We start from the raw sequence: 56,038 nt of genomic DNA, 5'->3' as shown, positions 1-56,038 counted from the left end.
GTTATCGATAGCGGTCTTTTCCTATAGTTCAGCTCTTACATTTGTAAATAACAGACTATCCCGTGCTGGCTTGGGTGATACTATGCGACAGGCTGCTGTAATCCCATGGATGATCCGAAGTGATCAGGGAATGGGAGAGAAGGTGTAAACGTGGATAAGTCTCCATTTTATAGAAGAAACTCATTGGTTTTGTCCACTATGAAGAGACAAGGTAACACGCTGGATGGATACTTGTGACCTCCATAAAAAGGGCCAATTCAATCCTTGACAGCCTATGGACCCTTTGCTAAGATGGCAATAATATATTTCTGAAAATACATTGAAAATGCCGTCCGGTCCCGCTCTGACAGTAGTTGTAGTCCGCAGGAAGACGACAAAAAGGAGGAATAACCCAGGTGTGGGAAGATAAGTTTAGCAAGGAAGGCTTCACTTTTGACGATGTATTGTTGGTTCCTAGAAAATCCGAGGTGCTTCCAAAAGAAGTGGATGTTAGCACAAAATTGAGCGAGCATGTGAGATTGAACATTCCCCTCATCAGTGCTGGAATGGATACCGTAACGGAAGCTCCTTTGGCAATTGCCATTGCTAGAGAAGGCGGAATCGGCATTATTCATAAAAATATGACCGTTGAACAACAAGCAGAAGAGGTAGATCGGGTTAAACGTTCGGAAAGCGGTGTTATCACGAATCCGTTCTCGCTTCATGCTGATCATCTTGTATCCGATGCAGAGAAACTCATGGGCAAATTCCGGATTTCCGGAGTGCCGATCGTGGATGAGAGCAATAAACTGATCGGGATTTTGACCAACCGTGATTTGCGGTTTGTGCATGACTACAGTACGGTAATCAGTGAAGTGATGACCAGTGAGAACCTGGTAACGGCTCCGGTAGGAACGACACTTCAGGATGCCGAAATGATCCTGCAAAAGCATAAGATCGAGAAGCTGCCTCTAGTAGATGAAGATAATGTTCTTAAAGGGCTTATTACAATTAAAGACATTGAGAAAGCAATCCAGTTCCCTAGAGCGGCGAAGGATGCACAAGGACGTCTCCTGGTGGGTGCGGCAATCGGGATCTCCAAAGATACATTCGAAAGAGCAGAAGCGCTTGTAAAAGCCGGTGTAGACGTCATTACTGTTGACTCCGCTCACGGACATCACATCAACATCATTGATTCCGTTCGCAAGCTGCGTGAAATTTATCCGGATCTAACCATCATTGCGGGTAATGTAGCTACAGGTGAAGCTACAAGAGATCTTATCGAAGCCGGAGCATCTGTTGTTAAAGTCGGTATCGGACCGGGATCCATTTGTACGACCCGCGTCATTGCTGGTATTGGCGTACCGCAAATCACAGCAATTTATGACTGTGCGACCGTTGCTAAGGAGTACGGCGTGCCAATTATTGCCGATGGCGGTATTAAATACTCCGGAGAAATCACGAAAGCCATCGCAGCCGGAGCAAGTGCCGTCATGCTGGGCAGCATGTTTGCCGGTACGGAGGAAAGCCCGGGCGAAGCTGAGATCTACCAAGGACGTCGTTTCAAGGCGTATCGCGGGATGGGTTCCCTTGCTGCTATGAAACAAGGCAGTAAAGATCGTTACTTCCAGGATGACGACAAGAAATTGGTGCCGGAAGGCATCGAGGGTCGTGTTGCTTACAAAGGGCCTTTGGCCGATACCATTCATCAGTTGATTGGTGGATTGCGTTCCGGCATGGGCTATTGCGGCACGCAAAACCTGGATGAGCTGCGTAATGACACTCAGTTTATCCGTATTTCAGGCGCAGGGCTTCGCGAGAGTCATCCGCATGATATCCAAATCACCAAAGAAGCACCTAACTATTCCTTGTAATACACTGAAGTGAAACAAGGATAGACAATATATGTCATATATTTCCTGGACAAGCTGGATGAAATTCATCTAGCTTGTCTTTTTTTGATACCCCCCCTATGATAGAATAGAACAAGTTAATGACTTATTGAGAATTAGAGGGGAGTTATTCCATTGATAGACAAGTCTGTAAAGAAGAATAAACGACAACGAATTCAAAGAACGCTGGCATCCTTGATGCTGTTTAATATACTGTGTTTCTCCGCTGCACCGGCGGTTTCATTGGCAGCACCTCATATGCTGGCAACAGCGGATACGACCAATGCTACAGATGATAAAGCAGCAACCGACAAGGCTGCAAAGGATAATGCCAAGCCGGATAAAGTTCCATCCATAGATCAGCTTGGATTGGACGTCAGCTCTGCCGTATTGATCGAGCCTTCTACAGGGCAGGTCCTGTTATCGGTTAATGCTGATGAAGCATTGCCGCCGGCCAGCATGACCAAGATGATGACGGAGTACATCGTTGCGGAGAAAGTTAAGCAAGGTGAGCTAGCTTGGGATGAAATGGTCTCGGTAAAAGAGAATGCAGAAAAAACGGTGGGCTCACGGATATTTTTGGCTGAGGGCGACCAACATACAGTCGAAGAGCTCTACATAGCTATGGCTGTAGGTTCAGCTAACGATGCTACGGTAGCACTGGCTGAGCATGTGGCTGGTTCCGAGGAAGAGTTTGTTACCCTGATGAACGACACGGCAAAAAAGATGGGGCTGAAAACGGCATTCTTCATTAACTCTACAGGTCTCAGCCGTGCGGATATGCCCGAGAAATATCGTCCTGCAGAGGACAAGGAAACGGTAATGTCAGCAATGGATACAGCGTTACTGGCCAAATTCATCGTTGAGGATCATCCTGATTTTGCAAGATTCACGGCCATTCAATCCCACAAATTTCGACCGCGCGACACGCATCCAATTATCAACTATAACTGGATGCTTGAAGCCAATAAAGATATCACCAACTTCAAGAAATATGCTTACGAAGGTCTGGACGGATTAAAGACAGGCCATACCAATGCAGCTAAGTATTGCTTCGCGGGTACCGCTGAGCGTGATGGCATGCGTCTGATTAGCGTGGTTATGGGCACAAAATCCGAAGGAGCTCGTTTTGTAGAATCCAAAAAAGTCCTGGATTACGGCTTTGACAACTTCGAAGTGAAGGAAGTTCAAGCTGCTGGGGCAACCGTTGAAGGCTTTGATAGCATTGAGGTGAAGAAGGGTAAAGGCAAGCAAACTGCAGTCGTAACCGATAAAGCAGTCACTTTTGTTGTACCCAAAGGATCGACTGGCAAGAATATTACGTTCGAAGCCAAGCTGGACTCCTCCAGCATGACAGCTCCAGTGGCTAAAGGTACGAAGGTGGGCACGGTGACCTACACCTATAAAATTGAAGGCATAAAGGATGCCCAGACCGAAACGGTGAACTTAATCACGGCGGATGAGGTTGAGAAGGCAGGCTGGTTCAGTTTGTTCCTGCGGGCAATCGGCGATTTTTTTGCGGATTTGTTTGATTCCATCAAAAATCTTTTTTAACAGCTATAAATTCCGAGTAAATGGGTTGTATATTTGATTTTGATGCGGTAAAATATCGAGTTAGATTCATTGCAAGTATGTACCTATATAGGCACAGACCATATCGCCAGGATTGCGTTATGGCGATGAGATACAACATATAATCGGGAGGCTAGGGGCATGGAAACAGGAACATCAACGGTAAAAAGAGGTATGGCGGAAATGCAAAAAGGCGGCGTCATTATGGACGTCATGAATGCGGAACAAGCGAAAATCGCTGAAGCTGCCGGTGCAACGGCAGTTATGGCGCTGGAGCGTGTTCCTTCCGATATTCGCGCTGCTGGGGGAGTGGCACGGATGGCTGACCCAACGATCGTTGAGGAAGTCATGAAGGTTGTATCCATTCCGGTTATGGCCAAAGCTCGTATCGGTCATTATGTCGAAGCGAAAGTGCTGGAGTCTCTTGGTGTGGATTACCTTGATGAGAGTGAAGTTCTGACACCGGCAGATGAAGTGTTCCATATCGATAAATGGGATTTCACGGTACCATTCGTATGCGGAGCGAAGGATCTTGGTGAAGCGCTGCGTCGTATTGGTGAAGGCGCGTCGATGCTTCGTACGAAGGGTGAGCCGGGAACAGGCAATATCGTGGAAGCTGTTCGCCATATGCGTTTGATCAACAGCCAAATCCGTAAAGTTCGTAACATGTCGAAGGACGAGCTGTATGCAGAAGCGAAAAACCTGGGTGTTTCCTATGACCTCCTGAAAGGCATCCATGAGACAGGCAAGCTTCCCGTGGTTAACTTTGCAGCTGGTGGTATAGCAACACCTGCAGATGCCGCATTGATGATGCATTTGGGCGCTGACGGGGTCTTCGTGGGATCCGGTATTTTCAAATCGGACAGCCCTGAGAAATTTGCACGGGCGATCGTAGAAGCGACTACACATTATGATGATTATAAATTGATTGCCGAAGTATCCAAGAATCTGGGTACTCCGATGAAAGGCATCGAGATATCCAAGCTTAGTCCAGCCGAGCGTATGCAGGATCGCGGCTGGTAAGAGAGAAGGGGTAACATGAAGGTCGGAGTACTGGCACTTCAGGGTGCCGTTGCAGAGCATATTCGAAGCATATCCCTTGCCGGTGCAGAGGGCGTTCCGATCAAGCGGAGAGAGCAGCTTCAGGACGTTGACGGTTTAATCATTCCTGGCGGAGAGAGCACCACCATTGGCAAGCTTATGCGTAAATACGGCTTTATGGATGCAATTACTCAATTCTCAACCCAAGGCAAACCGATATTCGGTACTTGTGCCGGACTGATTGTGCTTGCTGAGCGAATTCAAGGGGATGAAGAGGCGCATTTGAAGCTCATGGACATCACGGTAGCCCGTAACGCATTTGGACGTCAGCGCGAGAGCTTTGAGACCGATCTGGATGTCAAAGGAATCGATGAGAAGGTTCGCGCTGTTTTTATTCGAGCACCGCTGATTCTGGAAGTGGGCGCAGGCGTTGAGGTTCTCTCCACGTATAAGGATGAGATCGTTACAGCCAGACAGAGGCATCTGCTTGCGGCCTCGTATCATCCGGAGCTGACGGACGATTATCGTCTCCATCAATATTTTGTGGAGATGGTCCGCTCGCAGTCCGCAGCCGCACAGAAGTAATAGCTACAGCAGAAGACATCTTGACTCTTAGGCAGTATACAGGAGTCAAGTTGTCTTTTTCGCTGAAATGCAATAAGATGTATCGTATGTAATAGAGGTCATGCAGCCTTGTCCCAAGGCTTTTTGTAGACATAGAGGGCAGCTGCTTCGATATACTGATGGATGTTTTACTTTAGGAGGGTTTCCCGTGTTAGACGTAAAAATATTGCGCAGCGAGTACAGTCGTGTAGAAGAAGCGCTGAAGAATCGTGGCAAATCGCTCGATTTAATTGCGGATTTTCCTAAGCTTGACGCCCGGCGCCGGGAGTTGCTGCAGGAAAGCGAAAGTTTGAAGAACCGCCGCAACACCGTGTCGGCTGAAGTAGCCAGGCTGAAGAAGAATCGTGAGAATGCAGATGAGCTGATTCTGGAGATGCGAGAAGTGTCAGACCGGATTAAAGCGATGGATGAGGAAGTGCGTGAGCTGGAAGCGAGTATTTCCGAGCTTACCTTGGCGATTCCGAATATTCCTCACGAGAGTGTGCCGGTAGGCGCCTCGGAGGAGGAGAACGTGGAGATCCGCCGGTGGGCGGAGCCTAATGCCTTCGATTTCGAGCCTAAGGCTCACTGGGAGCTTGCTCAGAATCTGGGCATACTGGATTTTGAAGCAGGTGCGAAGGTGACAGGTTCCCGCTTTACGTTCTATAAAGGTCTGGGTGCTCGCCTGGAGCGTGCCTTAATCAGTTTCATGATGGATCTGCACAGCGACAAACACGGCTATGAAGAAATGCTGCCTCCATATATCGTCAACCGGGACAGCCTGTACGGAACCGGACAGCTTCCTAAATTTGAAGAGGATTTATTCAAGATCAGCGATACGGATTACTATTTGATCCCAACGGCGGAGGTTCCCGTAACGAACTACCATCGTGAAGAAATCCTGAACATCGAGGATCTGCCAAAATACTATGTGGCCTACAGTTCCTGTTTCCGTTCCGAAGCCGGTGCGGCAGGGCGCGACACACGCGGACTCATTCGTCAGCATCAGTTCAATAAGGTGGAGATGGTGAAGATCGTAAATCCGGAAACATCCTTTGATGAGCTTGAGAAGATGACAACGGATGCAGAGCGTGTGCTTCAGCTGCTAAATCTTCCATATCGCGTGATGGCCCTTTGTACAGGGGACATGGGCTTTGGCTCCATGAAGACATATGATTTGGAAGTATGGCTCCCAGAGAGCGGCGTATACAGGGAAATTTCCTCCTGTTCGAATATAGGGGACTTCCAGGCTCGTCGTGCCAATATCCGCTTCCGTCCGGAGCCGAAGAGCAAGCCGGAGTTTGTCCACACCTTGAACGGTTCCGGGCTCGCTGTGGGCCGTACAGTTGCTGCCATTCTGGAGAATTATCAACAGGCAGACGGTTCGGTGATCATTCCAGAAGTGCTTCGTCCTTATATGGGCAACGTCAGTATCATTGAGCAGAAAAAATAGTTGATAAATTATTTTGTCTTGTGGTATAATGATTTTTGCACGTGATTAATTTACGTGTAATCACTGCCACATGGAGAGGTACCGAAGCGGTCATAACGGGGCGGTCTTGAAAACCGTTAGGGGGCAACTCCACATGGGTTCGAATCCCATCCTCTCCGCCATACATAACAAATACAAACCGTTTCCTTAGGGAAACGGTTTTTTTGTATGCTTTTTTTAGCAAGGGCACACCGTTACTTGGCTTGTCCGTAAAGTTCGGCTATGTGGATGGACGCTGTATAAAACAAGGCCCATTATCGCAATTTATAGAGAAGGGGAGGTGTGAACATGAACTCAGAACTGAATGTAGATCAGGCCATGCTGGTCAATGCCTGGCAGGAAAGGCTATCAACGATTCTAAAGCCGGGCGATCGCGCCGAAGTGGCTGCGGACGAAGGGGATGCGAATGCCATCCGTATTCACATCGGTGCGGCAGGGCGCCAGGAGTATTCGTTTGATTTTCAATGCACGTATGTAGATTCAAGGGAAGTGAAGGTAGAACTGGTCGATGTGGAGCGAGATGGCGCAACGACAGATGAGCGTAACGAGAATATTCAGGGTATGGTAGGCGACTATACGCGCCATATTCATGAATGTGCTCAAGCGCTGCAGCAAATCACGCATCACTGATTATATGAAATGACATATCCCAGTCCCTTCACTTTACGAAATCAGGACAGGATTGCCGAAACCATCGTTGTTATCCACGAAATGGAGGGCTACCAGATGAGCAAGCCAAAGTCGATTCCAGTACCTGAAGCACAAGAGCAGCCGAAAAAGCGCAAGGATCATGACCGTGGCGGTCAGGAGCCGCTGTCAGGCTCACACAGAGCGAAGATCCGTAAGCAGGACGGGCATTTCAACCCGGAAGGCTAAACGGCCCAGGCGCTAATATAGAAGCGCTAGAAGCAAGAATCGTGAGAACTTCCTGTAATTCGACAGGAGGTTCTTTTTTTCGTTATGAAACCTTTTCATAAATCTTCCGTATTAGTGTGCAAGTGTAATATTTTGGGGCCCCACCTTATTCGCATGTTAAGAAGTTCAAATTTAAGACTCCTGGAAAAAGAAAGGAAATATAAATTTCAGCAAATATTCCAGAAAGTGTTTCTCATTTTAGGTAAATGGTTTATGATTAGAAGGTCTGTTATTTTTTTTGATGTTAGAGGGGAGAGAAAATTTTAATGAACAAGAAGTTTGCAGCTATCATGCTGACACTGCTGCTCACAGTGACGGTTGTGCTATCCGGCTGCGCCAAAAAAGAAGAGCCTAAAGCGGCGATGACCAATGCTGCTACGAATGCCATGAAGATGACGTCGTACGAAATGAAGAGTAAATTTGTCATTGAAGACCTTCAAGTTAACATACCTGCAGTTGAAGGCGACCCAAGTGTAACCCAGGCGATGACAATGTTGAAAAATGCTGAAGTTACCCTGGATGGCATCTATCAAGCGGAGCCTATGCAAACCGAAATGAACATGGGGATCAATCTGAAGGGCGACATGGCCATGTCCATCAACATTGATATGGTAATGACCAATGAGAAGATCTACGTCAAGGTTCCAAGCATTCCGATGCTTCCGTTCCCAGAGGATGTTGTAGGTAAGTACCTCGTGATGGATATGAAAGAGCTTGCTGAGCAATCCGGCGAAACATTTAGTCCGGAGAGCCTGGATACCGAGAAGTCTCAGAAATTCGTGAATGAAATCCTTGAAGCGTTGCTTAGCGAATATGATCAAGCCAAATACTTCAAAGATATCAATGTAAAAGATGCTGCGCTTCCAGAGGGCGTGGATGCGAAACAAGTCGTTCAATTCTTTGTAACCAATGATACGCTTAATGAAGCATTAGACATCCTGGTAAACAAGGTTGCTCCGAAGGTAGTTGATATTGCAGCTAAAGACGAGTACCGTGAATTGCTGGGTCTGACGCAAGAAGATATTGACGCAGCTAAAGCGGAAGTATCTGCTGTGAACCAAGACGAATTCAAAGCGGGCTTGGACGAAATCCAGAAATACCTGAAGATCAATACTTTTAACATCAATACAGCGATCGATAAAAAAGATTTCCCTGCTTATCAAGATGTTGTGTTGAACGTAGATTTCAATGATCCAGAAACCAATGAGAACGTGAAGTTGGCTGTGAAGGGTAGTACCCAATACAACAACATCAACGGAAAACAAGAGTTCAAAATCGGTATTCCAAAAGACGCTGATGTCATCACGATGGAGCAATTTGAGGAATCGATGAGCCAAATGGGCACTTATTAATATCGTTCATCATAGACAACAGAACCCGGCCGTCATGGCCGGGTTTTCTGTTTCTTTACATATGCTCATTTTCCACGCAAACGCCGGAAAAACTGAGTGAGCAGCGAAGCGCACTCTTCCTGGAGTACACCGTCTATGACAGTTGTGCGGTGATTGAAGCGCGGCTCCTGGAGCAAATTCATCAGAGTGCCTGCACAACCAGCTTTGGGGTCACCTGTGCCATAGATGAGCTGCGGAACCCGGGATTGCACGATGGCACCTGCGCACATGGGACAGGGCTCCAGCGTGACGTACAGACGACAGTCCAGCAGTCTCCACGCTCCAAGATGTTGACTTGCCTCACGGATGGCCACCATCTCTGCATGAGCCGTTCCATCATAAGTTGTTTCACGCAAATTGTATCCGCGACCAATAATCTCATCACCACGAACGATGACGGCGCCAATAGGAACTTCACCGAGCTCCTCGGCTTTACGTGCTTCTGCAATGGCTTCTCTCATCCAGTGTTCATGATTATGATTATCCACAGTCAGTGGGTCTATTGAATTCGGTATCAAACGAAAGTCTCCTTTCACATCCAGTCAAAACCCTGTATTTATACCCATTGTTCAACGAACATTTATTCGTTTGTTAACATGATGTGGACAGAATTGTGGATAAGTTAAATTTTATGCACAAAGTTATGCACATTATCCACAGATGAGTTGTGTATTTGTGCGCAATCTGTGGATACGTTATTTTTTTCGCCTGGAATGACCTCTTTATTGTAAGGATTCCCTATTTCAATAGCAATGTGATTGTGTAAAAAAGCGTTGTTATGCCTGTCTTTTCAAACGTTCGTGATCAAGGTATCATGAGGATATAGATTCGCAAGTCGTCTATGTGATAGCAGAAAGGTGAAGATGCCACTTGTCGATCAAGACGAAATTATCGATGATCATGTCCATATCGGTATTATTTATTCTTCTGCTCAACATTACGCTGAACTATTACACAACCCAGGAAAATTCGCAGCAGGATAGTGAAACCAAGATGGTAATGGCAGCTACTCAGATTGCCATAACGGTCCAGCAAACCGGGTTTAGTTCTGGATATGTGGATGACATATTCGGCGATATGCTGAAGGTGGCCTCGGTCAATGCGGCCAGAGCATTGGATCCGGATATTAAAAATATAACCAATCGGCAGCTGGAAGAGCTCAGCAAGGAGATCGGCGTCACGCATATTTCATTGCTGGTCCGCACTCAAGATGATATCGTGGTTGCCCGTTCCTCTGCGGAAGAGGAAATCGGTCTTTCGACTAAGAAATGGGGCTATTGGTATACCGCGTTTCAGGAGCTGTTTCAGTATGGTAAAGTCGTATCGGTTACGGAGGGGCAGCACGCCGAACATTTCTGGTCGGGACCGTTTGAGTTCTCCACATCCAATCCGGAATTTATTGATAAATGGGGGTACTATTACGACGGCAAACGCAATTATATCATTGATCCCTACATACGGAATTCGAACATCAAGGATTTTGTGAAAATTACGAGTCCGGATACGGTCGTGGAAGAGACGCTGAAATCCAATCCGCGAATATTGGAAGTGACAGGCATCAACCCTGAAACGTTTGGCAATGAATATATGAGGGAGGATGGAACGGACGACGTACATTATAAGCTTCGCAATCGACCGATAACGTTCGGTACCTATGATTACGGCAGCCTGGATCAGGATATGGAGGCCGTACAGCAGGCTGTTGCTACCCGTGATAATGTCGTATTTGTCAGCACTATTCATGGTAAAAAGGTATTGAAAAGCTTTATCCCCATCGTATCTGAGGATAAACCGACAAGTATTATCAGTGTGGTCATGGATTATGAGGCCATCTCCTCTGTCATGAGGGAGCAGATGATCAGTCTTGTGGCCATCTCGCTGGTTTTACTGGAAATCGTGATTTTTGGAAGTTATATTGTAGCGGGTTATTTTACAAAGCCGATTCAAGCCATATTGGGGACGGTCAACGACGTATCCGACGGTCACTTTAATAGAAGGCTGGAGGTAAGCAGTCGGGATGAGCTGGGCCAGCTTGCAGGCCGAATCAATGCGATGACCCGCAATTTGGGTAACTATACGAGTCAATTGAAGCAGATGGTTGATGAGAATCAGTCCGTTAAGGAATATTTGGAATCCGTCATTAATCAAACGGCGGATGCGATTCATACCACAGATACCTATGAACGTGTGATTAGCGTGAACAAAGCGTTTGAACAATTATATGGTTGGAAGGCGCATGAGGTGGTCGGGCGGAAGCTTGCGTTAGTGCCTCCGGCCAAAGAGGAAGAAGAAAAGGAACGCATCCGGCGGCTGCGGGCCGGGGAACGGCTTTCCCCGGTTGAGACCGTTCGTCTGCGCAAGGATGGCAGTACGATTGAGGTCAGCATCAGCACCTCGCTGGTGCGGGATGAGAATGGTGAGGTTACCTCGATGATTAGTGTGTCCCGGGATGTAACAGAACGCAATCGGATTGAGGAGCTGCTGCGGCGTTCGGAGAAGTTGAATACGGTTGGACAGCTGGCGGCAGGGGTTGCACATGAAATACGGAACCCTCTGACGACCCTTCGCGGATTTCTGCAGCTCCAGCAGCAGACCCATAAAACCAATCCGGATCATATTGATCTGATGCTGTCGGAGCTGGATCGAATCAACCTGATTGTCAGTGAATTCCTGATATTAGCCAAGCCGCAGGCAATTCATTTTCAGGAGAGAGACGTTAGAATTATCATGGGCGATGTCATATCTTTTCTCGATAGCCAGGCCCATCTGTACGGGATCGAGTTCAAATTGACATTTGCTGTAGAACCGACCTTTGTCCACTGTGAGGAGAACCAGCTTAAGCAGGTATTTATCAATTTGCTCAAGAATGCGATTGAAGCGATGCCGGAAGGCGGCAATGTCTGGATCGATCTTAAACGACCTAACGCAGAGCTTGTGCAGATCGACATTCGGGATGAGGGTCAAGGCATCCCGGAAGAACTTATGCCACATCTAGGTGAACCGTTTATTACCAATAAGGAGACCGGTACCGGGCTTGGGTTGATGGTCAGCCAGCGTATCATTCAGGGTCATCGTGGCACGATGGAGATTGAGAGTGAAGTGGGCATAGGCACAAAGGTGAGTATTGTCCTGCCTGCAGTGCAGCGGACTGCAATTGAGGGCTGAGCGGAAAGCAGTTACAGATAAGGGGATGGCATCTTGAGAATTAATAAATTTATCAGTGAAACAGGATATTGCTCGCGTCGTGAAGCGGATAAGCTGGTGGAGAGCGGGAAGGTAACCATTAATGGTGTGGTTGCTGTCTTGGGAAGCCAGGCTGAGGAAGGCGATGATGTCCGTATCCAGGGGCGGCCGCTTCAAGATAAGAAGAAGCATGTATATATTGCACTTTATAAGCCGGTAGGGATAACGAGTACAACTGAACTGCATATCAAGGGCAATATTGTGGATTTTGTGGGGCACAAAGAACGGATTTTTCCGATTGGACGCTTGGACAAGGACTCCGAGGGATTGATTCTGTTAACGAACGATGGGGATATCGTCAATAAAATCCTTCGCTCCGAAGGGAAACATGAGAAAGAATATATTGTCACGGTAGACCGCCCTCTTACAGATACATTCTTGAGAGGGATGTCCAGTGGCGTAAAAATTTTAGGTGAGATGACACTTCCTTGCGAGGTCACGAGAATGTCCGAGCGTGTATTCCGAATTATTCTGACAGAGGGGAAAAATCGCCAAATCCGCAGAATGTGCAGCGCCTTTGGTTATGAGGTTCGAAAGCTGCAGCGAATCCGGATTATGAATATCCGTCTTGGAAGCCAGCGCGTCGGCTCGTGGCGCGATCTCAACGAGAAGGAGAGGGAGGAGCTCGGCCGGCTGTTGAACTACAAGCTGGAGTAGTGTGACGGAAGCCGTTTGGCGGTATGCCGCATCTACACAGAACAACCGATGCCCCTGGTGACCAGGTGCATCGGTTGTTTATTGTGTGTTATAGTCTGTAGTGACTAATTTCCGTCGGTTACATCTTCAACGTTGGTAAAGGTTGCACTATCTTGGTATTTACGTATAATGGATACCTCAACCCTGCGGTTCTTGGCTCGTCCGGCTTCGGTTTTGTTATCGGCGATCGGATGGTATTCGCCGTAGCCAATCGGCATGAACCGTTTCGGATCAAGCGCAGAGTTGGTCAGCAGTATTTTCATAAACTGCAAAGCTCGATCCGAGCTCAGGTCCCAGTTGGAAGGATACCTGCTGTTGGCGATCGGGACATTATCCGTATGGCCGGATACGATGATTTCATAATCCGGGAACTTGTGCAGCATTTGTGAGATGGCTTTGGCCAGCTTACGGGCCTCAGGCTTCACAACGGCTTCGCCGGAAGGGAACAAGGCGTTGTCCCGTATCGTAATGACGAGCTGGGAGTGATTCAGCTTCGTGCTGAGCTCCGAAGTTAAACCGTTATTTTTAATATAGTTATCAAGCTGCTTCTTCAGTTTCTCCAGGTCCTCTTGTTCTTGGCGCATTAACTCAGCCCGTCTTTGGTCAGGGGTTGTAGCGGGAACGTTAGGGGACGATGCCTTATGATCATTAACGTTCGGCGGATCTTCGCTGGGCAGCGTTTTGCTGTAATCCAGCACGCCGGTACCCCCGGTGAGAGCAACGCTGAAGGCTTCGCTCATCTCTTGAAATTTGCGTGCATCGGTCGCGCTCATGGCGTAAAGCACCAGGAACAAGGCCAGAAGCAATGTCAAAAGGTCTGCATAAGGAAGGAGCCAGGATTCATCGGCATGCTCCTCATGCGGCTCGTGCCTAGTCTTTTTGCTCACTAGCACCAGCCTCCCTCTCACTGAGCTCAGCCCGTTCGGACGGTGTCAGGAACACGGAGAGCTTCTGATTAATTGCGATGGTGGACACACCGGATTGAATGGACAGCAGGCCTTCTACCATCATCAAGCGGATTTCAACTTCGCGTTTGGATAGACGCTTCAGCTTGTTCGCAATGGGATGACAGATGACATAACCGGTGAAGATACCAAGCAGGGTAGCAATAAATGCAGCTCCAATCGCATGGGCAAGTTCTCCCATATCTTCCATATGGGAAAGTGCAGCGATCAGGCCGATAACGGCTCCAAGTACCCCAAGGGATGGTGCATACATACCCGCCTGGGAGAAGATCAAGGCGCCAGAGCGATGGCGTTCCTCGGTGGCATTAATATCTTCCATTAATACATCGCGTACGAATTCCTGATCATTTCCATCGATGATCATACGCATACCGTTACGCAGGAAGGTGTCATCAATCTCATCGACCTTGGTCTCCAGCGCGAGCAGTCCTTCACGGCGTGTGATCGAAGCCCATTCCATAAACAGCTTGATCATGTCCGTTTTGTCCATCAGATTCTGTTTGAGAAAGGTCATCTTGACCAGCTTTGGAATCTTTTTCAGCTCGACTAGTGGAAACCCGATGAATAAGGTTGCTGCCGTGCCGCCAAGAATGATTAGATAGGCTGCCGGATTATACAGAGCGAGAAGGGAGGCGCCTTTCAGAAGCATGCCCACCACTACCGCGACGATACCGATGATTAAGCCTATAATTGTTGAAATTTCCATACCACACCTCATCCGTGAGAAATAAAATAACGAATCCATTCGTCAGAGCGGCTCTCATGGAGAACCGGGCGCCTTTTGTGGGGCGTTATCCTATTTATCGTCAGGTCGGGCTTTTTTTTTTAGTTGTAATTTCCGGTATAATGGAAGGAAGGGAAACGAGGCTAAGTACGGCAAGGAAAGGAGTGATCGAGATGGGCGTTAAGCACGGAAGAGATTACGGCGAAATTCTGGCAGAATTAACGGAAGCGGTTGGGAGAATTTCCGACAGCTATGTCTTCTTTGAAATGGAAGCGGAGGAATGGAACAATCTGGGCGAGGCCGAGAAAACGGAGGTTCATGAGGCGCTGGCAGAGGATCTGTTCTACGCTTTGGGTACCGAACCGGTTATTAGCGTGGGCAGCGGCGTTGTCATGCATGACCAGACCAACCATCGAATACATATTTTGATTGGTGAAGAAGAACTGGCCTTTGTAGCTCTTGTATAATCACGTCAGTTATGAACAGATACTGGGCAGAATAGAATAGATGACAGAATGCCAATACAATGTGTCAGTCTGCTTTACGATAGGTTTTTTTCGGGGAGGAAGATAAAAGATGCTTTATACGCAGCAAGAAGTAGAGGCTCATCTGGAAAAGCTTGAGGGTTGGGAGTTTGAGCAAGGGAGATGGATTGTACGAAAGTATACCTTTTCCTCCTTCATGAAGGGAATCGCTTTTGTTGATGAAGTGGCAGCTATTTCGGAAGCTTTCGGACATCACCCCTACATCACCATAGATTATAAAGTTGTTACGCTGCGTCTTACTTCATGGGATGACGGCGGCATTACGGCTGTGGATATTAAGGAAGCGCAGCAATTTAACGAGGCCTACGAGAAGAGTCGTTCCAAGGACAGCAAGGCGGAGTAATAGAAGCGGGAGACAATGAGGATGTTAGAATCGCCATAGGCCCCAATTAATGTAAAAACACGCTTGCACCGGTAGGTTCTCCGGATATCAAGCGTGTTTTGCGTGTAAGCTGATTTTATTTTTTCTCAGCAAGGTACAGCGCGATGTTTGCGATTTCTTCAGGCTTCAGCTGATCTTTAAAGGAAGGCATTCCTTTACGACCTTTGGTTACAACGTTGAAGATGGCATCCGCATCCATATGTCCGCCTACCTGATTCAGAGCTGGTCCAGCGCCGCCTTGAAGCTGGTCACCGTGACAGCTAATGCAGCTTGCTTTCAGTGTGGCTTCCGCTGCGGCAGCATCGAGAGTCACTTCCGGCATGGTTGGCTTCTCTTCCTGAGCTACCTGTTCCTTACCTGGGAGCGTAAACATCAGCGCGATAGCCAACGCACATGCGACGAAGAACAATCCGCTCATGATCCATTTTTGCATCGTCATATCGTCCCTTCTATGTATACTGCACTTTTGCACTTGTCTCCATTATAAACCAACATCCCTAGACAGCATAGCCAGTTGTGACAAAAAAAGCAACGATCCAAAGAGGCTTCATAAAAAATACACAAATTTGTGCTTTTTCATATAGACAAGCTTACTATTCCTCATTTGCTGGAGGCTCATACACCATACAGTGGAAAATGCCTTTTCCCTGCGGAGTAAGCCGCTCATACGTATCGGTGATGCGAAATCCCGCCCCTTCATAAGCACGGATCGCACGCTCATTCCAGGTCATTACTTCCAGATCAATCTCATCCGTAGGCCTCCTGCGCCTGGCCTCCTGCGTTATGGTCTGCATAAATCGTTTACCCATTCCACGCCCGCACCAATCAGGCCGCATGCCAAGCCCGATCCGTGTCACTTCGTGTATGGGAAACAGCTGGGCAAACCCCCACAGAGAATCCTGGTCATCCAGAATCGAGATATATTGCTGCTGGCGTATGATCGGATCGCCAAATTCCACCTCGAGCCCTTTCATCTGCTCCCAAGGAAGGAAGCCATAGATATCGTAAGGAGGGGGATAGGACCAGGTGCATATTTCTTCAGCGTGTTCCTCACGCATGATGATGGCGCGAAATGAAATAGGGGTAACATCCATTGGTAGTTTCCTCCATTCGTATATTATCCATGTACCCTTTATATAAGGGAGCGAGCTGCATGAAAAAGCCCGTCAAAGAGAGGCGGGCTCTCCTTTAACGGGCAGTAGGTCTGTGCACTGGATCGTCAGCCTCTATCATCTAGGATGATGTATCGGCCGATTGTTCATACTTATCATCACTCATGATTCGTTTGGCACCGACGTAACGCTGATCATAGTAATCCTCAGCAAGTCGGTTGATGACGACACCGCGATTCGACGAGGCATGGGCGAACTTGCCATCGCCTACATAAATGCCAACATGGGATATACCGCTCCCCGTTGTGTTGAAGAACACCAAATCGCCAGCCCGCAGATCTTTGCGGGTTATGCTTGTCCCCATATCGAATTGAGAGCCGGATTGATGCGGGAGCTTCAGGCCGAGTTTGGCATACACATACATGGTAAAACCGGAGCAGTCAAATCCGCTCGTGGTTGTACCTCCATAACTATATCTTGTACCCAATACCTTATCAATTTCCTGGTCCAGCGCACTATCGGCAAACACGCTGCCAATGCCTGAAGTGAACAGTAACGTAATACTCAGGGCTGCCGCTGATAACGTCTTCTTCAGCATGAAGAGCTCCTTCCGCTGCCTGCGAGGTTAGCTTGAGGGTTCGGTTGAAGGTCCCCTATGATCCCTTGACAGCAAGATCAATTCACCCGTAAATGGTTCCCCCGCTTCCCATATCCATGGGAATTCGGCAATCGTAATCTATGTATTAAAGCACTTACATTAATGACAAAGTTGTTACTGTACCCATTCTATCAGACAGCAAACAAGCTTGGCAATTATTTCTTGATGACTTTCGCTATTTTTCAATAGCATCAGCTGTCGAAGTGTCAGGTATAATCAATTATTTTCCAATATGCGTTTAATGAAGGCCGGGAAGGGTATATAAAAGGTAAGGATCTTTATGAAGGGCTGCCAATAATGCTGATGAAGTTGTTTCTGAATTAATAAATTTATATTTTTTTTGAAAAGAGGGAACTTTTTCGTTGTCCCAAACGTTATAGAGGTATACACAGTGAACAAAAGAAAAAAGCCGCTGGGTGAGATCGGCACAATCTCAAAACTCCAGGGCTCTCTTATAAGGATAAATCAATAAAGTTCCAATTAGTTGTAGTTTACAGCTACAGATTTGTACGTGCTTTGACTCATCACTCGCTTAGCGCCCACATAGCGCTGTGCGTAATAGCTTTGGCTTAGCGGACTGACAATGACACCGCGAGAAGATGAGGAATGAGCGAACTTTCCACCCCCAACATAAATACCCACATGAGATACACCTTTACCGGATGTGTTAAAGAACACGAGATCGCCAGCTTTCAAATTGCTCTTGGATACTGCCGTACCTACCTTGTATTGAGCGGTAGATGTTCGTGGCAGGCTGAGACCAAGCTTCTTGTAAACATAGGTGGTGAAGCCGGAGCAGTCAAAACCATTTGTTGTGGTTCCACCTGTTTTATAAGATACACCAATGGCTGGTTTGATTGCGGTATTTAATTTGGAATCGGCGAAAGCGCTTCCGGTCCCTAATGTGAGCGCGAGGGCCAGGCCGAGAGAAACGGCCGTTAACTTCTTTTTCAAAACGAAATGCTCCTTCCAATGCCTGCGAGGTTAGCTTAAGGGTTCGGTTGAAGGTCCCCTATGATCCCTCTCTTGCGAGATCAATTCACCCAAAACGGATCCCCCGCTTCCCAATCGATATGGGAATTCGGCTCCTTAAAATGTTGATGAACCCATTCATTGACGTCTGACGTTCCAACATGATTAACGAAATAACATAGTTCCAGCAAAAGTTACAGTAAAGATGACAAAGTTGTTACTAACATATTCGTTATTTTAGCAGAGTATTAACATTTTGGCAAACGAGGAAAGTGTATATTTAAACAAAAAAACCTGTCCCAGTCATGCTGGAACGGGTTTTTTTGTAATTTCGCGCTCTGAAATTTGTAATATGGAGGATAAATGAAATCCTATTTTCTGTAAAAATGGCAGGGATTAAGATCCATGTCGCTTCCGGTTACAGTTTATTCGCGAGCCTGTCGATCATACTATTGTAACGAAATGTAACTTCTAGGAGTGCTGTGAGGATGATGATTTCCACAGATGATACTGGGAGGAAATTACCCAAATTTGGAAAAGTCCATTTAGAAAATAGGAGGCTTGCTGAATAATTAAACCGATCAGTCCTGCCCAGATGAGTGAGGCAGAGCTAAGGAGCAGAAGTATAACAACGGCGGCACCGCCCACGGTTATGGACAGGAGGACTGCCGTGCCCAGATTGTTGAAGAGAGTTAGAATAGAGCTGATCATACCGGAATCACCGATACGGCCAAACTGCATATAGAGCAGGGATATCCGAATCAGATAGGCGTACAGGAACCAGCCTGCCGTATAGGGCAGCGCGTGGAGCAGCAGAGCGGGCTCCTGGATGCCGTTGAGCAGGATCGGGAGAATTTTGGGCACAATCCAGTAGCCGGGAGCAAAGGTGAGGATCAACTCGATCAGATAGAATATCGTCACGGGTTTCCACAGCTTCTGCATCCCCGTGAAGAAGAACAAGCCGCGTTCACCTTGGGCTTCCTGGTGGAGGTTATAGAAGATGCCTGCCCGTATGAGCGGGGTGAGCACCATCCGGATGAGCAGCAATCCAGCCAGAAGCCATCCGTAGGTATGGACCGTATTGCTTAACGTCAGGCTCATCTCTCCCTCGTAGAAGAACAATAGCCGGCTCAGTTCGTTAGGTGCAGAGTCTGGATACCGCATCAGAAGGGGAACGACGGCTGATTTTACAAGTCGGTACAGGCAATATCCCCACAGCAAACGGTATAAGAAGAGCAGAATAGAGACGTATAATTGGTCTTTAACACTGGTCCACCCTTGGCCTGCATAAGTTTTCATGTGCTCCCCCCTCACCATGACAGGCTGCCGAACAGCGTCTCCACGAGTTTGGTAATGCTGAGATTCCAGCGTGTCACCACTTTCGGATCCATTCCTGCCTTCATATAATTATTGATGTGTTTGTTCTCAAGAACCATGGAGTATTTCGGGTCAACCATCGCCCAGGATAGCGGCGAGGTGTAGTCCAGAGTGTAAGTGACTTTACCGTCCTTGCCACTCCAGGTTCGCTCCACGGTCTTGCCGTCCTCGAACGCAAATATGATCGGGACATCGGTTACATCTCCGTCTTTGCTTGTAATCTTGACCGTAGATTCATACTCTGGATTGTCCTGCGTCCCTTTATTTTTGGTTTTGATCAGATCGATTGCGACGTCCGCCATTTGGTTTCCATATACATACTGGTCAAAATAAGACTGCCAGGAGGTTTTGCTTACTTGTTCAACGACCTTCTGGAAGTCGGACGTGGTGGGGTGCTTGAAACGGTATTTCTGGGCATAGGTGTTCAGAATCTTCTCCATCATCCGCGGACCGACCTGCCGTTCTATGCCTTGCAGTACAAGTTTGCCTCTCGTGTAAACGTTCAGTGCATAGTTTTCGTGGGAGCTGTATTTCCAGGAATCCATTTTCAGCGGTGCAGGTGAGGTAATCGACGCTCCTTGAGCTGCGGTGTTGGAGGTAATGCCGTATTCCTTCTCCATCACTCTCTCTTCAGCATAGGTCGCAAAGGCCTCGTCCAGCCAGGCTTCCTCAAACTCGTTATTCGCAATAATCCCGTAAAAATATTGATGGGCGATCTCATGGATGACGGTTCGTTCCAGCTCATACCCCGGTGAATCATTTCTGGCACCGAAGGCAGTTACCAGCGTCGGATACTCCATGCCGCCGGCACCGTTGCCCGATTCAGGCGGCACCACGATGGACAACGTGGAGTATGGATAGGATCCATACCATTTACCAAACGAAGCAAGTGCGGATTTGGCAGCATCGAAGTATCGGTCCTTTAAGTCTTTATGCACAGGATCGAGGTACAGCTTGATGCGGACACCCGGTACACCTGGCGCAGAGAAGGCTTCTTCTGCCGTGACAAAGTTCGGTGATGCTGACCAGGCAAAATCATGGACATCGTCTGCATAGAATTGATAAACCTTCTCGCCATTCGTCTTCTGTGCGGGCTTCGTCGGGAATCCGGTAGCGGCAACAATATAATTTTCGGGAACCCGGATTCGAACGCTGTAGATGCCGAAGTTGGAATAGAACTCGGAGTTGCCGTGATATTGATGGAGGTTCCATCCCTCATCCGTTCTTCCACGAAGACCTGCCGGCTCATAGACTGAAATTTTAGGGAACCATTGGCCAGCCATAATAAAATTCTCGGTGGTGCCCATGCGCGCAAATATTTTGGGAAGCTCGACTTCAAACTCCATATGGATGGTGATGCTTTCCCCACTTTTTATGGGTTTTGGCAATCTTAGTTTGACAAGGCTGTGATCCTTGATATTGCCGTCATCCGGTTGAACGAATTGAAGGCGATGCGTCAAGGCCAGGCCTTCGGTTGTTTTCACGCTGGTAATGGCCATGGAGCCGTATCCGTCATCAGGCATAGGATCAGAACGCAATCTGCCGCCCGATTCCTTCATGAACGTTGTTTCGTTGGATGAAAATGCATTGGGATACAAATGAAAGTACAGCTCAGTTACGCTTTTTTTGCCTGGATGGGTCCAAGTGAGTGTCTGTTTGCCCTTAAGCTTGTTCTCTTCAGGCTCGTACCGAACATCCATGTGATATTCCACTAAACGGTCGCTCAGCGCCGGAGCGGGAACATCAGGCTGCACCTTAGGCGGCGAGAGAGGGGACTTCTCCACGGCGGAGACCGAGGGCTTGCCCGCATTTGGGGCAAGGGCGGACGCTGAGGACCCTGGATTCAGAAATATCGGCATCGATCCTGCAAGCAATCCAAGGGCGAGCAAGGATGATAGAAAGACTTTGGCACGTGGTGGGACCATATCGAACAACCTCCCGTTGACAAGCATCTAGTGCATGTATATGTTTGCTTTTGGGGGATTATTAGTTAAAATAAAATTATTGGGACATGGTTATCAAATTTGGCAGCCGTCACGTAAGGATCGGCTCTGAATATAGGAGGTCGGCAGCAGTGGAGAATGAAGATCAGAAGCAGGGTGCCAAGAAGCAGATTGCTTTGAATATTATTAATAGCAAGAGTAAGCATAAGGGGTTTGGATCAGGCTCCATCGATCTGAATAGTTTGTCTCCTGTCATCATCGACAATGGTGAGGCTCGAGTGGATATTGGAGCGATGCATGCCAAGAGCAAGGTGGAGAAGGGAATTCGTTTCAGCATGAATCGCGATGACGTTCCCAATGGACGCCAGGTGTGGATCGTGTGGGTGGCTGTAGACCGTACTGTGGAAGGTCAGCATTATGCAGGCATGACTGCCTGCGAGATGTGGATAGACCATGAGGCCCGCCGAGGCTGGAAGATCCTCGCGGATCATGTCAATAAAATGGATGCGGCCATGAAACGCAAAATCAATCTGGATGGCCTGGGTGATGTAGAGAAGAAGGCGCTGCGTGAACTGTTGATCTCACGCAACGAAGAATGGTGGAATGCTTCGCCGGACGAGTTCAAGGATGCTCTTCAGACAACGGAATCATGAAATCGGCAAGTTATATGATAAGCCTGACATAATAAAGAACCTGCAGGATTCATAACGAATCCTGCAGGTTTTCTGTTTTTTTAAAAAGGCAGTGTGTAGGTGTGCTTCGCGGTTTTCCCCAAGAAAGGGTTTTTGAAATCGAAACTCAGCTTACCATTGGCATATCCTTTATAAGTCAGCCCGTCACCGAAATAGCCGACTTCATTGGATGGATACTCTTCAATCATGTCCTTGCTATCGGCATCCAGAAGTTCAGGATAGATCAGCTTCGCTGTGCTGCCGGCAGGATGTACGACGTACAGTGTAGCTTGTTTATACGGACGGACGAGCAGGAAGTCTCCCTCAATGGCCTCGATTATAAATTGGTCATCCACGCCTGTAAGCTCAGCGAGATTGTAGGTCTTGACCGTTTTACCCGTTGGATGTACCAGCTCCAGCGTACTGCCATTCATCATCGCGATGTTGCCTTTGTAGCTGAGTTGGTCTCTGCTGTAATTGATCCCGGCAAAATTGGAGTGGCTGGTTTTGGAATCCTTGAGAATTTTGTTGTCTTGAATAAGCACACGGTATCTCTCTTGATGAATATGCGGCTCGCCGTAATCGTTCGTAATATCGGCAACGTAGGTGCTGCTGTTGATTCGATGTGCGCTTATGCTCAGAAGTTCCAGATTCTCAACCGGTAAACGGCCGACTTGGACAGGCGTGGTTCCGGCTTTACCCATCAACAGTGTCCCATAATCGCGGTTGACCCAGAACAGGACATTGCCAACAGCAGTATAGGCATAGCCTCCCTGTGAGCCAAAGGTCGTCGTTAGCCCGGATTTACTGTCATACTTGAGGGGAATGCTGAAACCCTTGGTAATGAGACTGGCTGGAACGTAGGTCACACCTTTTTTTACCACTGGTGCAGCTTCAAGCTTCAGAACGGTGCCCTTGGCATTGACTGCGCGTGACTGTCCAACTGTAATGCGAACAGATTGTTTCGGACTGTTGATATACAGCTCGTTTTTCCCTGGAATCGTAAGCTGCAGATGCAACTGTTCAGAAACTTCCTTCAGCGGTATAAACAATACGCCCTTATTTGTATATGGTTTATGCTTCACATCCAGAGCGCCCCAGGCTTTGCTCTGTGATGTTGAGGCTTCTGCTGCATGGGCAGGTACGGTTATGAGGGATGAAGACGTGAACATTAATGAAAGTGCTAAGGATGCGGTGCCTGCTAATTTAATGAATTGAACGGTTTTCATGAAATTCCTCCTTGGTGGTTATCACTCCCATCTATTTAAACGTCTGGCTAATGGAAAATGTTTCTCTAAATCACGAGTTCATGTAAAAAATGAGAGATAGAAAAAACAAAAACCGGAGCTGCTCCACAAGGGATACAGCTCCGGTATTATTAATATCCTGACTTTAACTCCTTATCCTTGCCCAGCAGGATGGTGAGACCCAGCAAGGTAACGATAATGGTTGCTCCCATGTCCGAGATAATCGCAATCCAAAGTGTCAGCCATCCCGGGATCGTGAGCAGCAGTGCGATGGCTTTCAGCGACAGGGAGAGCCCGATATTCCACTTAATAATCTGATTAACCCGTCTAGCCGTTTTGATGGCCCCGGGCAGCTTCCCAAGGTGATCCTGCATCAGCACCACGTCGGCGGTTTCAATGGCACTGTCGGTTCCTTTGCCCATCGCGATGCCAAGATCGGCCGCCGCCAGCGCAGGGGCATCGTTAATGCCATCACCGACCATGCCGGTTTTTTTACGGGAAGAAAGCTCCCTGACCTTGGCAACCTTTTGTTCCGGCAGCAGGCTTGCGAATACACGGGTAACCCCGGACTGCTTCGCAATGGTTTGTGCGGACTGCTCATGGTCGCCTGTCAGCATGACCGTATCGGTGATACCGGCCTCGTGAAGCTTGCGAACGACAGTCGCAGTCTCCGGCCTGATCTCATCGGCGAGTCCGAATTGACCTAATACGCGCTCCTCGCTTACGGCTGCAACGATGGTGTAGCCTTGGCTCTTCAATCGGCGGATGTCTTCCTCCACGGCGCGGATATGTTCTTGCTGTCCCTGAACATGTCTCAGCACGTCCTCGCTGCCAACCCAGAATAAGTTGCCGCCGATTTCAGCCCGAATCCCTTCGCCCGGCAAAATTGTAATCTGCTGAGGTTCATTAAACATGCACTGCGGCTGCTTGATCTCCAGATGTTTCATGACGGCCTTGGCTAGCGGATGGAGAGAGGACTGCTCCAGTGCGCCGATAACACCATAGAATTTATTCTCATCGTATACCGTTTCCGCATAGACCGCCGGCTCACCCTTGGTCAGCGTTCCTGTCTTGTCAAAAGCGATGGCTTCCAGCCGGCCAAGCTGCTCAAGATGGACCCCGCCTTTGATCAGGATACCGTTGCGTGCTGCACGGGTCATACCGCTGACAAGTGCAATGGGTGAGGAAAGCACGAGTGAACAAGGACACCCCACGATCAGAATGGACAGACCCTGGTAGATCCAGGTCATCCAGGGCTGATTCAGCAATAAGGGTGGAATCAGCGTCACGGCCAACGCAATCAACATGATGGCGGGCGTATAATATTTAGCGAATTTATCAATAAAAAGCTCCGTTGGTGTCTTGCTGTCCTGCGCTTCCTGTACCAGATGCATGATCTTGGCAAGGGAAGAATCCTCGTAGGCCTTCGAAATCGCGATGTAAAGCACACCATCGGTGCTTACACTGCCACCGTAGACAGCATCGCCTTCCCGTTTCGTTACAGGCACGGATTCTCCCGTAATGGCAGCCTCGTTGACAGCGCCGGTTCCTTGGGATATGGCACCGTCGGAAGGAATTTTCTCGCCTGGTCTTACCCGGACCACATCACCGGGAGAGAGGCTTGTGATCGGTACCAGCTTGGCCTGACCGTCTTTCCACAGCTCGGCTTCCTTCGGTGCCGCGGCCAGCAGCGCCTCCATCGATTGCCGGGCCCGATTCATGCCGTAGCCTTCCAGTAGCTCGTTAAGGCCGAACAGAATGGCAACCAGCGTGGCTTCCCGCCATTCCCCAATAATGACAGCACCAATGAGTGCAACGGTCATCAGGGTGTCCATATTGAATTTGAAGCGGGTCAGGTTGCGCAGCCCGCGCAAGAACGTTGTATATCCGCTCAGAATCATGGCACCTGCATACAATGCGATTACAACCGGCTCGGCAACGTTACCTTCCAATATAAAGGTCAGCAGATAAAAAACAGCCGAGATGGTTAGCAGCCACTTCATTTTTCCATCGCCGCCATGACTTTGCTCATGAGCATGACCGTGGTCATGCCCATGTGACGGTTGATGCTGATGGGATGAAGGGTCATGAGTGTCCGCATCAGCATCCGAAGAGGCTGATAGGGGGGCATGAACGATACGGGCGCCGTCACTTTTCAGAATGGTCTCTACCTGGTATAGATCCACATGGGGGGAGAGGATCAGCTTCCCGCTGTTGTAACTCAGGCGGGCGTTGTCCCCGTGGTCCAGCTTCTGGATCCCTTCCTGCATCTCACGTGTGCAGTTGGGACAAGAGAGGCCTTGAACCCGATATTCAATAAGTGGGCTGTTACTTGCGCCAGGAGATGATTTGGAAAGCTGCGGATGGTTCGCGCTCATCTACATCTTCTCCTTCTGATGCTCCAGCGTCATATGAAGCAATGTCCGGATATGATCGTCTTTAAGGGAATAGTATACATTTTTCCCGGCTTTGCGGGACTTGGCGATATCTTTGTTCTTCAGCGTGCGCAGATGATGGGAGGCTGTTGCCGTAGAGCTTCCAAGCACCTCAGCCACATCGCAGACACATAGCTCGCCACCTCGATCCAGCATATAGGCCACTTTAACTCGTGTGGGGTCTGCCAAGGCCTTGAAGATCTCCGCCATGCCGCTCATGTCATCGTCAGAGATCGTGTCTTTTAACAAGGCAACCCTTTCAGTGGAAGGACATTCTATTTCGCACAGCTCAAGAGAGACTTCTTCGTTCATGGTTCGGGCATTCATAAAAAACAACCTCCTTGAATGAGGAGCAATAAGTGCTCTTTACTTTATATATTCAAACGTTTATTTGATTGTTAATCATAATATACCCGATTTCCACACTATATTCAAACGAATGTTTGATTGTTCACGAGTGCTTCACAGTCTAAGAATAAATCTGCAAGCTCTATAGTATGAACAACTGCAGCAGTTAGGTGCATCGTCTTTTTTCAGAAAATCCTTCCATTTCATTACAGGCCAACTTATACTATTAGCAAAAAGATGTAAATTCACACAAGAAGTTAACCTGCGGCCCAGCGCTACATAAACTCATCACATCTTAAGCGGGCTAGGCCATCGTTTCGACTCGAATGTGTACATAATCGAATACCTATCCTTCTATTTGCGGATGTGTATAAACAGGGGAGGCAGGAGTATGACTTGTCCAATATGTCGATATGAAACGGGAGAGGGGAAGTATTGCAAGAAGTGTGGGGCAAGGCTGATTATCGAGGAGTCACCCGTTTTTGCTGCCATGAAAGAGCAAGCGGCGGCATCGGAAGTATACAGCATCAATAGAACAAGCGTAAGCAGCAAAGGGGATAGACCTCAGACGAACCAAGGAGAGCCCGCACTGCCTGTGTATACCCCGCCCGACATTCCATTTCAAACGGCAGGTCGGCAGCATGGGGAAGAGGCAGAAGAGGAACCGAATCCTTATTGGACCAGCTTGAAATTGTATGGACAGCTCTATGGGGAATACTTTCTTAAGGGGATCAAACATCCGTTCAGCGCGGCTGTCGCCACAGACAGCAGTCAGTTCTTAAACGCGATGGTATCCATGCTGCTGTATGTTCTGCTGCTTCCGCTCACGATATATGCAACGCTTCACCATGAACTGCAGGGTTTGCCTGCGGGGGCCTTTGCCGAGCTTGTCGTTAAGCCTGTCATTTGGATCGCATTATTTATGTTCCTGTTGAATGTTTTTACTTACGCTGCGGTCAAGCTGTCGTTTAACCCGGCCGTGAAGCTCAAGGAAGTGATGGCCAGGTTCGGCACTTTGCTGACACTATTCCTTATGCTCTATGTTGTCAGCCTACTGTTCCTGTTCCTGAATGGAGATATATCGAAAGTGATCATCCTTCTTTCCTTCATTAGCACCCTGATGACCGTACCGCTATTGGTCATGACTAGCTATAAGAGAAGAATGGTTGGCGGTTTGGATCCACTGTACGCGATTCTGCTGGTTTATGTCGCAGTGATGCTCGTGATCGTCATACTGGGCAACTCCATGATCGGATATATCACGGGCTTTTAACGGGTTGTATTTACATATGCAATAAATGAAAAACAGCAGGCTTTTCTCTCGGGATTACCGGGATAGAGCCTGCTGTTTTTTTGGGGCATGGCGTTGTTTCTGGTGTTACTCAACCCACCATCGTTTAAAATCCTGCCACCAGGAACGTTCCTCCTGTTTCTCGGCAGCATCTGCAGGGTTGGCTTTCTTCGGGGCCTCTCCACTGCCGTGCTCGCCACAATATTCGGTAGGCTCCGTACCCTTCACGAATACCTCCAGAATTTTATCGGGACAATCAGAGCCTGCAAGCTTGCCTGTCGTCGGATCGATATACGCGCTGATGACGTCATCCGGGATCGGAAAAATCTTGGGCGGCACGTTCTCCAGTGCGGTCTCCGTATACTGTGCAAAAATAGGGGCTGCCCGCCGTCCGTCAATTTTGCTGATTTCCCGTCCCTTGTCATATCCAACCCATACCGCGGTAGACAGCTCCGGGGTATACCCGACAAGCCAGGCATCGGAGTCGGTTGTACCCGTCTTCCCGGCGACCGGTCGCTTCATTAGAGTAGAGACGCGGTTACCCGTTCCTCCGGTCTCGAATACGCCCTCCATCATGCGTGTCATCACATAAGCTGCCGAGGGCTCAACAATTTGTTCCCCCGCAGCTTCCGGAGCTGTATATAAGCTGCGGCCAGCCGCATCGGTAATGCTCAGTACGGCGACCGGTGAGACCCGAGTACCGTTATTAGCCATGACAGCGTAGGCGGAGGCCATCTCCAAAGGGCTGACAGGCGAGGTGCCCAGAGCAAGGGAAGGGACAGGCTCCAGCGGGCTTGTGATGCCCATTTTTTTCGCCATGTCAGCGACTTTGTCCGGTCCAATCTGCATGATGGTGTTCACAGCATATATATTGTCCGAAGCGGCGATGGCTTCCCGCATCGGAATTTCCCCTAGATACTTATCGCCAAAGTTGCTGGGCTGGTAGGTTTTGCGATTGTTATCATAATGAAATAGGGTCGGCTGGCTGTTAAACACGCTGGTGCTTGTCATCTCTTTGGATGCAATGGCGGTTAAATACATGATGGGCTTAAAAGCCGATCCAGGCTGCCTTGTTTTAGCCAGCGCATGGTTGTATTGATTCTCGCGATAGTTCTTGCCGCCAACCATGGCTTTGATATGGCCGGTCCGCGGGTCGATGGATACGAGTGCCGTCTCCAGCTCGCTCTTGCTGTCCATGCCCTCCGCTACGGCCTCTTCCGCAGCCTTTTGTGCCTGAGGATCCAGGGTCGTATAAATGTTAAGACCGCCTTGTTCGAGCTGCTTCTCCGTCATGTTGAGCTGCTTGGTGACAAGACCGCGGACGTAGTCGCGAAAGTAGGAAGCAATCACCTTGTTCTCCTGTCGGTCCTGGGGCAGCAAGGCGAGCTTGGCTGTGGCTGCTTTATCGGCTTCGGTCTCCGTAATAAATCCGGTCTCCGCCATGGCGTTCAGGACGATATGCTGTCTTTTGACTGCATTGTCCATATGATTGTAGGGTGAGTAATACGTTGGCCCTTTTGGAATGCCGGCAAGCAGGGCGCTTTCGGCCAAGGTCAGTTTTTTTGCAGATTTGCCAAAGTACAGTTGTGACGCCGACTCGATGCCATAAGCACCGTGGCCGTAATAAATCTCGTTCAGGTACATTTCGAGTATCTGATCTTTGGTATATTTCATCTCAAGCTGGGCGGTGAATTTGGCCTCCTTGAGTTTGCGTGTCCATGTTTTCTCATGAGATAGGTATAAGTTTCGTGCGAGCTGTTGGGTTAATGTGCTTGCTCCCTGTTTGCGATCCATATGCTGCAGGTTCACCAGGACGGCCCTGGCCATGCCTTTTACATCAAACCCCGGATGATCGTAGAACTTCCGGTCCTCTACCGCCAAAGTTGCCTGGACCAGAAGGGGAGATATATCAGCCAGGTTTACCTGCTCGGATGTGTGTCCCGTAGTAGAGAAGGTGGCGATCAAATCTCCCTGACTGTCGAGCAGACGCGAGTAGCGGGATGTTTCCGCGACGGGCAGCGGCGTTATAAATAAATAGGCGAGCAGAATGCCGCCGGCGATGATGGATAGGCCAAGGAGCACAAACAGAAATGTAGCAAGCCGGACGAAACGACGTTTGCGCTTGGGTGATTTTTTTTGTCCCGGCATGGGGGGTCTCCTTCCAGTCCTTTTTGTAAGGTTTGAGAGCAGAGGATGCCAAGGTTGAAAAGATGAGTTTACATTCTCCTTGGCCGTCTTCCTTTTCTATACAGTATGGGGCTGGAAAGGGCAGGATATTCATATGACACGACCAGGATATGGTCTTGATTTTAATGCGCAGGAACTTTTGGTTGCAATTTGGGCTTGATTTAATATAATCTAATTTGTTTGGTACAATAGAAAGAGTGTGAAACTGTAAGCAAAAGGCATCTGCCCCGAATAAAGTTTTACGGCTTGGATCTGGACGGCTGAACATTATTCTAGCGGAAAGAAGGTAGAGACGATGGAATTATGGTACACGGAGAAACAAACGCCGACTTTCGGCATTACGGCGAAAATACGGGAAACGTTTGTACATGAGAAGACGGAGTTTCAACAACTGGATATGATCGATACCGAGGAATTTGGACGCATGCTCGTCCTGGACGGCATGGTCATGACTACGATCAAGGACGAATTCGTCTATCATGAGATGGTCGCTCACCCCGCACTGAACACGCATCCAAATCCGAAGAAGGTTCTTGTTGTCGGCGGCGGAGACGGCGGTGTCATTCGCGAAGTGATCAAGCACCCGGGCGTAGAGAAAGCTGTACTTGTTGAAATCGATGGAAAAGTCATTGAATACTCGAAGCAGTACCTCCCCGAGATTGCCGGCAAGCTGGACGATCCGAAGGTTGAAGTGCTGGTTAACGATGGATATATGCACATTATTGAGCATAAGAACGAATATGACGTTATTATGGTAGATTCCACAGAGCCTGTGGGCCCGGCTGCTCCGTTGTTTGAGCGCGGATTCTATCAAGGAATCTACGAGGCGCTGAAGGAAGACGGTATTTTCGTAGCGCAAACGGACAACCCTTGGTTCAAGGCGGACCTGATTCAGCAGGTTAACCGAGACGTGAAGGAAATCTTCCCGATCGTGCGCGTGTATGGAGCGAACATTCCAACCTATCCGAGCGGTCTGTGGACCTTTACGATGGGCAGCAAAACGTACGATCCGCTTGAAGTGGACGAGTCCACCATTGATGAGATGGATACGAAATACTATTCCCCTCGTCTGCACAAAGCCGCATTCGTGCTGCCGAAATTCGTTGAAGACTTGGTGAAATAAGGAGGCCGTATAAACTGATGAAACTGGATCAAGGTTACTCCGGCAACGTGTTTATTCTGAGCTCCGAGGATTATGAAGGGTCCAAGGCCGTTATTTACGGTATGCCGATGGATTTTACGGTTAGCTACCGTCCCGGCTCCCGTTTTGGTCCTGCCCGTATTCGCCAGGCGTCCGTTGGTCTGGAGGAATACAGCCCTTACTTGGATAAAAGCATTGAAGATATGACCTATTTCGATGCAGGCGACCTGATGCTGCCTTTCGGCAACGCAGGCCGCAGCCTTGAAGTGATTGGCGACTATGTAGGCAAACTGCTGGATGACGGGAAGTTCCCGATCGGACTCGGCGGGGAGCATCTCGTATCTTGGCCGATCATTCAGAAGGTGTACGAGAAGTACCCTGATCTCATTCTGATTCATATCGATGCGCATGCCGACCTTCGTGAGCATTATGAGGGAGAGCCGTTGTCCCACTCCACACCGGTCCGCAAGGCGGCAGGCATCATGGGCGGCAAGAACATCTATCAGTTCGGCATCCGTTCCGGCTCCCGTGAGGAGTTCCAATACGGACGCGAGAACATCAACTTCTACCCGTTCGAGGTGGCTGCGCCCCTTAAGGAAGCTTTGCCTTCCATGGGCAACCGTCCGGTCTACGTGACCATCGATATCGATGTGCTGGATCCATCGGCCGCACCGGGCACCGGAACGGCAGAGGCGGGCGGCATCACATCGAAAGAGCTGCTGGAAGCCGTGCATCTGATTGCAAACTCCGGCGTGAACGTTGTCGGCTGCGATCTCGTGGAAGTGGCACCCATCTATGATCCGTCCGAGCAGACCCAGATCGTAGCTGCGAAGCTGATCCGTGAGATGCTGCTGGGGTTTGTTAAGTAGGGGGGGATTCCACCCACCCAAACCCTCCCTGCCAGGGAGGGCCCCAAGGGCGCTGCCCTCTGGACACCCGGAACTTTGGTGTTCGGTGCTGATGTGAGGATCTGAGAGGGGCTCGAGCTTGGGCCCGGCCAATCTCGGGCTCCCCTAGCGGGGACGCCCTCGTGGCCTTAACAGCGCCCGTTGGTGGCCGAGGCTTCGCCCCTCGGCTGGAGCAGAAAAAGCAAGCCTCCCCTATCTAAGCCTATGGCTATCGGGTTCGGCTTGCTTTTTCGTATGGGCGTGGCCCCCTCGGAAGGCACCCCTGCGGGGACGCCTGGTGGGCCAGCCCTGTGTGTGAGCAGCCGAGGCTTCGCCCCTCGGCTGGAGCAGAAAAAGCAAGCCTCCCCTATCTAAGCCTGCGGCTATCGGGGTTCGGCTTGCTTTTTCGTGTGGGCGTAGGCCGCACTTTGAGCAAATGAGAAGAAATGGACCGGGGTCAGATGTTATAAACTTAATGGAGATGAGATGTGAAGACGCTAATAAGGAGGTTAACCTCATGACCGATTCGTCTATCAAGAAGAGAACGGATTCTGCTTCAAGGTTGATTAAAGCATCGCCCGAAACCATTTATCAGGCGTTCACGGACCCCAGGGCTTGGGTATCGTGGCTTCCGCCGGAGGGGATGTCAGGTCAGATTGACAGCTTTGATGCACGTGAAGGCGGGAGTTATCGAATGGTACTCAACTATATCGGATCGGACCACGTGAACCTTGGCAAATCATCGGAAGGCACGGATATCGTCCAAGGTACTTTCCTGGCGCTGGTGCCCAATAAAAAAATCGTGCAGTGTTTTGAATTCGAGTCGGATGACCCCGCTTACGGGGGCTCGATGACTATGACATGGACGTTGACCGCACTCGCGGAAGGCACGGAGGTGACGATTGTTTGCGAGAACGTTCCTGAGGGCATACGGCAGGAAGATCACGAAGAGGGCTTAAATTCTTCGCTTCACAATCTCGCTGTCTTTACTGAAAGATAATGGACAGGCTGTGAGGTTCACTGCGCCCCATGACAGTAAAAAAGCAAGCAACCCTATGTAAGCCTATCGGCTGATCGGGTTGCTTGCTTTTGTGTTTATTTCAGGGTGATACCGAACGCCGAGCCCGGGGTACCGGCAAATACGACGGTTCCATTGGCAGGGAGCTTCACTTCGTTAGAACCGCTGGCAACGGTGTAGTTCACAACGGCACCTTGCTCGTCATATACGGCGAATGCGCCTTGTGCCGGCAGCGTCACTGTCATCGTTTTGCCTGCAACGGCATCAGAGACGGTGTACCATTTGGCATATCCATCGGCTTGCAGGGTAACGGTTGATTTTTTTCCTTTGTAAAGGGGCTTAACGTCTTTCTCGCTCACAAACAGCGATCCGGCAGCTTCGAGATACTCCACGCCTTTTTCCTTATAGAAACGGAATTCAGACGTATCCCGGCTTCCAATAGCCGGAACTCGATGCTCGCTTACTGCGGTATCCGGGTCGATGATTTTCTTATCGATCATATAACCTTCCAAGCCACTCTTGCTGCTGATCTCTACGGACGGCTTCATAATGAAGTACATCAGCGACGTGAATTTCTCATTTAACGGATAGAAGGTTTGACCTTCCCGCTTAGCCCAAGCGGCAGCGGTTTCCTTGGACAGCGGGTTCGCTTTCATCTTCTCGGCGGAATACTGCGAGATGGCAAGCTGTCCGAGTCCAGGAATGGATACATATTGCCTTACCCATAAGTAGATCCCGTCATTTTTCTCGGTTACGAAGCTGACCTTCGTACTGCCATCCGCGCTCACAAATGTTCCATCCGCAGTGTACACATATTTCTCTGCCGGATAATCCGGAACCATAGGTACGGAGATCGACAGTTCGCCATCCTTGATGTCGGCTTTCATCTGTTGATTAGTCACGCCATAGTATCCGGCGTATTTGGTGATGTCGTCAGGCATATCCGCCTTGACGGGTTTGCCGAATGATTTTTCCGGCTTGAATTCCTTAATGGTGCCCTTCTCCTTCAGTGCGTGCAGCAACATTTCGCTCGCCATCAGTTGGTTTGTGGAGCTGGAACCGCCCGAGGATAACACAGCAGCAGCCATGTTTTGCTCTGGAAGGACAACGAGAGAGGCGTGATACAGAATGGTGTCCCCACCTTTGGTCACGGCTTTCATATCATATTGGTTGAACGGGAACAGTCTGACGCTGTCCCAGCCCAGTCCGTAATCAAACGAATTGTCGGCGTCGGCCGGCCACAGGCCTTTTTTATACTCTTCTTGTTCCATGGCCTTGATGGACTTGTCGGTGAGAATGCCTTCCGCTTCGCCCGTGAAGATCTGTGCGAATTGAACGAGATCCTCAGCCGTGGAATAGATGCCGCCGGTACCGATGACGTTAATTGTTTCGTTAGGAAGCTGTCCCTGATGAGTAGGATAATAAAGTCCAGCCATTTGCTTCAAATTCAATTCATCCTGGGATGTCTTGGTATGATCCAAATCCAAAGGCTCGGTGAAATTTTCGTGAATGAATGAGGTAAAGCTTTTGCCGCTGATTTTTTCCACCAGAATTTCAGCCAGCGTAAAACCGTCATTACAATAAACGGAGTATGCGCCCGGATCTGCTTTCAGGTTTTGGGTGGATAATTGCTTCAATAATGTGTCATGCGCATGAGCATCGTTATCCTCGAACAGAAATGCATTGTTCAGGCTCGAGCCCTGCAGTCCGGAGGAATGGTTAAGCAGCATGCGCGGCGTAATTTTTTTGTAGCGCTCGTCTTTCATTGTGAATTCGGGTATGTACTGAACGAGAGGCGTATCCAGATTGATTTTCCCGTCATCCACCAATTTTATCACCGAAGCGGCGGTAAACATTTTACTCGTGGAGCCGATGCCATACATCGTATCCTGGGTCAGCGGAATCTTTCCTTCGATATCGTTCACGCCTGCTTGCCCGGACACGGTAATATTGCCGTTATCGATAAGGGCATATTGGACGCTTGTGGTTCCATAAGTCTCTGTGAGCAGCTTTGCTTTTTCTGCGGCGGTTTTCTCCAGGCCCTGGACAGCGGCGGTAACCTGGCTGTTATCTGCTGCCATGACCCCGGCTGGAAGAACCAGTGTGACGGCGAATAGGGTAACGAGCATCCGTGATAGTCTTTTCTTCAATGAATAAATACCTCCTTATTATGATGTATTAGTTAGTACGATTTACCAGCTGGAATGGTTCGATTTATTTTAGAGTTTCTAAGGATTTGTAGTGAAAGCGCATGGGAAGCGAGCGATAAGTTCTGCCTTGGAGTCTTAGAATGATGGGGACGAGGAATGCTTACTTGATAACGGGTACTGCCTATGGACAACACAAAAAAACCACGCCTCCCATCATGGGCCGCCGCAGTGGCCAGTTGGGAATGCATGGTTTCTTTTAACTGAGTACGATGAGCAGAGCCGAAGTGGTTCCGACAAAACAGCCGGCAAGGCAATCCGAAGGATAATGAAAGCCGAGATAAATGCGTGACAGGCTGACCGTAAGCGCCAGCAGGATCAAGAGTAATGACAGCCACGGTGTTATGAATAGAAAAGGGGTAACAATAGAAAATATGGCCGTGGAGTGTCCCGAAGGAAACGAATGATCCTTCATCGGTTTTTTCTCAAACCGTACTTGCTCTAAAGCCAGGTAAGGCCTGATGCGCCGCATCTTTCTTTTGATGAGGGCCGTAACCAGAAAGCTGAGGGACAGTGCAATAAAGCTCTGCCATCCCATCGTATTCCACGGCTCCGGTGCAAAAAACGCTATCGAAAGTGTTAGCACAATGGTAAAGATAGCACCCCCCATATGGGTGACCAGCGCGAGCATCGAATCCACCGTTTTGTTGCTGATCTTGCGGTTTAACCAGCGGAAGATAAGGTGGTCATGTTGCTGAAGCCAATCCATCGAACGAGTAATCATTGTGAACAGAACACCTCACATTATAATTTTGTAAGCTGGCAGCTTGCCATAGGGCCAGTTCATGACTGCCGTGTATGCTTGTAAGGGCTGAGATTCATAGTGTGACCAAGGGCTTACATACGACAGTATACAGGACAATTGTTAAGTGTGGGTATGAATGACGCGTATTTTTTCATAAAATCGAACTTTATTTGATACAGGTGACGCCTTGGATAACCGTTTCGGCGTGTTTTCGGACGTTCCCGTCATAACTAGGGTTTCCAGAAGGGGCCGACTTGATGTTCTCATGTTCTCGGAGCCCGGAATCCGATATAATGAAGGCATCTAATCATTTATAAGGAGGAAAAGCATGAAATTTCGCGTTTCTGCCGTGCAATATCATCTGCACACCATTCAATCCTTTGACGATTTTGCCCATCAGTCGGAGCATTACATTCGGACGGCGGAGGAATTTGAAGCCGATTTTGTGCTGTTTCCGGAATTTTTTACAACACAGCTGATGTCCATCGGGGACGATCAGGGCAAAGCATTAACGATCCATGATCTTCCGGATTTCACAGACCGATACCGTGAGCTGTTCCAAGGCTTTGCGAAGCAATATAACATTCATATCATTGGGGGAACCCACGTCATTCGTCGTGAAGGGAAACTGTACAATGTGGCGCATCTGTTTTATCCGGACGGCCGCATCGCGGAGCAGGCCAAGATCCATATTACGCCTTCGGAGATCTCCGGATGGAATATGGGGGCAGGCGAGGGGCTTGAAGTGTTTGAGACAGACAAAGGCACCATTGCGATGCTGACCTGTTATGACATTGAATTCCCTGAGATTGTACGGATGGCCAAGGCCAAAGGGGCTGACGTCATTTTCTGTCCATCCTGCACGGATGACCGACATGGGTTCCATCGTGTGCGGTACACGAGCCATGCTCGCGCCATTGAGAATCAAGTCTACGTGGTGCTGACTGGTACGGTAGGCTCGCTGCCCACCGTGGATCTGATGCGCGCGAACTTCGGACAGGCGGCTATCATTACGCCGAACGACATTCCGTTCCCGCCCCAAGGTCTGCTGGCTGAGGGCGAGCTGAACCATGATATGCTCATTACCGCGGATCTCGATCTGGATTTACTGTATCAAGTGCGGGAGAAAGGCTCTGTAACGACTTGGCGTGACCGCCGCACCGATCTGTATCCGGATTGGGAGTGAAGCCCGGTTTATCATAGCTTGAAAAATAGGACAGAGGCGGTGCAGAGGAAATGGCCCGGTTTCAGCAATGGTTTTATGTATTTGACGACAACCGGCCGGTGCCGGTTGTCGTTCGAAGTTACACGGAAGCAGACTTTGACGAGCTGATCGTCATCCAATCCGAGACGTTCCCGCCCCCGTATCCGCCGGAGCAATGGTGGAACAAGGAACAGCTAATGCAGCATGTCACTTTGTTTCCAGAAGGTGCACTATGTGTTGAAGTAGACGGCGTGCTCGCCGGGTCGATCACTTCGCTCATCGTGGATTACGATCCGCTGCAGCCCGCTCATTCTTGGGCGGACACAACGGATAACGGATATATTCGGACGCATAAGCCGGAGGGAAATACGCTTTACATCGCCGATATTTGCGTCAGGCCACGCTTTCGTAAGCTTGGCCTCGGCAAGTGGCTGATCCAGTCGCTGTATCATGTGACGGTCGAACAGGGACTGGACCGGCTGCTTGGCGGTGGACGGATGCCGGGATATCATCGTCATGCCGATGAGATGTCAGCTGCGGAGTATCTGGACGCGGTAGTCCAGGGGGATCTGAAAGATCCGGTGATTACGTTCCTGCTGCGCTGCGGCAGAACGCCTATCGGAGTGGCTGCCGAATATCTGGAGGATGCGGAGTCCTGCAATTACGGTGCTCTGATGGAATGGAAGAACCCGTTTAGAGGATGATGACGTGTCAATTGCACCATCATTTTCCCGAACGTTAAATAAACAACTTCATATATAAGGAGGTTTTACGAAGTGGAATATATTCGCATAACGAGTATTAACGATCCCTTGTTTCGCAAAATGCACAATCTGATGAAGGAAGTCTTTCCTCCGGAAGAAGTGCTGGAGTTCAGTCTATGGAAGGAACCGCTGGAAGATCCGGGTATTCGGGTATTTGTTGCCCTGCATGAAGAAGAAGTGGTCGGTACGACGGAGTATCGTTATTACGAGGACTGGAATGTGGCGATGACTGATTTCACCATCATCGGACGCGAAGGGCTTGGCATCGGCCGATTTCTGGCGCTGCATCGCCTGAAGGATCTGAACCAACTGGCAGCAGCGAACGGTAAAGAGCTGTTCGGCATGTTTGCCGAGATTTACGATCCCTACCAGGTGCTGGACTATGCATTTGGCGGGGTGAAGCCGATGGATCCGTTTGTTCGTCGTGAGGTGCTGTCTCATCTTGGCTATAAACGTACGGATCTCACGTATGTCCATCCATCCTGGAACAACGATGGCGAAGCGGTGAGCGGGCTCGATTTCTGCTTTATGCCGGGTGATGACACTGTGGATGAACTGCCTGCAGATCTGATTGTGAACTTCCTGAAGCGATATTATGCCGTCCTGCCTGAGAAACCACAGGCATGGAACGACATGATTGCCAAGCTGGAAGCACAGGAGAGGGTAGCGCTGCTGCCGCTGTAAACCAAGTCGATAGGGAGTGCCTGATTCTTCATGAATCAGGCCTATTCTGTTATCGAAGCACTAGTGGAATTGACGTGTTGAATTCCAGTGAATGGCCCGAGTGATGGGCAGGGAAATTGGAGATAGAGGCTCATATATTTGACTTTTGCTAAAATCCTCATTTGAATTGCAAGGCCATACTGGATATAGTAATACAATAGGTAAGGAAAAGAGGAACGTACATGAACGACCGAAAACAAGTGAGCATCCGTCTTCACAGCCTTCACGAAGGGGAGAATACGGTACAGGAGCTGCCCGCAGAGGCTTTTATCAAAGGGAGTGCTCTGTATGTTCGTTATACAGAACCCGCACTCGGGCCGCATCAAGGGGAAACCCGGGCGATGCTCAAGCTGACGGAGGACGGGCTTAAGCTGATTCGGCACGGCGAGGTGGAATCCGAGCAGTCGTTTCAGCTGGGTCAGCGGTTACCGGGTTACTACCGCTCTCCGTTCACTTCATTTAATCTGTCTACGCATACCCAGCGTCTGGAGCTGGCGCTTGAGGGCATGTCCGGACGCGCGGCTTGGGCGTATGATTTATATGTGTCGGGCGAGTTTTCGGGACACTTTTCTATTAGTTTGACTATTCAGGAGGCACAAGAATCATGACTATGAATCCATTAGATCACATTAACGGGCTGGTTGCCGAAGCGGTAGCGGACGCTGCCGTGGCTGCAGGGCTGGTTTCCCGTGAGGAGCTGCCGGCCATTACGCTGGAAGTGCCGAAGGATAAATCGCACGGTGATTTGGCAACGAATGCTGCGATGCAGCTGACGCGTATCGCCAAGAAGAATCCCCGGCAAATTGCCGAGGCTATTCTGGAGCATTTGGACACGGCGAAAGCTTCCATTGAGAAAGCGGAGATTGCCGGACCGGGTTTTATTAATTTTACCCTGGACAAGGGTTACCTCTATCCCATCGTAGCTTTGGTTCAAGAGCAGGGTGACAACTACGGACGGATTACCATCGGCGAGGGACAGAAGGTTCAGATGGAGTTTGTCAGTGCCAATCCGACAGGAAGCCTGCACCTGGGCCATGCCCGCGGCGCAGCCGTAGGCGATGCGCTCTGCAATGTGCTCGACTATGCAGGATACGAAGTAACGCGCGAGTATTACATTAATGATGCAGGCAATCAGGTCGTGAACCTGATTAAATCCCTGGAAGCTCGGTATTTGCAAGAGCTGGGTCAGGATGCCGAAATGCCGGAAGACGGCTACCATGGCGAAGATATCAAAGGTTTTGCCAAAGAGCTTGTGGCTGAGAAAGGCGATTCCTTGTTGTCCATGAGCCCTGGAGAGAGAACAGCCTTTTTCCGTGAGTTCGGGCTCGAGAAGGAACTGGGCAAAATCAAACGCGATTTGAATCGATTCCGCGTTCATTTTGACGAATGGTTTAGCGAAACGTCCCTGTACGAGGACGGTCTTGTCGAGAAGTCTCTGGAAGAGCTGAGATCAAAAGGCGAGGCCTACGAGAAGGATGGAGCAACCTGGCTTCGTACAACCGACTATGGGGATGATAAGGACCGCGTCCTCGTTAAGAATGACGGAACCTATACTTACCTGACACCGGATATTGCGTACCACCGCAACAAATACGAGCGCGGATACGACAAGATCCTCAATATTTGGGGAGCGGACCACCACGGTTATGTCCCGCGTATGAAGGCTGCCATGGAGGCGCTTGGCAATGATCCGGACAAACTGATTGTATTGATCGCCCAGATGGTCAGCTTGTTCCAGGATGGCGAGAAAGTGAAGATGTCCAAGCGTACCGGCAAAGCGGTAACGATGGAAGACCTGATGGATGAAGTAGGTGTGGACGCGATTCGTTACTTCTTCACGATGCGCAGCATGGATTCCCATCTGGATTTCGATATGGATTTGGCAGTTTCTACGTCCAACGAAAACCCGGTGTTCTATGTACAATACGCACACGCACGTATTTGCAGCGTATTCCGCCAAGCCGAGGAGCAAGGGATCAACCTGCTGCCGCTAGCTGAAGTGAACCTGAGCGTGCTCACCGCCGAGCATGAATACGACATTTTGCGCAAAATCGGGGAACTCCCGCAGGAAGTGTCGCTTGCTGCGGATAACTATGCTCCGCACAGACTCATCCGTTATGTATATGAGCTGGCTTCTTCGTTCCACAGCTACTATAGAGCCGAGCGTGTTATTACAGAGGATGCGGATCAGACACAGGCACGTCTTGCTCTCCTTGGAGCTGTTCGTACCGTAATCGCTAACGTGCTTCGCCTGATGGGCGTATCGGCTCCAGAACGTATGTAATGGAGTTTTGGTTCACCTTTCCTTGATATAGGTGACAACAGCCGTCTTTCCGTGGGGGAAGGCGGCTGTTTTTTTGTAAGCGAATTTCATTTTTGTGGTCCATTCTTAAGTGCAAGATTATAATTTCATGCCCTCGCGCAAAAATTTGAAAGCATTAACCTCTCCGTCGGAGACGCTGTATCCTTTTTTGAGTTTGAGTGGAGAGGAGGTACGCCGCAGCAAGGCTTTGATGGTTGCCGTTTTCAGATCAGGCTTTTGCGCAAGCAGCAGGGCGATGGTTCCGCTGACATGAGAAGTGGCCATGGAGGTACCGCTCATCTCGTGGTATTTTCCCTGCAGCCAGGCCGACACGATTTTGTCTCCAGGTGCATAAATATCTACAAATTGCCCGCGATTGCTGAAGGCTGGAATTTTTCGGTGGCGATCGGTAGCTCCGACAGATATGGTTTGGGGATAGCGGGCGGGATAGTCAGCTGTACGGCGTTTGCCGTCATTGCCGGAGGATGCAACAATAATGACGCCTGCTTGGTTGGCCTTGCCTACGATATCCAGCAGTGCGCGGCTTCGGGTCTGCATACCGAAACTCATATTGATGATATCGATCTCGGCGCGTACGCACCAATCGATTGCCAGAATAATATCCGATACGAAGGCGGACCCGTTATGATCAAAGGCCTTAACAGGATATACCACAGATCGGGGGGCAACGCCGATCATGCCTTGCGTGCTGTTCGCGGCAGCGATCGTGCCCGAAATATGCGTTCCGTGCCCATTGTCATCGTACGGCGGCATGTTTCGATGAACCAGATTGATCCCCCTGGTCAGCGAGTATTTCAGATCCGGATGAGAAAAATCCACACCTGTGTCAATAACGGCAATCTTCATGCGGTGTCCTGTCGAGATAGACCAGGCATGAGGGGCTTTGATTTGCTTGATACCCCATGGGATCCCGGTTAACGTTCCAATTGTTCCCTGTATGGCCTGGATATGAACCTGTTCATCCTCCTCGACCATCAGCTCATGTCGAAACTCCGCTTCAAACTTCGCTGTCTGGGGAGCCGGAGCGATGATGGTGTGGGTAAGCGGCGAGTAGCTGATCGATTCCGGGAAACGCGCTTTCCCGGCGAGCCGATTCCATTCGCTGATGCATTCCTGGTACAGCTGAGGGTCATGAAACGTGAGGAGCCGCCGGTTCTTGTCCCGGACGTTCCGCATAGGGTTCGTCTCTGTCAGTAGTGATTGCATGATCCGGGTGTAATCCATGTGTGGCAATCTCCCTTCTCGATGAACCGTTGCTTCAGTATTGTATGAGTCGGGGTGAGAGCCCGAATGGGATGTTGCCCTTTTTCCGGGAAATAGGCCCTGATTCGCGTGTCAAAGCAGAAGGGCGAACATAAGATACATGGAGAGAATATCAAGGTTCTCTTATCTATCCCGTAAGGAGTCGATCCTTGGGGCGGGTACAGTCAGAAGACGGAGAGGAAGAGTCTCCGTCTTTTTCCTTTTTGGTATCGGACGGGCCGTGGCGCATAAAAACTTGATTTTTATTTCCAAATAGGTTTTACTTAGTTTTGATAATGGATATGTTGAGGGTATAACGTGAAGATTTGTGTGAGAGGAAGTGTGCGTTAGTGAGTAATCCGCTCAATTTAAAGATCGATCCGGAGAAGATTCAGGAAATCCCAATGGTTGACCTGGCTTTTATGGTTCTGAAGGCGGCGAACACGCCGTATTATTACCGTGACCTTATGAATGAGGTGGCCAAGCTTCGCGGCTTTACGGAAAAGGAAATTAACGAAACGATTGCCCAGTTATATACCGAGATCAATATAGACGGACGTTTCGCATGTGTAGGAACGAATCTGTGGGGACTGAAGCGTTGGTACCCGCTTGAGAAGTCCGAAGATCCGATTGCGAACGCGAAGCGTCCGCGGATCATTAATGATGAAGACGACGATGATGACGACTTCACGGATGAAGAGGAAACTTACAGTGCCGACGAAACCGAGGATGATTTTGACAGCATCGACGATGACGATGATGATCACGATGATCTCTTCTCGGATGATGACGATGCCGAAGATGAAGTAGATGAAGACGTTGTTCTGGATGATGACGAATTGGAGGATGAAGATTCAGAATCCGAGGAAGAAGAGGATCTGGAAGAGGAAGAATTTGAGGAAAAGGACAAGGATTAATCCGTCTCACAGCAGCGGCTTATGGGCCCGTCTGCTTTGTTTATGACTTTGTTTTACAGTGTCAGGTGATTGGGGAATTTTGAGCTTTGTTCTTCTCTTGACAAGCAGATAAGGCACAGAGTAAACTATTGCTTGGGCTTATGATTGTGGATTAAATATGTTTAATATAAAAGTGCCCCGTTATTTATTCGGGGTCACTTTTTTTGTTTTTAAGGTATTAGAAAGTGCAGACGACGCTAGCTTCTGGACCTGAAATCGCAAGAAAACTTACCATAAAAAATTGGGTCTGTCTTCTATGGAGTATGTCGATAGGCGTTTTTCTTGTGGGCTAGAAAGTATCCTATTGTAGGGAAGTACTGATCTCTGCAGTGAATAATCCGCCTTGGCGGATGTCTCTTGCCAAGCTTCGTGCCGATTAAGATTTAGGTGCTTGGATGAGATGTGATGAGATTTCGGAATCGCTCGGCGCCGGTATGATGCCGTGCAGGCAGCTCTATACGAGGATCATTGAAGCGTCAAGTATATGCGGTTTGTAATAGGTCGGAGGTCAGCTCGCTCACCATTTTTGGAAGCGAGCCATGCTTTTTGTTGGTCCCTCTGATGAATCAGGGGAAAACGGGTTAGGATAAACATCATATGTCGCCTGAAGTTATGGAGATTATATAGGAGGGTTTTTAACAGTGACAAAGTATATTTTTGTAACAGGCGGAGTCGTGTCATCTCTTGGTAAGGGAATTACCGCCGCTTCGCTCGGTAGATTGCTTAAGAACAGAGGGCTCAAGGTAACGATTCAGAAATTCGATCCGTACATTAATATAGATCCGGGCACCATGAGTCCATACCAGCATGGCGAAGTGTTCGTTACTGACGATGGTGCGGAAACCGACCTGGACCTGGGACACTATGAGCGCTTCATCGATATTAACCTATCGAAGAACAGCAATGTGACAACAGGTAAAGTATACTCATCTGTCATCAGCAAGGAGCGTCGGGGAGAATATTTGGGCGGCACCGTGCAGGTTATCCCTCATATTACGAATGAAATTAAAGAGCGCGTATTCCGTGCAGGCCGTGAAGCGGGTTCGGATGTAGTCATTACCGAAATCGGCGGCACGGTTGGTGATATCGAAAGCCTTCCTTTCCTTGAGGCCATCCGTCAAATCAAGAGCGACGTTGGCCGTGAGAACGTCATGTATATTCATGTAACCCTCATTCCATATATTAAGGCAGCTGGTGAAGTGAAAACGAAGCCGACCCAGCACAGTGTAAAAGAACTTCGCAGTATCGGCATTCAGCCAAATGTCATTGTCTGCCGTACAGAACATGAGCTTTCAACCGAGATGAAAGCGAAAATCGCGCTCTTCTGCGACATCGATCCTAACGCGGTCGTAGAATGCCGCGATGCGTCCTCACTGTATGAGGTACCGCTGAATTTGCGTGATGAAGGTCTTGATGAAATTGTAGTCAATCATTTGAAATTAACGACACCGGCACCGGATATGAGCGAGTGGGAAGATCTCGTAGAACGCGTATCCAAGCTGGAGAAGACTGTTGAGATCGCAATTGTTGGTAAATATGTCGCGCTCCATGATGCGTACCTTAGTGTTGTTGAGTCATTATCCCACGCCGGATTTGATGCGAATGCCGAAGTGAAGGTCCGCTGGGTAAATGCCGAAGAAATTACGGCAGACAACGTCGAAGATATGCTGAATGGCATAGGCGGCATCCTCGTACCGGGCGGATTTGGTGACCGGGGTATCGAGGGTAAGATCAGTGCAATTCGTTATGCTCGCGAGCGCAATATTCCATTCTTCGGTATCTGCCTTGGCATGCAGGTGTCGGTTATCGAATATGCCCGCTCCATTCTGGGACTGAGTGGTGCGAACAGCTCTGAGATCGATCCGGCTACTGAATATCCGGTCATCGATCTTCTGCCGGAGCAGAAAGACATTGAGGATCTCGGCGGTACGATGCGTCTTGGATTGTATCCATGCAAGCTGGTTCCGGGATCACTTGCGGAGTCCTGCTATCAGGATGAGCTGGTTTATGAAAGACATCGCCACCGGTATGAATTCAACAACCAATACCGTGAAGATATCGAGAAAGCAGGCTTGCGTATTTCCGGTACATCTCCGGATGGACGCTTGGTTGAAATTGTAGAACTGCCAGGACATCCATGGTTCCTTGCTGTGCAATTCCATCCGGAGTTCACTTCCCGTCCAAACCGTCCGCAGCCGCTGTTCCGTGAATTTGTAAAAGCTTCGATTCAGCACAAAGCATAATATGGGAAGAGCCTCTTTTGAAGAGGCTCTTTTTTGACTTTATTTTATGTTTTCGGCGCGTTTGTAAAGTTTTTGGACAGGGTTCGAAGTAAACATCCTTGCTGTCGACTTTGTTTACAGCTATCCATTTATCTTTTTTTCGTACTTTTTTCGAGATAGGAAGGAATTCGACATCTACAGGCGAATACAAATAATGGTCGGTTTATGGGAAAGTTAGGAACTTTCGAGTTTGCATATACTCATTGCACGATTTAAGTATCGGGAGGTTGGAAGGATGAGCAAACAAAGCAAACACAAAGTGTTGATTGTGGATGACCAGAACGGTATCCGCATCCTGCTTGTGGAAGTGTTCAGCAGTGAAGGGTACGAGACGTTTCAAGCGGCGAACGGAAAGGCAGCGCTTGAAATTGTAAAGCTGCACACGCCGGATCTGGTGCTGCTGGATATGGAAATTCCTGGAATGGACGGGCTTGAGATTTTGAAGCATATTAAACAGATGAATCCGGACATCAAGGTGATCATGATGACAGCTTACGGGGAACTCGACATGATCAAGGAAGCAACCGATCTTGGCGCACTGATGCATTTCACCAAACCTTTTGATATTGATGAGATGCGGCAAGCCGTCAATATGCAGTTAAAAGGGACCGCCAACAATATCGGTTGAACTATGAATTCTGCTCAAAGGGCGGAATTCTTTTTTTTGCCAGAATGTGAGGTCCGTCGCAGCATTTTAGGAAATGCTTGTTTAGTATTTATGACGCGATGTGGTATAATAAGGCCGTATGTTATATCGGCTAAAAACCATAGACAAACTAAGCATCTTTAGGAGGATGAAACCATGCCATTAGTATCAATGACAGACATGCTGAACAAAGCACTTGAAGGTAAATATGCTGTTGGTCAATACAACATCAATAACCTGGAGTGGACATATGCAATTCTTGAAGCAGCTGAGCAAGAGAAATCTCCAGTCATTCTGGGTGTTTCTGAAGGCGCAGCTCGTTATATGGGTGGATTCAGCACCGTTGTACACATGGTAAAAGGTCTGATGGAGGATCTGAAAGTAACAGTTCCTGTTGCCATTCACCTTGACCACGGTTCAAGTGTTGAGAAGTGTAAAGAAGCAATCGACGCAGGATTCACTTCGGTTATGATCGATGATTCCCACAGCCCGATTGACACGAATATCGAAACAACGAAGCAAGTGGTTGAATACGCTCATTCCAAAGGTGTTTCCGTTGAGGCTGAAGTAGGCATGGTCGGCGGACAAGAAGATGACGTAATCGGTGACGTAATGTACGCGAAGCTGGACGACTGTGTACGCATCGTGAATGAGACAGGCATCGATACACTGGCACCTGCGCTTGGTTCTGTTCACGGTCCTTACAAAGGCGAGCCAAACCTTGGTTTCAAAGAGATGGAAGAAATCCGTAATGCAGTGAAGCTTCCATTGGTGCTTCATGGTGGTACGGGGATTCCGACTCATGATATCAAGAAAGCCATCTCTCTGGGTACTTCCAAAATTAATGTGAACACCGAGAACCAAATCTCGTTCTCCAAAGTTGTTCGTGAAGTGCTTGCTGCTAAACCAGAAGCTTACGATCCTCGTACATTCCTGAAACCAGGTCGTGAAGCGATCAAAGAAACCGTTGTTGGCAAAATCCGTGAGTTTGGTTCCAACAATCAAGCTTAATTCATAGTTATTCGAGTCGCTTGTAGCCCTAGGGGCCATAACAGGACGATTGGAATCACCTGAGATATTTAGGCTGTCTTATGCTGCATACAATGAAATGGAAAGCACACCGCATAGCCGGTGTTTTTCCATTTCATTTACTATAATGACGGCTATCAGAACCATTTCCGGCTGCGAAGTGATGTAGGGGGACCCGAAAGCTTATGGAAAAATTGATGATCAGCGGTGGACGCCCACTGCGAGGTACTGTAACAATCAGTGGTGCCAAGAACAGTGCAATTGCGTTAATTCCCGCCGCAATCCTGGCGGAATCGGAAGTCGTACTTGATAATTTGCCGCTTCTCAGCGATGTAGCTGTTTATGCTGAGATACTGGAAGAGTTAGGCGGTCAAGTTTCATGGGAAGGCAATCAGATGAGAATTGACCCTTCTGATATCAAATCTATTCCGATGCCTAACGGACCCGTGAAGAAACTGCGCGCGTCCTACTATATGATGGGCGCCATGCTTGGAAGATTTAAAGAAGCCGTGATCGGACTGCCGGGCGGCTGTAATTTTGAACCTCGTCCCATTGACCAGCACATTAAGGGCTTTGAAGCCCTGGGTGCGACCGTGACCAATGAACACGGTTCGATTCATCTGCACGCCAAAGAGCTGCGGGGCGCTAAGATATATCTGGATGTAAGCAGTGTTGGTGCAACCATTAACATTATGCTGGCGGCTGCCAAGGCCAAAGGCTCCACAATTATCGAAAATGCGGCGAAAGAGCCTGAAATTATAGATGTTGCTACACTATTAAATTCCATGGGAGCTGTCATCAAGGGCGCCGGGACGGAGACCATCCGGATTGAGGGCGTAACCGAGATGCATGGCTGCCGTCATTCCATTATTCCAGACCGGATTCAGGCCGGTACATATATGATTGCTGCTGCAGCTACACGCGGTGATGTTCTGATCGACAACGTCATTCCGAAGCATCTTGAAGCCCTTACGGCCAAGCTGATCGAGATGGGCGTTGGCATCGAAGAACTGGACGAAAGCATTCGCGTTACCGGTAAGGACCGGTATCAGCATGCCGACGTGAAGGCTCTTATATATCCTGGATTTGCAACGGATTTGCAATCACCGATGACCAGCCTGCTCACCCAAGCAGAAGGCGTCAGTGTCCTCAGTGATTTTGTATATAGCAACCGGTTTAAACATGTACCAGAGTTAGTTCGCATGGGGGCCAGAATCCGTGTGGAGGGACGCTCAGCCATTATTGAAGGCGGGCCGCTGAACGCAGCCAAAGTCAAGGCGACGGACCTTCGCGCAGGTGCCGCATTAGTCATTGCGGGTCTAACCGTACCCGAAGGGGTAACCGAAGTCAGTGGCGTGGAATTCATTGATCGCGGTTATGATCATCTGGTATCCAATCTGCGAATGCTGGGTGCTGACGTATGGCGTGAGACCGAGGAAGAGTGATTTTTTCCAAAATGAGGGAAATATGTGGACCGAACTGCATATCTCCCTCTGATTTGGGTAATGCTCCTAGTAAAGCTCTCATAGAATAATAGACTACATGACAGCAGGTTCTGCTGCGACAGAAACAAATAATTGAATAGGTGGTTATTGAATGGATTTACAAATATCCGATTTGGAAGGCATGAAGCTGACGGATCTGTATAAGCTGGCCAAGAAATATCAGATTCCTTATTATGGCCAGTTGAAGAAAAAAGAACTGATATTTGCGATTCTCCGAGCCCAGGCGGAACAGAGCGGCTTGATGTTTATGGAGGGCGTACTTGAGATTTTGCCGGAAGGATACGGCTTCCTTAGACCGATTAACTATTTGCCAAGCACGGAGGACATATACATCTCGGCATCCCAAATTCGCAAATTTGATTTACGGACCGGAGATTTGGTCTCAGGCAAATGCCGAACACCTAAAGAGAACGAACGTTACTTCGGACTGCTGCAGGTTAACGCCGTAAATGGAGAGAATCCAGCCGTTGCAGCGGAACGCTTGCACTTCCCAGCCTTGACTCCTCTTTATCCGCAAGAAAAGCTTGTTCTTGAAACATCCCCTAATCAGTTGTCAACCCGAATTATGGATTTGCTTGCACCTGTAGGTTTAGGACAACGCGGTTTGATCGTGGCGCCGCCAAAAGCAGGGAAAACGCTCCTCTTGAAAGAAATCGCCAACAGCATCTCAACCAACAATCCAGAGATTGAACTGTTTGTTTTACTCATCGATGAACGGCCAGAAGAAGTAACGGATATGCAGCGTTCCGTAAAGGGCGAGGTGGTTGCTTCAACGTTCGACGAGCTTCCGGAGAACCATATCAAGGTTGCGGAACTGGTATTGTCGCGTGCATTGCGGCTGGTGGAGCATAAGAAGGACGTTGTTATTTTGCTGGACAGCATTACCCGTCTTGCCCGTGCATACAACCTGGTCATTCCTCCTTCCGGCAGAACGCTAAGCGGCGGTATTGATCCTGCGGCATTCCATCGTCCGAAGCGTTTCTTCGGGTCTGCGCGTAACGTGGAAGAAGGCGGAAGTCTGACCATACTCGCTACTGCCTTGGTTGAAACCGGGTCCCGGATGGATGATATCATTTATGAGGAATTTAAAGGAACAGGCAATATGGAGCTGCATTTGGACCGCCGTTTCGCGGAACGTCGTATTTTCCCGGCAATCGACATTCGTCGCTCGGGTACACGGCGTGAAGAGGTGCTGCTGAACAAGGATGAACTGGACACCATTTGGGCAATCCGTAAAAATATGAACGATTCCGCTGACTTTGTGGAAGGGTTCCTCAAAAAAATGCGCGACAGCAAGAACAATGCGGAATTCTTGGCTTCATTTGATGTTAATGCCAACAGCAGCAGCGGAACCGGGACTCAGGGCCAGTCGGCCAGACGTCCATCGCGTGCATCTGCAGCGACGGCACCTCAGACGTAAAGCCCTGAACAACCGGAGAATAGGAGATCAACATGTATTTGGTTTATGCAGATGAACAAGGGAACGTATACGACCATTCTGAGCTGTACGGGCTTGCCCGCAGTGGGGATATGATCGTTGAAATATTGGATGATGAATTGATACCTCTGCCAGATGGGGCTACGCTGGTCGGCCTTCCGAGTACCCGAGCCATCGGGATGGATCCTGAGACCGGTGAAATGATGCCGCTTGAAGACGGGTATACAGCTGTCGGAGCGCTTTTGCCGCAAGGCTATACCCGATTGTGCTTGCCAGGCTATGTGAAGTCAGACAAGGAATACAAGCTGCCGCTCTTCGGTTATTCGGCTGTCGTGTGGAAGGATGGCGCATTCTACACAACTGCGCGCTTGTCCGATGACCCTGAGAAGTGGAATCCAATGAATTGCGATTTGAATGATCTTGAGCTTGGGGTTAAGGCTCTGAAGGAGAAATATCCGGAGAACCGGCTCTATGAGCATCTGTCCAACTGTGCATTGGGATACGAATGCCTCACGGCATCGAACACGTTCCTGAATCGCTGGGAGGGTGCGGTTCCCGTATCCTATTCCTGTAATGCAGGCTGTTTCGGGTGTATCTCGGAACAGCCGGATGACAGCGGCTTTGTCGCCCCTCAGACCCGGATGAATTTCCGCCCGAGGGTAGATGAGCTGGTGCAGGTGATGCTGGAACATCTGAAAACACCGGAGTCCATCATCAGCTTTGGCCAAGGTTGTGAGGGTGAGCCTTCCACACAAGCGAAGATCATTATCGAAGCGATGAGAGAAGTTCGGTCACAGACGGATATGGGATATATCAATATTAATACCAATGCGGGTTTGACCGATTTTATCCGCGGCATCGTGGATGCGGGCCTTGACTTGATGCGAGTGAGTACCATCAGTGCATTGGATGGCCATTATAACGCATACTACAAACCAAGAGGATATACGCTCGCTAATGTGGAGAAGTCCCTTCGCTATGCAACCGACCAAGGCGTGTATACTTCCATCAACTATCTGATCTTCCCCGGCGTAACCGATCGCGAGGAAGAGCTGGAAGCCATGATTGAGTTTGCCCGGCGTACTGGGCTTAAATTAATCCAGCTTCGTAATCTTAATATCGACCCTGAAAGCTATCTCCAGCTCATTCCGCCTGCACAAGGCGAGATTCTCGGGATGAAGCAGGCCATTGAGATTATGCAAGAGGAATTACCTGATGTGGTCATTGGATCCTACACTCATGTACCTCCTGCCGGACAGGCAAGACCGAAGAAGAGAACGTCTCTGATTTAACCGGTATATGGCCCGTTGTTTATCTGCTAAAAACAGGGTGAAATTCCATTTGTGAACTTGTCTGATGTTTTGTGTATGGGCTATTGCGCAATCAATATGCTCGTGATATACTCGGTTTATGTGTCCATATAACTCTGGGTCCGCATGAGGCTCAGGGCGGAAAGAGGTGAAAGCTACAATGAAACAAGATATTCAACCGAAATATCACGTTACTACAGTTACTTGTGCTTGCGGTAATACGTTTGAAACAGGTTCTGTAAAACCAGATCTTCGTGTAGAGATTTGCTCGAACTGTCATCCGTTCTTCACAGGTAAACAGAAATTCCTGGATGCTGGCGGTCGTGTTGATAGATTCAAAAAGAAATACGGTATCTAATAAACAAACCCTTCGCCCCTATGGCCGAAGGGTTTTTGTCTGTCTATAGGCGTGATATGCCTTGTAACTTCTTCCGTCGGTTGCTTTTTTGATAGCCATGCGATATACTAAAGTTCGCCGTGCTAGACGGGGAGGTAGCGGTGCCCTGTAACTCGCAATCCGCTGTAGCGAGGTTGAATTCCTGTTAGAGGTATTGTCGATGTGAGGCTGGTCCCTGCACTCAATGTTGACGGTTGGGTCCTCCGCAATGAGCACTTGTGAACCTGGTCAGGTCCGGAAGGAAGCAGCCATAAGCAAGATCGCTTTTGTGCCGGAGGGGTGCCTAGCCCGAGTTGTTGTTCAGGATTGCCGCTCGGATCGCAATTATCAATAACAGGTGCACGGTATACATAACTGCACATAACACCTTTGCCATTGGCAAGGGTGTTTTTTGTCGAGGCTGCCTGATATCGAGGGAAATCCTTCATGCTAACTTGGATAAAGATTTCCAAGTAAACGTTTTGCTAAGGCAGGGGAAAGTAGTATAGAATGTAGTATAATATAACCGTTAACTCACGCTTTTTCAGGTTGAGATTGACCATGAAAGTAAGAGCAACGCACACGGAGATGGGGCTGCAGTCTATACCGATTAGTTATTAATCTTCGTGAAGTGGAAGTTGAAAGAGGGTAAAGCACAGTGGAACATATCGCGTTATATCGTGCTTGGCGACCGCAGTCATTCGGTGACATGGTGGGCCAGCAGCATATTATCCAGACCCTGCAGAATGCCATTCGCGAGCAGCGGGTTTCCCATGCCTACCTGTTCAGCGGTCCACGGGGTACGGGCAAGACCAGTGCCGCTAAAATTTTGGCCAAAGCCGTGAACTGCGAGCATGGTCCGGCTGAGGAACCCTGCAACGAATGCGAAGCCTGCCGGCGGATAACGTCCGGAGCTGTTATGGATGTTCAGGAGATCGACGCTGCATCCAACCGCGGTGTCGAGGAGATCCGTGATTTGCGGGAGAAGGTCAAATACGCACCGACCGAGGTCCGGCGTAAAGTTTATATTATCGATGAAGTGCACATGTTGACGACGGAAGCATTCAATGCCTTATTGAAAACGCTGGAGGAGCCGCCGGCACACGTGATGTTTATACTAGCGACAACAGAGCCCCATAGACTTCCTGCAACGATTATTTCACGCTGTCAGCGGTTTGATTTTCGGAGGGTCTCCCTTGATGAGCAAACCGGTCGATTGCAGCAGATTTGCGGGGAAGAGGGAATTACGGCAGATCATGAAGCGCTGCAGTATATTGCCCGTCTATCGGATGGCGGTATGCGTGATGCACTGAGTATTCTGGATCAGATCGCTTCGTTTACCGGTGGCACGGTGTCTTATCAACAGGTCATGGACATGACGGGTGGTATTGCCTCGGAGCAGTTTGGGCGTCTTGCCAGCGCCGTGAAACAGGGGGATGCCGGGCTCGTGCTGCAAATCGTGGAGCAGTTTATGCAGGAGGGAAAAAGTGCCGACAAGTGCATGGAGAATCTCCTGTATTATTTCCGTGATTTGCTTATGATCAAGATGGTGCCCGATGCCGACAAACTGACCGACCGGGTTCTGAATCCGGCAGAATTTCAGGAAATGGCCAATGCCTTCAGCCGCGATGAATTATTTCAGATGATTGATACGCTGAGCCGCTATCAGAGTGAGATGAAGTACGCCTCGCAGCCGCAAACCTTGTTTGAGGTAGCCCTGCTTAAGCTTTCCGGTATTCCTCAATCCGCGGGTGGGGCAACAAGTGCCCATGGTACAGTCGACGCCGGGGAGCTGGCTCAGTTGAAGCAGCATGTAGCCGCGCTCGAGAAGAAGCTGGAACGCCTGATGCAGAACGGTGTTCCAGCGTCGAACCAACGGGAAGCTGCCAAGTCTACCCGTACACCAGCGCCGAAAGCAGCATCATCAGCCAAGATTCCGCAGCATATGGATCAGTATGTAGCTTCCCGAACCGGGGAAGAGTACACCGCAGTTCAGCGGCAGTGGGCTCAAATACTCCAGAATGTAAAAGAGGAGAAGGTTACGGTCCACGCGTGGCTGATGGATGGAGAGCCGGTGTCCGTATGGGAGGACAAGGTGCTTGTCGCTTTCAAAAACAACATCCACCGCGAAACGACCGAGAAACCTGCCAATAAGCAGGTGATTGAAGGGGTGCTTGATTCTACGCTCGGCAAGCCGTATCATCTGGTGACGATGATGCTTCGTGACTGGAGCGACGCGGTTGAAGGAGCAGGCAAGCCTCAGGCAGAAGAGCTTAAGCTGGAGCACGAGGTGGCTGATGCTGAAGCCGGTGGAGAAAAACCATGGATTGATGAGGCGATCCAGTTATTTGGGGAAGACCTCGTTGTCATAAAAGACTAGCACGTGACTGCGTGCACCCTATTATAAGGAGAGATGAAACATGAATAATATGAACCAAATGATGAAGCAAGTGAAAAAGATGCAGGAGCAAATGCTGAAAGCTCAGGAAGAGCTGGCTACCAAAACCGTTGAAGGCACTTCCGGCGGAGGCGTGGTTACCGTAGAAGTGAGTGGGCACAAGCAAATTCTGTCCATCAACATCAAGCCGGAGGCAGTTGATCCGGATGACGTGGAAATGCTGCAGGACTTGGTGCTCACAGCGGTTAATGACGCACTTGCCAAGGCAGAAGAAATCGCAAATGCCGATATGGGCAAATTTACAGGCGGCATGAAAATCCCGGGCTTGTTCTAATCTAACCTAGAAGGAGTAGTTACATTTGTACTATCCTGAACCGATCGCGAAGCTCATTGACGCCTTTACGCGACTGCCGGGTGTGGGGCCGAAAACGGCCGCCCGCCTGGCTTTTCATGTTCTGAACATGAAGGAAGATGATGTTATTGATTTTGCCAAAGCGTTAGTCAGCGTCAAAAGGAATCTGCATTACTGCTCTGTCTGCTGCAATATCACCGATACGGATCCGTGCCGGGTATGCCAGGACAAGACCCGGGATCCCTCCACCATCTGCGTAGTACAGGATGCAAAAGATCTCGTGGCGATGGAGCGTACGAAGGAATTTGACGGCTACTATCACGTTCTTCATGGAGCGATATCTCCCATGGAGGGTATTGGACCGGACGAAATTCGTCTCAAGGAGCTGCTTACGCGCCTTAGCGACGAGAGAGTGAAAGAATTGATTTTGGCCACGAATGCGAATATTGAAGGTGAGGCGACGGCGATGTACATATCGCGGCTTGTCCGTCCATTTGATATTAAAGTGACCCGAATTGCTCATGGACTTCCTGTGGGCGGCGACTTGGAGTATGCGGATGAAGTAACCTTGTCCAAGGCGCTCGAAGGACGGCGTGAATTGAACTAATATGTTCTCACCATCCCTGCGCAGCTTAATTTAAATGAATCCTTGCTTACATTAGGGAGGGACATTAGGCGTTGCTGCAGCAGTGTTTTTTTCAAAAGAATAATGGTATAGGGATAGGTGGTCTTAAATCCCTGAACACGAACGAGCATTAGAAGGTATTCTGATGGCTCGTTTTTTCTTTGTCTTTTTGCTGTGCAGAAAGTAGAGTAGGGAAGATTTGTTTTGGTTCTAAGTTTGTCCTCCTCTCGATATGAATGTTACAGACGGTCATAATGGCAGTGCCAAACATTCATATTCATAGGAGAGTGAGCAGAATGAAGATATGGTGGAAGCAGTCGAAGAAGCGAGAGGAAGAAACCTACATCACGATTGAGGATCAAGAGCGGATGTGGCATGTATTCATGGATGTTCGGAGATCCCAGATGGAGTGGGAACGTGCTCATCTGCTATTTCAAGAGGCTACGGGTCAGGATCAGATTGATTATGCCATCTACATGCTGGAGGCAGCGGAACGTAAATACCAGATGAATCTCAAACAGGCCAAGCAGCTCAACCTGGATGGGGCGCAGATGCAGTATATCGAGCAGAAGAGAGAGAATGGCTAAAAGAGGCCGCTGTTGCGGTTCTTATACCATATGAAGGAGGAGTATCTATGAAACTGGTTGTTCTAGGGGTTCTAAGCATATCGCTATTATTGCTCATCTATATCATCTTCAGAAAGAAACTCGGGCTGGGTTGGTTAACTGTATTTGGCGCTCATCTTGCTCTCTCTGCGGTGGCGATTTATATTGTGAATTTCACTGGTTTAGCGGCGGAGACTTACATTCCCCTGAATCCAATGACCATTGGAACTGTAATGGTATTGGGTCTGCCTGGCGTAGCTCTCTTGGTCGGTTTAAAAATAACTTTATTAGGGTAGTTGACGCATGCTTATAATCTATGATACATTAATGTTCGCCCGTTTGATTTGGGGTGTAAAAGATTGACCGGTTAGGCAGAAGATTGATTGAAAAAAATCAAAAAAACTTCTTGACCAACAGCAAGCTAGTATGATATATTATAAAAGTCGCCGCTGAGATGCGGATGACAAACAAAAAACGATTGATCTTTGAAAACTGAACAACGAGTGAGTAAGGATTTTACTTGTAAAATCCATTGCGAAATCATCATGTACAAGCCTTTGGTTTGTTGGGTGATGGAGCAT

The 56,038-nt window shown here is 49.0% G+C and carries 51 protein-coding genes, 1 tRNA gene, 1 other RNA gene and 2 riboswitches; of the genes, 37 read left to right on the top strand and 16 right to left on the bottom strand.

The annotated features are described in order from the left end of the window. The first annotated feature begins 395 nt into the window (after window positions 1-395). The 9 genes from guaB (at window position 396) to PGL02S_RS26540 (ending at window position 8,846) form a co-directional block, all read left to right on the top strand. Entirely contained in the window at window positions 396-1,853 is a 1,458-nt protein-coding gene (guaB, locus tag PGL02S_RS26580) for an IMP dehydrogenase (RefSeq protein ID WP_006207461.1), read from the top strand. A 153-nt stretch (window positions 1,854-2,006) separates the two neighbouring features. Then, on the top strand, window positions 2,007-3,425 hold the full coding sequence (locus tag PGL02S_RS26575) for a D-alanyl-D-alanine carboxypeptidase family protein (protein WP_036642889.1): 1,419 nt from the start codon (window positions 2,007-2,009) through the stop codon (window positions 3,423-3,425). Window positions 3,426-3,584: 159 nt separating this feature from the next. Then, window positions 3,585-4,466 carry a pyridoxal 5'-phosphate synthase lyase subunit PdxS gene (pdxS, locus tag PGL02S_RS26570; RefSeq protein ID WP_006207463.1) on the top strand — a complete coding sequence of 294 codons (882 nt, stop codon included), beginning with the start codon at window positions 3,585-3,587 and terminating at the stop codon, window positions 4,464-4,466. 15 nt (window positions 4,467-4,481) lie between these two features. Next, entirely contained in the window at window positions 4,482-5,069 is a 588-nt protein-coding gene (pdxT, locus tag PGL02S_RS26565) for a pyridoxal 5'-phosphate synthase glutaminase subunit PdxT (protein ID WP_006207464.1), read from the top strand. 187 nt (window positions 5,070-5,256) lie between these two features. Then, window positions 5,257-6,540 carry a serine--tRNA ligase gene (serS, locus tag PGL02S_RS26560; RefSeq protein WP_006207465.1) on the top strand — a complete coding sequence of 428 codons (1,284 nt, stop codon included), beginning with the start codon at window positions 5,257-5,259 and terminating at the stop codon, window positions 6,538-6,540. A gap of 72 nt (window positions 6,541-6,612) precedes the next feature. After that, window positions 6,613-6,701 (top strand) — tRNA-Ser (locus tag PGL02S_RS26555). Between the two features lie 166 nt (window positions 6,702-6,867). After that, window positions 6,868-7,209 carry a hypothetical protein gene (locus PGL02S_RS26550; protein WP_006207466.1) on the top strand — a complete coding sequence of 114 codons (342 nt, stop codon included), beginning with the start codon at window positions 6,868-6,870 and terminating at the stop codon, window positions 7,207-7,209. A gap of 96 nt (window positions 7,210-7,305) precedes the next feature. After that, window positions 7,306-7,455, top strand: coding sequence for a hypothetical protein (locus PGL02S_RS26545; RefSeq protein WP_006207467.1), 150 nt, complete (start codon window positions 7,306-7,308; stop codon window positions 7,453-7,455). Between the two features lie 305 nt (window positions 7,456-7,760). Continuing rightward, on the top strand, window positions 7,761-8,846 hold the full coding sequence (locus tag PGL02S_RS26540) for a hypothetical protein (protein WP_006207469.1): 1,086 nt from the start codon (window positions 7,761-7,763) through the stop codon (window positions 8,844-8,846). A gap of 65 nt (window positions 8,847-8,911) precedes the next feature. Here the strand turns inward: PGL02S_RS26540 and tadA are convergent, their stop codons facing one another. Then, window positions 8,912-9,403 carry a tRNA adenosine(34) deaminase TadA gene (gene tadA / locus PGL02S_RS26535; RefSeq protein WP_006207470.1) on the bottom strand — a complete coding sequence of 164 codons (492 nt, stop codon included), beginning with the start codon at window positions 9,401-9,403 and terminating at the stop codon, window positions 8,912-8,914. Window positions 9,404-9,755: 352 nt separating this feature from the next. Between tadA and PGL02S_RS26530 the strand changes: the two genes are divergently transcribed. Both PGL02S_RS26530 and rluF read left to right on the top strand, forming a co-directional pair. Further along, a complete protein-coding gene (locus PGL02S_RS26530) occupies window positions 9,756-12,050 on the top strand; it encodes an ATP-binding protein (RefSeq protein ID WP_063455971.1) in 2,295 nt (764 codons plus the stop codon). Between the two features lie 33 nt (window positions 12,051-12,083). Beyond that, window positions 12,084-12,785: a 23S rRNA pseudouridine(2604) synthase RluF gene (gene rluF / locus PGL02S_RS26525; protein WP_006207471.1), complete on the top strand. Its 702-nt coding sequence runs from the start codon at window positions 12,084-12,086 to the stop codon at window positions 12,783-12,785. A 104-nt stretch (window positions 12,786-12,889) separates the two neighbouring features. Here the strand turns inward: rluF and motB are convergent, their stop codons facing one another. Next, a complete protein-coding gene (motB, locus tag PGL02S_RS26520; protein WP_006207472.1) occupies window positions 12,890-13,711 on the bottom strand; it encodes a flagellar motor protein MotB in 822 nt (273 codons plus the stop codon). Continuing rightward, entirely contained in the window at window positions 13,695-14,495 is an 801-nt protein-coding gene (motA, locus tag PGL02S_RS26515; RefSeq protein ID WP_006207473.1) for a flagellar motor stator protein MotA, read from the bottom strand. The genes motB and motA overlap by 17 nt, the downstream gene beginning before the upstream one ends. A 191-nt stretch (window positions 14,496-14,686) precedes the next feature. On the opposite strand from motA, the gene PGL02S_RS26510 reads away from it, so the two are divergent. Further along, window positions 14,687-14,980, top strand: coding sequence for a hypothetical protein (locus PGL02S_RS26510; protein WP_006207474.1), 294 nt, complete (start codon window positions 14,687-14,689; stop codon window positions 14,978-14,980). A 109-nt stretch (window positions 14,981-15,089) separates the two neighbouring features. Then, the gene (locus PGL02S_RS26505; protein ID WP_006207475.1) at window positions 15,090-15,401 is read left to right on the top strand and encodes a 4a-hydroxytetrahydrobiopterin dehydratase; all 312 of its coding nucleotides are present in this window, start codon (window positions 15,090-15,092) and stop codon (window positions 15,399-15,401) included. 115 nt (window positions 15,402-15,516) lie between these two features. Here PGL02S_RS26505 and PGL02S_RS26500 read toward each other — a convergent pair whose 3' ends face one another. The 6 genes from PGL02S_RS26500 to PGL02S_RS26475 form a co-directional block, all read right to left on the bottom strand. Then, entirely contained in the window at window positions 15,517-15,873 is a 357-nt protein-coding gene (locus tag PGL02S_RS26500) for a c-type cytochrome (protein ID WP_006207476.1), read from the bottom strand. Window positions 15,874-16,033: 160 nt separating this feature from the next. Then, window positions 16,034-16,534 carry a GNAT family N-acetyltransferase gene (locus tag PGL02S_RS26495; protein WP_036642896.1) on the bottom strand — a complete coding sequence of 167 codons (501 nt, stop codon included), beginning with the start codon at window positions 16,532-16,534 and terminating at the stop codon, window positions 16,034-16,036. 139 nt (window positions 16,535-16,673) lie between these two features. Beyond that, complete coding sequence (locus PGL02S_RS26490) at window positions 16,674-17,147, bottom strand: C40 family peptidase (RefSeq protein ID WP_036642931.1); 474 nt, start codon at window positions 17,145-17,147, stop codon at window positions 16,674-16,676. A gap of 4 nt (window positions 17,148-17,151) precedes the next feature. Beyond that, window positions 17,152-17,290, bottom strand: a riboswitch (cyclic di-AMP (ydaO/yuaA leader). Window positions 17,291-17,690: 400 nt separating this feature from the next. Then, a complete protein-coding gene (locus tag PGL02S_RS26485; protein WP_006207479.1) occupies window positions 17,691-18,164 on the bottom strand; it encodes a C40 family peptidase in 474 nt (157 codons plus the stop codon). 4 nt (window positions 18,165-18,168) lie between these two features. Further along, window positions 18,169-18,307: riboswitch (cyclic di-AMP (ydaO/yuaA leader) on the bottom strand. A 346-nt stretch (window positions 18,308-18,653) separates the two neighbouring features. Further along, window positions 18,654-19,481 (bottom strand): hypothetical protein, encoded by an 828-nt coding sequence (locus PGL02S_RS26480; protein ID WP_036642899.1) that lies wholly within the window; start codon window positions 19,479-19,481, stop codon window positions 18,654-18,656. 11 nt (window positions 19,482-19,492) lie between these two features. Next, complete coding sequence (locus tag PGL02S_RS26475; protein ID WP_036642901.1) at window positions 19,493-21,484, bottom strand: M1 family metallopeptidase; 1,992 nt, start codon at window positions 21,482-21,484, stop codon at window positions 19,493-19,495. A 149-nt stretch (window positions 21,485-21,633) separates the two neighbouring features. Here PGL02S_RS26475 and PGL02S_RS26470 point away from each other — a divergent pair, with 149 nt between their 5' ends. Further along, on the top strand, window positions 21,634-22,155 hold the full coding sequence (locus tag PGL02S_RS26470) for a YwhD family protein (protein ID WP_036642903.1): 522 nt from the start codon (window positions 21,634-21,636) through the stop codon (window positions 22,153-22,155). 80 nt (window positions 22,156-22,235) lie between these two features. Here PGL02S_RS26470 and PGL02S_RS26465 read toward each other — a convergent pair whose 3' ends face one another. The 3 genes from PGL02S_RS26465 to PGL02S_RS26455 all read right to left on the bottom strand — a co-directional run bounded on the left by PGL02S_RS26465 (window position 22,236) and on the right by PGL02S_RS26455 (window position 26,182). Then, window positions 22,236-23,402 (bottom strand): copper amine oxidase N-terminal domain-containing protein, encoded by a 1,167-nt coding sequence (locus PGL02S_RS26465; RefSeq protein ID WP_036642905.1) that lies wholly within the window; start codon window positions 23,400-23,402, stop codon window positions 22,236-22,238. A 149-nt stretch (window positions 23,403-23,551) separates the two neighbouring features. After that, window positions 23,552-25,798 carry a heavy metal translocating P-type ATPase gene (locus PGL02S_RS26460; protein ID WP_036642908.1) on the bottom strand — a complete coding sequence of 749 codons (2,247 nt, stop codon included), beginning with the start codon at window positions 25,796-25,798 and terminating at the stop codon, window positions 23,552-23,554. Then, window positions 25,799-26,182 (bottom strand): ArsR/SmtB family transcription factor, encoded by a 384-nt coding sequence (locus PGL02S_RS26455; RefSeq protein ID WP_006207484.1) that lies wholly within the window; start codon window positions 26,180-26,182, stop codon window positions 25,799-25,801. A 412-nt stretch (window positions 26,183-26,594) separates the two neighbouring features. On the opposite strand from PGL02S_RS26455, the gene PGL02S_RS26450 reads away from it, so the two are divergent. Further along, window positions 26,595-27,476 (top strand): hypothetical protein, encoded by an 882-nt coding sequence (locus PGL02S_RS26450; RefSeq protein WP_036642910.1) that lies wholly within the window; start codon window positions 26,595-26,597, stop codon window positions 27,474-27,476. 105 nt (window positions 27,477-27,581) lie between these two features. Here the strand turns inward: PGL02S_RS26450 and PGL02S_RS26445 are convergent, their stop codons facing one another. Beyond that, window positions 27,582-29,642: a transglycosylase domain-containing protein gene (locus PGL02S_RS26445; RefSeq protein WP_036642912.1), complete on the bottom strand. Its 2,061-nt coding sequence runs from the start codon at window positions 29,640-29,642 to the stop codon at window positions 27,582-27,584. A 334-nt stretch (window positions 29,643-29,976) separates the two neighbouring features. Between PGL02S_RS26445 and speE the strand changes: the two genes are divergently transcribed. The 3 genes from speE to PGL02S_RS26430 all read left to right on the top strand — a co-directional run bounded on the left by speE (window position 29,977) and on the right by PGL02S_RS26430 (window position 32,709). Next, window positions 29,977-30,804 carry a polyamine aminopropyltransferase gene (speE, locus tag PGL02S_RS26440; RefSeq protein WP_036642913.1) on the top strand — a complete coding sequence of 276 codons (828 nt, stop codon included), beginning with the start codon at window positions 29,977-29,979 and terminating at the stop codon, window positions 30,802-30,804. Between the two features lie 17 nt (window positions 30,805-30,821). After that, window positions 30,822-31,691, top strand: a complete 870-nt coding sequence (speB, locus tag PGL02S_RS26435; RefSeq protein ID WP_006207488.1) for an agmatinase — start codon at window positions 30,822-30,824, stop codon at window positions 31,689-31,691. 535 nt (window positions 31,692-32,226) lie between these two features. After that, on the top strand, window positions 32,227-32,709 hold the full coding sequence (locus PGL02S_RS26430) for an SRPBCC family protein (protein WP_036642915.1): 483 nt from the start codon (window positions 32,227-32,229) through the stop codon (window positions 32,707-32,709). Between the two features lie 95 nt (window positions 32,710-32,804). Here the strand turns inward: PGL02S_RS26430 and PGL02S_RS26425 are convergent, their stop codons facing one another. Next, entirely contained in the window at window positions 32,805-34,877 is a 2,073-nt protein-coding gene (locus PGL02S_RS26425) for a serine hydrolase domain-containing protein (RefSeq protein WP_036642916.1), read from the bottom strand. 256 nt (window positions 34,878-35,133) lie between these two features. After that, entirely contained in the window at window positions 35,134-35,658 is a 525-nt protein-coding gene (locus tag PGL02S_RS26420; protein WP_006207491.1) for a phosphatase PAP2 family protein, read from the bottom strand. A 349-nt stretch (window positions 35,659-36,007) separates the two neighbouring features. Between PGL02S_RS26420 and PGL02S_RS26415 the strand changes: the two genes are divergently transcribed. The 5 genes from PGL02S_RS26415 (at window position 36,008) to argS (ending at window position 40,654) form a co-directional block, all read left to right on the top strand. Beyond that, window positions 36,008-36,865 (top strand): carbon-nitrogen hydrolase family protein, encoded by an 858-nt coding sequence (locus PGL02S_RS26415; protein ID WP_036642917.1) that lies wholly within the window; start codon window positions 36,008-36,010, stop codon window positions 36,863-36,865. Window positions 36,866-36,915: 50 nt separating this feature from the next. Further along, a complete protein-coding gene (locus tag PGL02S_RS26410; RefSeq protein WP_036642919.1) occupies window positions 36,916-37,587 on the top strand; it encodes a GNAT family N-acetyltransferase in 672 nt (223 codons plus the stop codon). 72 nt (window positions 37,588-37,659) lie between these two features. Then, window positions 37,660-38,331 (top strand): hypothetical protein, encoded by a 672-nt coding sequence (locus PGL02S_RS26405; RefSeq protein ID WP_006207494.1) that lies wholly within the window; start codon window positions 37,660-37,662, stop codon window positions 38,329-38,331. A gap of 221 nt (window positions 38,332-38,552) precedes the next feature. Continuing rightward, window positions 38,553-38,978 (top strand): YwiB family protein, encoded by a 426-nt coding sequence (locus PGL02S_RS26400; protein WP_006207495.1) that lies wholly within the window; start codon window positions 38,553-38,555, stop codon window positions 38,976-38,978. Beyond that, window positions 38,975-40,654, top strand: a complete 1,680-nt coding sequence (gene argS / locus PGL02S_RS26395; protein WP_006207496.1) for an arginine--tRNA ligase — start codon at window positions 38,975-38,977, stop codon at window positions 40,652-40,654. Before PGL02S_RS26400 ends, argS begins: the two co-directional genes overlap by 4 nt. 117 nt (window positions 40,655-40,771) lie before the next feature. On the opposite strand, the gene PGL02S_RS26390 is transcribed toward argS, so the two are convergent. Further along, complete coding sequence (locus PGL02S_RS26390) at window positions 40,772-41,917, bottom strand: S8 family peptidase (RefSeq protein WP_036642920.1); 1,146 nt, start codon at window positions 41,915-41,917, stop codon at window positions 40,772-40,774. Between the two features lie 368 nt (window positions 41,918-42,285). Here PGL02S_RS26390 and rpoE point away from each other — a divergent pair, with 368 nt between their 5' ends. From rpoE to PGL02S_RS26320, 14 genes are all read left to right on the top strand, one after another. Beyond that, window positions 42,286-42,852 carry a DNA-directed RNA polymerase subunit delta gene (rpoE, locus tag PGL02S_RS26385; RefSeq protein WP_036642922.1) on the top strand — a complete coding sequence of 189 codons (567 nt, stop codon included), beginning with the start codon at window positions 42,286-42,288 and terminating at the stop codon, window positions 42,850-42,852. A 680-nt stretch (window positions 42,853-43,532) separates the two neighbouring features. Continuing rightward, the gene (locus PGL02S_RS26380) at window positions 43,533-45,134 is read left to right on the top strand and encodes a CTP synthase (RefSeq protein WP_036642924.1); all 1,602 of its coding nucleotides are present in this window, start codon (window positions 43,533-43,535) and stop codon (window positions 45,132-45,134) included. Window positions 45,135-45,408: 274 nt separating this feature from the next. After that, window positions 45,409-45,801, top strand: a complete 393-nt coding sequence (locus PGL02S_RS26375) for a response regulator (RefSeq protein WP_063455972.1) — start codon at window positions 45,409-45,411, stop codon at window positions 45,799-45,801. A gap of 174 nt (window positions 45,802-45,975) precedes the next feature. Next, window positions 45,976-46,830, top strand: coding sequence for a class II fructose-1,6-bisphosphate aldolase (gene fba / locus PGL02S_RS26370; RefSeq protein ID WP_006207501.1), 855 nt, complete (start codon window positions 45,976-45,978; stop codon window positions 46,828-46,830). Between the two features lie 203 nt (window positions 46,831-47,033). Continuing rightward, on the top strand, window positions 47,034-48,293 hold the full coding sequence (locus PGL02S_RS26365) for a UDP-N-acetylglucosamine 1-carboxyvinyltransferase (protein ID WP_006207502.1): 1,260 nt from the start codon (window positions 47,034-47,036) through the stop codon (window positions 48,291-48,293). A gap of 151 nt (window positions 48,294-48,444) precedes the next feature. Beyond that, a complete protein-coding gene (gene rho, locus PGL02S_RS26360; RefSeq protein ID WP_036642926.1) occupies window positions 48,445-49,773 on the top strand; it encodes a transcription termination factor Rho in 1,329 nt (442 codons plus the stop codon). Window positions 49,774-49,805: 32 nt separating this feature from the next. After that, the gene (locus PGL02S_RS26355) at window positions 49,806-51,083 is read left to right on the top strand and encodes a radical SAM protein (protein WP_036642927.1); all 1,278 of its coding nucleotides are present in this window, start codon (window positions 49,806-49,808) and stop codon (window positions 51,081-51,083) included. A 178-nt stretch (window positions 51,084-51,261) separates the two neighbouring features. Beyond that, window positions 51,262-51,459, top strand: a complete 198-nt coding sequence (gene rpmE / locus PGL02S_RS26350) for a 50S ribosomal protein L31 (RefSeq protein ID WP_006207505.1) — start codon at window positions 51,262-51,264, stop codon at window positions 51,457-51,459. Between the two features lie 117 nt (window positions 51,460-51,576). Beyond that, an RNA gene (ffs, locus tag PGL02S_RS26345) (signal recognition particle sRNA large type) lies at window positions 51,577-51,843 on the top strand. 292 nt (window positions 51,844-52,135) lie between these two features. After that, a complete protein-coding gene (gene dnaX, locus PGL02S_RS26340) occupies window positions 52,136-53,857 on the top strand; it encodes a DNA polymerase III subunit gamma/tau (RefSeq protein ID WP_036642929.1) in 1,722 nt (573 codons plus the stop codon). Between the two features lie 40 nt (window positions 53,858-53,897). Further along, window positions 53,898-54,209, top strand: coding sequence for a YbaB/EbfC family nucleoid-associated protein (locus PGL02S_RS26335; RefSeq protein WP_006207508.1), 312 nt, complete (start codon window positions 53,898-53,900; stop codon window positions 54,207-54,209). Window positions 54,210-54,234: 25 nt separating this feature from the next. Beyond that, window positions 54,235-54,834: a recombination mediator RecR gene (gene recR / locus PGL02S_RS26330; RefSeq protein WP_006207509.1), complete on the top strand. Its 600-nt coding sequence runs from the start codon at window positions 54,235-54,237 to the stop codon at window positions 54,832-54,834. A gap of 314 nt (window positions 54,835-55,148) precedes the next feature. After that, complete coding sequence (locus tag PGL02S_RS26325) at window positions 55,149-55,439, top strand: hypothetical protein (protein ID WP_006207510.1); 291 nt, start codon at window positions 55,149-55,151, stop codon at window positions 55,437-55,439. Window positions 55,440-55,486: 47 nt separating this feature from the next. After that, on the top strand, window positions 55,487-55,753 hold the full coding sequence (locus tag PGL02S_RS26320) for a pro-sigmaK processing inhibitor BofA family protein (RefSeq protein ID WP_006207511.1): 267 nt from the start codon (window positions 55,487-55,489) through the stop codon (window positions 55,751-55,753). Window positions 55,754-56,038 lie beyond the last annotated feature (285 nt).

It is taken from the genome of Paenibacillus glucanolyticus NBRC 15330, from assembly GCF_004000885.1.
Taxonomy (GTDB): domain Bacteria; phylum Bacillota; class Bacilli; order Paenibacillales; family Paenibacillaceae; genus Paenibacillus_AQ; species Paenibacillus_AQ glucanolyticus.
The sequence above is the reverse complement of the archived record's forward strand: the minus strand, read 5'-3'. Positions and strand labels throughout refer to the sequence as shown.

What these genes read in the sequence shown, in the direction of transcription:
- pdxS (WP_006207463.1), top strand. Translation starts at nt 3,585, where the DNA reads ATGGAAACAGGAACATCAACGGTAAAAAGAGGTATGGCGGAAATGCAA.
- pdxT (WP_006207464.1), top strand. Translation starts at nt 4,482, where the DNA reads ATGAAGGTCGGAGTACTGGCACTTCAGGGTGCCGTTGCAGAGCATATT.
- PGL02S_RS26550 (WP_006207466.1), top strand. Translation starts at nt 6,868, where the DNA reads ATGAACTCAGAACTGAATGTAGATCAGGCCATGCTGGTCAATGCCTGG.
- PGL02S_RS26545 (WP_006207467.1), top strand. Translation starts at nt 7,306, where the DNA reads ATGAGCAAGCCAAAGTCGATTCCAGTACCTGAAGCACAAGAGCAGCCG.
- PGL02S_RS26540 (WP_006207469.1), top strand. Translation starts at nt 7,761, where the DNA reads ATGAACAAGAAGTTTGCAGCTATCATGCTGACACTGCTGCTCACAGTG.
- motA (WP_006207473.1), bottom strand. Translation starts at nt 14,495, where the DNA reads ATGGAAATTTCAACAATTATAGGCTTAATCATCGGTATCGTCGCGGTA.
- PGL02S_RS26510 (WP_006207474.1), top strand. Translation starts at nt 14,687, where the DNA reads ATGGGCGTTAAGCACGGAAGAGATTACGGCGAAATTCTGGCAGAATTA.
- PGL02S_RS26505 (WP_006207475.1), top strand. Translation starts at nt 15,090, where the DNA reads ATGCTTTATACGCAGCAAGAAGTAGAGGCTCATCTGGAAAAGCTTGAG.
- PGL02S_RS26500 (WP_006207476.1), bottom strand. Translation starts at nt 15,873, where the DNA reads ATGCAAAAATGGATCATGAGCGGATTGTTCTTCGTCGCATGTGCGTTG.
- PGL02S_RS26495 (WP_036642896.1), bottom strand. Translation starts at nt 16,534, where the DNA reads ATGGATGTTACCCCTATTTCATTTCGCGCCATCATCATGCGTGAGGAA.
- PGL02S_RS26480 (WP_036642899.1), bottom strand. Translation starts at nt 19,481, where the DNA reads ATGAAAACTTATGCAGGCCAAGGGTGGACCAGTGTTAAAGACCAATTA.
- PGL02S_RS26475 (WP_036642901.1), bottom strand. Translation starts at nt 21,484, where the DNA reads ATGGTCCCACCACGTGCCAAAGTCTTTCTATCATCCTTGCTCGCCCTT.
- PGL02S_RS26465 (WP_036642905.1), bottom strand. Translation starts at nt 23,402, where the DNA reads ATGAAAACCGTTCAATTCATTAAATTAGCAGGCACCGCATCCTTAGCA.
- PGL02S_RS26460 (WP_036642908.1), bottom strand. Translation starts at nt 25,798, where the DNA reads ATGAGCGCGAACCATCCGCAGCTTTCCAAATCATCTCCTGGCGCAAGT.
- PGL02S_RS26455 (WP_006207484.1), bottom strand. Translation starts at nt 26,182, where the DNA reads ATGAATGCCCGAACCATGAACGAAGAAGTCTCTCTTGAGCTGTGCGAA.
- PGL02S_RS26450 (WP_036642910.1), top strand. Translation starts at nt 26,595, where the DNA reads ATGACTTGTCCAATATGTCGATATGAAACGGGAGAGGGGAAGTATTGC.
- PGL02S_RS26445 (WP_036642912.1), bottom strand. Translation starts at nt 29,642, where the DNA reads ATGCCGGGACAAAAAAAATCACCCAAGCGCAAACGTCGTTTCGTCCGG.
- speE (WP_036642913.1), top strand. Translation starts at nt 29,977, where the DNA reads ATGGAATTATGGTACACGGAGAAACAAACGCCGACTTTCGGCATTACG.
- speB (WP_006207488.1), top strand. Translation starts at nt 30,822, where the DNA reads ATGAAACTGGATCAAGGTTACTCCGGCAACGTGTTTATTCTGAGCTCC.
- PGL02S_RS26430 (WP_036642915.1), top strand. Translation starts at nt 32,227, where the DNA reads ATGACCGATTCGTCTATCAAGAAGAGAACGGATTCTGCTTCAAGGTTG.
- PGL02S_RS26420 (WP_006207491.1), bottom strand. Translation starts at nt 35,658, where the DNA reads ATGATTACTCGTTCGATGGATTGGCTTCAGCAACATGACCACCTTATC.
- PGL02S_RS26415 (WP_036642917.1), top strand. Translation starts at nt 36,008, where the DNA reads ATGAAATTTCGCGTTTCTGCCGTGCAATATCATCTGCACACCATTCAA.
- PGL02S_RS26410 (WP_036642919.1), top strand. Translation starts at nt 36,916, where the DNA reads ATGGCCCGGTTTCAGCAATGGTTTTATGTATTTGACGACAACCGGCCG.
- PGL02S_RS26400 (WP_006207495.1), top strand. Translation starts at nt 38,553, where the DNA reads ATGAACGACCGAAAACAAGTGAGCATCCGTCTTCACAGCCTTCACGAA.
- argS (WP_006207496.1), top strand. Translation starts at nt 38,975, where the DNA reads ATGACTATGAATCCATTAGATCACATTAACGGGCTGGTTGCCGAAGCG.
- PGL02S_RS26390 (WP_036642920.1), bottom strand. Translation starts at nt 41,917, where the DNA reads ATGGATTACACCCGGATCATGCAATCACTACTGACAGAGACGAACCCT.
- PGL02S_RS26375 (WP_063455972.1), top strand. Translation starts at nt 45,409, where the DNA reads ATGAGCAAACAAAGCAAACACAAAGTGTTGATTGTGGATGACCAGAAC.
- fba (WP_006207501.1), top strand. Translation starts at nt 45,976, where the DNA reads ATGCCATTAGTATCAATGACAGACATGCTGAACAAAGCACTTGAAGGT.
- PGL02S_RS26365 (WP_006207502.1), top strand. Translation starts at nt 47,034, where the DNA reads ATGGAAAAATTGATGATCAGCGGTGGACGCCCACTGCGAGGTACTGTA.
- rho (WP_036642926.1), top strand. Translation starts at nt 48,445, where the DNA reads ATGGATTTACAAATATCCGATTTGGAAGGCATGAAGCTGACGGATCTG.
- PGL02S_RS26355 (WP_036642927.1), top strand. Translation starts at nt 49,806, where the DNA reads ATGTATTTGGTTTATGCAGATGAACAAGGGAACGTATACGACCATTCT.
- rpmE (WP_006207505.1), top strand. Translation starts at nt 51,262, where the DNA reads ATGAAACAAGATATTCAACCGAAATATCACGTTACTACAGTTACTTGT.
- PGL02S_RS26335 (WP_006207508.1), top strand. Translation starts at nt 53,898, where the DNA reads ATGAATAATATGAACCAAATGATGAAGCAAGTGAAAAAGATGCAGGAG.
- PGL02S_RS26325 (WP_006207510.1), top strand. Translation starts at nt 55,149, where the DNA reads ATGAAGATATGGTGGAAGCAGTCGAAGAAGCGAGAGGAAGAAACCTAC.
- PGL02S_RS26320 (WP_006207511.1), top strand. Translation starts at nt 55,487, where the DNA reads ATGAAACTGGTTGTTCTAGGGGTTCTAAGCATATCGCTATTATTGCTC.